We start from the raw sequence: 55241 nt of genomic DNA on the forward strand, positions 1-55241 counted from the left end.
GAGCAGCCGTACATCACCCTGCTGTTCAGCGACGACCTCGTCGGCTACAACCCCGAGCTCGAGGGGCCGATCGAGAACTTCTCGAACGGCTGGGACCTGCCCGCGTGGTACGAGGGCGAGCCGGAGGTCAGCGGCTCCTACGACACGGTCACCTCGGCGCGGTTCACCACCCTGAACCCGCTGTTTAACACCGAGAACGGCGCCGGGACCGCGATCGCCCGCGCGCTCGACCAGGGGTACACGTTCGACGAGAACCAGGACGTCTTCCCGCTGCTGTACGACATGTCCACCGAGGACGGCGAGGTGTGGACGTTCGACGTGCGGGAGAACCTCCAGTTCAGCGAGCCGTACGGACAGGTCACCGCCGAGGACTTCGTCTACCTTATCCAGGAGCTCCACCAGGCAGACTGGGCGCCCACCGCGGCGTCGACCAGCTGGGACGGCGTCACCGTCGAGCAGACGGGCGAGTTCCAGTTCGAGGCGACGCTCGAGTCCCCGAACATCCTGTGGCCCAAGACGTACGACCCGCTCCTGTACCCGATCCCGAAGGACCTTCTCCAGCCGTACGTCGAGGAGGAGGACGTCCAGGGTCTCGAGCAGGACGAGGAGCTGCTCGAACTCCAGTTCGCCGGGAACCTCGGCGCGTTCGAGCTCACGGCGTGGAACCGCGGCTCCGGAACGGAGTACACCCGTAACGACGAGTACTACCTCCGCGACATCGACGAGGGGCCCGACCTGTTCTCGGAGGGGCCGTACTTCGAGTCCGCCTCGATCAGCGTCGTTCGGGAGCAGGCCTCCCGCCTCGGTGCGCTCAGGACCGGCGAGGCCGACGCGGCCGCGATTCCGCCGGAGCAGTACGAGTCGTACCAAGAGAACGAGAACGTCGACGTCCTTCAGGTCCCGACACCGTACAACACGATCATCTCCGTGAACCAGCGCGCGAACGGCTGGAGCGCCGGTCCGGGGAACCTCTTCCAGCTGGTCCCGTTCCGCCAGGCGATGGCGGCGGCGATCAGCAAGCAGGACCTCATCCAAGGCGTCTACCGCGGGCTCGCGTCGCCGCACTTCACGTGGCAGCCCCGCTGGTCCCAGTTCTACCCGTCGACGGACGAGTAAGCCCGAATCACCCCGTTTTCACCTCACCAGTTTAGACATCACATGGGATTTGGAAGATACGTTAGCGCTCGGGTCCTCTGGGCGGCAGTGGTATCGCTCATCATCGTCACGGTCACGTTCCTGCTGCTCTCGGCCGCCCCGAACCCGGCCGTCCGGCGGGCGGCGACGCAGGCGGCGCTCCAGGGGGGCGACCCGGCGGAGGCCGCCGAGCGGGTCCGCGAGCTGCGCGGGCTCGACGAGCCGCTGTACGTCAGGTACATGGACTTCCTCCGGAACGTCTACACGCTCGACTGGGGCTGGTCGGTGAGCACCAGTATGCCCGTGACCGAGGCGGTCACGAACGCGCTGTACTACACCGCGCAGTACTCGATCCCCTGGACGATCCTCACGATCATCCTCGGGCCGCTCGTCGGCGTCTACTCCGCAGCGAACATGTACAGCTGGAAGGACCACGCGGCGACCGGGTTCGCCTTCTTCGGCTACGCCATCCCGAACTTCTTCTTCGGGATCATCCTGCTGTTGATCTTCGGGGTGTGGCTGGAGTGGATACCGGTCATCTACAAGCCGGAGGTTCCGGTGTTCAGCGTTCAGAACGCGATCCAGCTGACGCTGCCGGTGTTCGTGCTGGTCACCGGATCGATCGGCGCCGTCATGCGGGTCTCCCGGAACGAGTCCGCGGAGTTCCAGAACGCCGACTTCATGAAGACGGCGAAGGCGAAGGGAGTATCACCGCTCCGCGCGTACGCCTACCACGTCATGCGGCCGACGCTCGTCCCGCTTTCGACGACCCTCGTCGGACAGCTCCTCGCGCTGTTCCTCGGCGCGTCGCTGCTCGTCGAGGTCGTGTTCGGTATCCCCGGGCTCGGACGGTTGACGTACAACGCGCTGATCCAACAGGACACGAACCTCGTGTTGGGGACGACGCTGTTCTTCACGTTCGTCGCCGTCATCGGGAACCTCATCGAGGACCTCGTGTTCACCGTGCTCGACCCGCGGATCAGCTACGATGACAGGTAACACAACGGAGAACAATGGCTACTGAGAAATCCGAACGATTCGATCAAGTCGACTGGAACGACCTCTCGCGGTCGGGGCGGTTCGACCTGTCCGTCAACTCGCTCGGGATGCTGCTGACGACGATCCCGCTCGCGCTGCTCGGCGTGTACGACTGGCAGTTCCTCGGTGAGCGGACTCCGACGTTCGAGTTTATCGGCCTCGAGCAGAATCTGGAGACGCTCGACTTCTTCTTCATCTTCACGCTGTTCTTAGCGTTCTGGTACCTCGTCTTACCGCTGTACCAGAACCCGCGGATGACGCGGTACTACTGGAAGGAGTTCAGGCGCAACCGGCCGGCGGTCGTGAGCCTCGGCTGGCTCGGCGTCGTGTTCGTCGGCGGCATCGTCGGACCGCTGATCCTGAACGCGCCACAGCAGGACCTCCTCATCGCCTACCAGCCGCCGGTGTTCACCTCCGTCGCGGACACGACGCCAGCGACCTGCGTCGGCGAGGTGATGAACGGTCGGTGTTACGGGACCTGGCAACATCCGCTCGGAACCACGGGGGGCGGGAAGGACGTGTTCACGATGATCGTCTACGGGATGACGATCAGCATGCAGATCGGGTTCATCACGACGACCATCGTCGCCACGATCGGGATCACGTTCGGGACGCTGAGCGCGTACTCGGGCGGCTGGGTCGACGAGATCATGATGCGGTTCGTCGACATCATCCTCTCGTTCCCGACGTTCCTGATGTTCCTGCTCATCCTCTACATCTACGGCGCGGGGCTGGGCATGTTCATCGTGGTCTTCTCGCTGTTCGCCTGGGGCGGCACCGCCCGGTACATCCGGAGCAAGTCGCTGTCTATCTCCGAAGAGGAGTTCATCAAGGCGAGCCGCATCAGCGGCGCGAGCACGTATCAGGTGATCCGCGGGCACGTCGTGCCGAACGCGGCGAGCAGCATCATCACGCAGCTCACGCTGCTCATCCCCGGCTTCCTGCTCGCGGAGGCGCAGCTCGCGTTCCTCGGGGTCGGCGACTCGACGGTTCCCTCTTGGGGACAGCTCATCGCCACCGGCCGGAGCGACCTCTCGTTCGCCCCGTGGATCGTGTTAGCGCCCGGTATCGTGCTGTTCCTGACCATCCTCGCGTTCAACTTCCTCGGCGACGCGCTGTTGGACGCGTTGAACCCCGAAGCGGAGGCCGAGAACGGATAATGTCTGCCGATCAACCACTACTCGAGGTCGAGAACCTCACGACGACGTTCAGCACCGACAACGGAACCCTCACCGCGGTCGACGGGATCGACTTCAGCGTCGACACCGGCGAGACCGTCTGTATCGTCGGCGAGTCGGGGTCCGGCAAGACGGTCGCGACGGAGTCGATCACCAGGATCATCAACACGCCGCCGGGCGAGATCGAGGGGACCGTCCGGTACAATGGGCGCGACCTGCTGTCGCTCCCCGAGTCGGAGCTCCGGCAGATTCGGGGCAACGATATCGCGCACATCTTCCAGAACCCGCAGGAGGCGATGAACCACTGCTACACCGTCGGGTGGCAGATCGTCGAGGCGCTTCAGATCCATCAGGACGTCTCCGACGACGAGGCCCGCGCGAGGGCGGTCGACCTCATGGACCGCGTCGGGATCGCGAACGCGAGTTCGCGCTTCGACGACTATCCCCACGAGTTCTCCGGCGGACAGAAACAGCGCGTGATGATCGCGATGGCACTCGTCGGTGACCCCGACCTGCTCATCGCCGACGAGCCGACGACCGCGCTCGACGTGACGGTTCAAGCGCAGATCCTGAAGCTCCTCGACGACCTCCAGGAGGAGTTCGAGATGGGAATCCTGTTCGTCACGCACGACCTCGGCGTCGTCGCGGAGATCGCCGACCGGATCGTCGTGATGTACGCCGGGAAGGTGATGGAGCGGGGCGGCGTGCTCGACATCTTCGATCACCCCGGGCATCCGTACACCCAGCAGCTGTTGGAGTGTCTCCCGGAGTTCGGCGGGACCGGCGGCGGGATCTCGGGAACCCTCCCGGACCCCTACGACCCGCCGGAGGGGTGCCGGTTCGCGCCGCGGTGCGAGTACGCCGAGGAGGCGTGCCGCACGGGCGAACAGCCCGAGGAGGTGGAGGTAGCGCCGGGCCAACGCGTCTCCTGTGTCCACTACGGCCCGGGCGGAAACCCCTCGATCGTCCGGAACGACGAGTTCGGGCCGATCGACGGGGACGGAACCGCGCCGACCGACGGCGAAAGCGAGGTGGGGCCCGCGGATGACTGAGCCGCTGTTGTCGGTCCGCGACCTGGAGAAGCACTATCCGATCCGGAAGGGTATCTTCAACCGGCAGGTCGGCGCCGCCCGCGCCGTCGACGGGATCAGCTTCGACATCGCGGAGGGCGAGACCCTCGGGCTCGTCGGCGAGTCCGGCTGCGGGAAGTCGACCGCGGCGAGTTCGGTCATCCACTTGGAGGAGCCGACCTCGGGAGAGGTCATCTTCAACGGGAACGGTCGCGAGGGCGCGACGCGGAACTCCGACGGGACGCATCCCAACGACGTGACGAAGTTCGACGACGACGAGCTGATGGAGTTCCGGCGGGGCGCACAGATGATATTCCAGGACCCGTCATCCAGCTTCGACCCGCGGATGTCGGTCGGGAACGCGGTCGGTGAACTCCTCAAGGTCCACGGCATGAACGACCGCCACCGACGACGTGCGATCGTCGAGGACCTACTCGAACGCGTCGGGCTCTCGGCGAGCGACTTCGACCGGTATCCCCACGAGTTCTCCGGCGGCCAGAAGCAGCGGATCGCGCTGGCCCGGGCGCTCGTGTTGAATCCGGACCTCATCATCGCCGACGAACCGGTGAGCGCCCTCGACGTCTCCATCCAGGCGGAGATCCTCTCGCTGATCAACGACCTCCAAGAGGAGTTCGGACTGTCGTTGCTGTTCATCAGCCACGACATGTCCGTAATCCGGCAGGTCTGCGACCGCGTGGCCGTGATGTACCTCGGCGAGATCGTCGAGATCGGGCCGGTCGAGGAGATCTTCACGAACCCGCAGCACCCCTACACCGAGGCGCTGCTATCGTCGATACCGACGCCGGACCCGCGGTCGAAAGTCGGCGGTATCGAGCTGAAAGGCACCGTGCCGAGCCCGACGAACCCGCCGAGCGGCTGTCGGTTCCACACGCGGTGTCACAAGGTGATCCAGCCGGAGGGCGTCGACATCGACCAGGAGGACTGGCGGGGGTTGTTGAACCTCCGCGACAACGTCGCCGCAGGCGAAGTCGACGTCGAACAGATCCGCGAGAACCTCGCGGCCGGCGGAACGGAACCGACGGAATCGGCGGTCAGCGAGGAGATCCGCCACGAGTTCGACATCGGCGAGACGGTCGACGACCCCGACCTCGAACGGACGCTCTCGGAGGCGATCGAACACCTGTTCGAGGACGACGCCGAGCGAGCGGGGGAAGTCCTCGCAGACGCGATCAGGACGCCCTGCGCCGAGACCGTCCCCGAACGGACGGTTCACGCCCCCGACCACGAGTCCGCCTGCCTGCGACACGGAGAGCGAGTGCCGGCGGAGCCGAACCCCGCGGACGACTGATTCGGGAGTCCGAATCGGGGACGGTCATTCGGCCGCCGAGGCGAGCGACGCCGGATCGACGCGTCGCGGCTCCGGTACGGCCACATCCGCCGGAGCCACCGCCACGTCGCCGCGGGGTTCGTCGGCGTCGTCGTCCGCCTCGCCGTCGGCGCGCGGCGACGCGAGCACGGCGGTCCCACCGACGGAGAGCGGAGCGACGAGGCCGGCCGCGACGGCCGGGGGGTCCGAGAAGGGTCGACGGAGAACCACGCGCGTCCCCTCGTTCAGCCGGGCCTCCTCGACGGCGGCCGCGGCGAGCGAACACAGCTCGCGGTGGCTGAATTCCCGGTTCGGTCCGACGATGGCGGCGTCCGCGGGACCGACCTCGCTCGGTGGCGTCCCCGGGTTCTCGCTCCACAGCTCCTGCTCCCAGTGCGTGGTGTCGGCCCGCTCCGGCGATCCGCCGAACGCGGCGAGGTTCGTACCCGGTGCCGGATCGAGGTCGGCCGCGGTTGCGACCGGCGCGAGCACGACGCGGTCGCCCGCCTCGATCCCCGCTTCCGGGTCGAACCGGACCGGCGCGCCGACGGCGGCCGCGCCGAGGAACGCGAGCGTCGTGTGGAACCCCGGCGTCGGGTCGACGGCGACGGTCGCACCCCCCCGGACGCCGAGGTACCGGAGCACGTTCGCCGCCTTGTAGCCGTTCGTGATCAGGTCGTGATAGGTTCGCTCCCGTCCGTCCGGCGTACCGAGCGCCGTGTCCCGGGTACGCCGGTCGCGCGCGAGGAGGTCGCCGACGAGATCCATACGAGTCCCTCGTGGCGGACAAGCCTTAACGCTGCGGCGTCGGCCGGCGGAGCTGCGGCCGAACGCGGTCGAGTCGACGCCGGCGTCAGGGTGCGCCGGCGATGACGATCATCGAGCCGGCGTCAGGGTGCGCCGGCGATGATCATCTTCGAACCGTCGGCCGAGAAGACGAGGTCGCGCGCGGATCCGGGGTCGACGCGGACCGCGTCACCGGGAGCGAGCTCGACGGCGTCGCCGTCGACGGTGAGCGTCGCCTCGCCGTGGAGCAGCACGTACACCTCCTCATGGTCGGCGTCGGCGTGGTCGTGTTCCATTCCCTCCCACCCGTCGTCGGCCTCGACGACGGTCACGCCGAGGCGCTCGCAGTCGAGCGCGTCACGGAGGAAGTACATGCCGGGCGCGCGCGGTTCGACGTCGTCGTAGGCCGCCGTGTCGTAGCCCATGGTCTAGCGGACGGGCCGAGAGACGGAAAAGCTACGGGCCGCGGAAGGCGAGGCGAGACGGAGACCGAGATCGGTCGAGGCCGCTCAGAAGGAGCTCTTCAGCTTCTCGAAGAAGCCGCCGCCGACATCGATGTCCTCGCCGCCGGCCTCTGCGAACGCCTCCAGCGCCTCGCGCTGCTCCTCGTTGAGCGACTCGGGGACGACCACGCCGACCTGAACGTAGAGGTCGCCGCGCCCGCGTCGACGGAGTCGTGGCATTCCCTTCCCCTGTAGCCGGAACGTTTCGCCGCTCTGCGTGCCCGCCGGCACGTCCATCTCGACGCTGCCGTCGACCGTCTCCACCTCGACGGTGTCACCGAAGACGGCCTGCGGGAAGGAGATCGCCTCGTTGACGCGGAGGTCGTCGCCGTCGCGCTCGAACCGGTCGCCGACGTCGACGTCGACCTCGATGAGCAGGTCGCCCTTCGGACCGCCGTTCTCGCCGGGAGCGCCCTCGCGCTCCATCCGGAGGCTCTGTCCGGAGCGGATACCGGCCGGGATGTCGACCGAGAGCGTCGCCTCCTCGCGGACGACACCGTCCCCGCCGCAGTCGGGGCAGTCCTCGCTGTACAGTTCGCCCTCGCCTCCGCAGCGGGGACACGTCGACGTCTGCTGAACGCGCCCGAGCGGCGTCTGTTGAACCTGCTGGACCTGTCCGCGGCCGTTACACTGCGAACAGGTCTCCACGTCGGCGTCGGGGGGATGACCGGCGCCGTCGCAGGTGGCACAGGTCGTCGGTCGCGTGAGCGTGACTTCCTTGGTCGCGCCCGCGAACGCCTCCTTGAGGTCGATGGTCAGCCCCGTCTTGAGGTCGCGCCCCTGTCGCGGGCGGTTGCCGCCGCCACCGCCGCCGCGGCCGCGACCGCCGCCCCCGCCGAAGAACTGGTTGAAGATGTCCTCGAACCCGCCGGCGCCCCCGGCGCCACCCGCGCCGCCGAAGGGACCGCCGGCGCCGCCCGGACCGCCGCCCCCGCCCGTCGCGCCGCGCTTGTCGGCCTCGGTGAACCGATCGTGGCCCATCTGGTCGTACTGCTTCCGCTTCTGCTCGTCGGTGAGCACCTCCTTGGCCTTCTGGATCTTCTTGAACCGCTCCTCGGCGTTCTCGTCGTCGCTGACGTCCGGGTGGTGTTCGGCGGCCTGCTTGCGGTACGCCTTCTTTATTTCCTCCTCGCTGGCGTCCCGTGACACGCCGAGGACGTCGTAGAAATCTTCGCTCATGCGTTGCGTTCGTTGAATGGTGTTGATCGGTCGGTCGGTTTAAGCGACGGGGTCGAAACGTCGAGAACCGGGTCTGAGAGGGTTACTCCTCGTCGTCGTCCACGTCTTCGAAGTCGGCGTCGACGTACTCCTCGTCGTCGTCGGCACCGCCGGGGCCCGCCGCACCGCCGGGACCGGCGCCGCCCATACCGCCCATACCGCCGGGACCGGCGCCGCCGGCACCACCGGGACCGGCCTGTGCGGCCTGCCCCTCGTACATCTGCTTGCCGATCTCCTGGAGTTCCTCGGTGAGCGCCTCGGTGGCGGACTCGATCTCGTCGGTGTCGGCGTCCTCGTCTTCGAGCACGTCCTCGACCTCCTCGATGGCCGCCTCGATGTCGGCGACGAGCTCGTCGTCGTCGAGCTCCTCCTCGTTCTCCTCTAAGAGGGTCTCGGCGCGCTGGATCGTCGTCTCGGCCTCGTTTCGGGCCTCGATCCGCTCGCGACGGGCCTCGTCCTCCTCGGCGTGCTTCTCGGCCTCCTCTTGCATCTCCTCGATCTCCTCGTCGGAGAGGCCGACGCCGCCCTCGATGGTGATCGACTCGGCGTTGCCCGAGCCCTGGTCTTCGGCCTCGACGTTGACGATACCGTTCTCGTCGATGTTGAACGAGACCTCGATCTGCGGGGTTCCGGCCGGCGCCGGCGGGATGCCGGAGAGCTGGAACGCGCCGAGCAGCTCGTTCTCGTCGGCGATCTCGCGTTCCCCCTGGAAGACGCGGACGTTGACGGAGGTCTGGTTGTCCGCGGCCGTGGTGAACACCTTCGACTCCTCGGTCGGAATGGTGGTGTTCTTCTCGATGAGCCGCTCGAAGAGGCCGCCCTTCACCTCGATACCGAGCGAGAGCGGGGTCACGTCCAGCAGAACGATGTCGTCGACGTCGCCGGAGAGCACGCCGCCCTGAACCGCCGCGCCGAGCGCGACCGCCTCGTCGGGGTTGACGTTCTTCTTCGGCTCCTGGCCGACGAGCTCCTCGACCTGCTCCTGGACCTGCGGCATCCGGGTGGAGCCGCCGACGAGGATGACCTCGTCGATGTCCGACTTCGAGTAGCCGGCGTCTTCGAGCGCCTGCTCGGTCGGCTCGACGGTACGCTCGATGAGGTCCGAGGTGAGGTTCTCGAACGTCGCGCGGGTGACGGACTGTTCGAGGTGGACCGGACCGCTGTCGGTCGCGGTGATGAACGGGAGGTTGACCGTGGTCTCCTTCTTGTTCGACAGCTCGATCTTCGCCTCCTCGGCGGCGTCCTTCAGCCGCTGGAGCGCCTGCCGGTCGTCGCGGAGGTCGATCCCGTGGTCGTTTTCGAACTCGTCGGCGAGGTGGTCGATGAGCGCCTCGTCCCAGTCGTCGCCGCCGAGGTCGTTGTCCCCGTTCGTGGCGACGACCTCGTAGACGCCGCCGCCGAGATCGAGGACAGACACGTCGAACGTACCGCCCCCGAGGTCGTAGACGAGGACGGTCTGGTCGGACTCGTCGTCGAGGCCGTACGCCATGGAGGCGGCGGTCGGCTCGTTGACGATGCGCTCGACGTCGAAGCCGGCGATCTCGCCGGCGTCCTTCGTCGCCTGCCGCTGCTTGTCGTTGAAGTAGGCGGGAACGGTGATGACCGCCTTCTCGACGTCGTCGCCGAGGTACTCCTCGGCGTCGCGTTTGATCTTCTGGAGGATCATCGCCGAGACCTGCTCGGGCGTGTACTCCTCGTCGCCGATCTCGACGGAGTAGCCGTCCTCGCCCATGTGCCGCTTGATCGACTGGATCGTGCGGTCGGGGTTCTGGACGGCCTGGTTCTTCGCCGGCTTGCCGACGAGGCGCTCGTCGTCGTCGGCGAACGCGACGACCGAGGGCGTCGTCCGGTCGCCCTCGGCGTTGGCGATGATCTCGGGCTCGTCGCCCTCCATCACCGCGAACGCGGAGTTGGTGGTACCGAGGTCGATACCGAGAATTTTGTTGCTCGCCATCTTGCTCATAGGTAGCGGCTTGTTTCGGTTAAAGGTTACTAGACGGCGCGATCCCACCGGGAGATAAAAGTCGCTGCCGTCGTGCGGTTTCTCGATCGTGTGAGTCGCTCACATCGGTGTCTTTATACAGATCCGCAAACGCAGCGGCGTTTCGCGGCCGGTCGAGGCGCGAGCGGTCGCCGGACCGATCCGTGCCGGCGACTCAGATCCCGCTAACGAGGTCCTCGAGCACGGCCTCGGGATCGTCGGCCTTCGCGACGCCGGAGGCCAGCAGCACGCCGGCGGCGCCGAGGTCGCCGGCGGTCGCGACGTCCTCGCCGGTCGAGACGCCGGCGCCGCAGAACACGTCGACCGCGGGGTCGACGGCCTCGGCGGCCGCGACGGCGTCCTCGACGATCCCGGGGTCGGCGGTGGCGACGGAGACGTCGCCGCCGATGAGTTCCGGGGGCTCGACGGCGACCGCGTCGGGACCGAGCGCGGCGGCGGCCCCGACCTGAGCCGGGTTGTTCGCGCAGACGATCGTCTCGAGGTCGGCGCGCTCGGCGGCCCCGACCGAGCCGTCGACGTCCGCGAGCTTCAGCCGTTTCTCGGAGTGGTTGATCAGCGTCCCCTCGGCGCCGTTATCGGCGGCGGCCTCGGCGAGGGTCGACCCCGTGTGCGAGCCGTGGGCGTTCGGCGAGACGTGCTGCGCCCACGTCTCGACGCCGGTGTCCGCGACGCGGGCGAGGTCGGCGGCCTGCGGCGAGACCGCGATCCGCGCGCCGGACGCCTCGGCCACGTCGCGGGCGGCGGTCGCGACGTCGATCGGATCGCACGGGTACGCCTTGAGGTTCACCAGGATGAACATACGCGCATTCGGGCGGCGCGGCGCAAATAGCTTCGTGGTTCGCGGCGCTCCCGGGCGAGTCGTCGTCCCAACGACCCACCCGCGAGCCTCGGTTCCGAGGAGCGCTCCCGGCCTCCGGAGCAGAAACGACCTTATACCCCGACGCTGTGGGTCCGACAAGAGATGTCCCTCATCGAGCTCATCGCGGGCGTGGAAGCTCACGAGGCCACGCTGACCGTGTTCAACGCCGACCCGGCGGTGACGGACGAGCTCCGACGGCACTTCGCCGACCGGAACGTCCGGATCGTCGCCGACCAGACCGCGTCGGGGCCGGAGGAGTTCGCCGTGCTGGCGCGGGACGGGGAGTTCGTCACGGCCGCGACCGTCGACGACCTCCTGTCGCGGCCGAGCGGGGACGAGACGGAGGGTTCCAGCGCCGGAGACGGCGAGCCCCGAGCGCGGGGCGGCGCCGGCGACCGCGTCGGACGGCCGGTGTTGGACCACCTCGACGAGACGATGTTCACCTCCTACTCCCGGGAGGACATGGTCGCCGCGTCCCGGGAGATAGAGGACCGCGCGTGGCGGGTCGGGAACGGGGAGCTCCACGCGGGGTTCCAGACGCTCGACGTGCTCAGCGGCGAGTCGGAGACGTACGACCTGCTGGGCGAGAAGGCGGACTTGGACGTACACGCGTACGCGGCCGCCGAGGGCGAGGCGCCCGAGACGGACCACTACACCGTTCACACGGGTCGGACCGCCGAGCTGCGCGAGACCTGGTTCGTCGCCTACGACGGGGGCGGTTACGACGAGGCGAAGTGCGCGCTGCTCGCCGAGGAGCGGGCGCCGGGCGAGTTCTACGGCTTCTGGAGCTACGACCCGGAGACCGTCGACTACATCATCGACTACCTCACGGAGCGGTACGGGGTTCGGGCCGCCGAGGACGCTGACGGGACCGGAGTTCCGGGAGAGGGCGCGACGAGGGGCGACGCGGGCGGCGAGGAGAGCGAGTAGCGCGGCCCGGCGGTGACCGGGCCGGTCGGTCCGCGCGTCAGTCCTTCCGCTTGACCACGTCGCCGAGCGTCATCGTGCCGGCGTCGTCGGTCTCCCAGTCGGCGTCGTCGGCCGACTGCCCCTCGACCAGGGAGATGTCGAGCGCGCGTTCGAGCTTGCGCTGGACCTCGTCGGTCGGGAGCGTGTCACCGCGTTCGAGCTTGCGGATGAGGCTCGCCTTCTCGTTGAGCTGGTCGGCCAGCTCCTCCTGGCTCAGCCCGCGCGACTCGCGCGCCTCCCGGATCCGCTCGTCGTAGTCGGTGGCGATCTCGTCCATGTCGTCGAACATGTCGCGGGGACGGGTCGAGCCGCCGGAGCTTCCGGAACTGCTCGACGAGCCGGACGAGCCGGACGACGAGGACGACGTCCCGGTGCTGGAGCTAGTGGAGTACTTGCCGCCGCCGGAGCCCGTCGACTCGTCGCGGACCTCGGTGCCGAAGTCCGTACACGAGCTACAGAGCTCCAGTTCGGCGCCTTCGACCTTCGTCGTCGTCAACGAGGCCTCGTCGGCGCCGCACATCTCACACTGGGGCATACGCGTCGCTAACGCTCCCGGTGATATAAAGGGTGTGCCGCGGCGCCGCGGGGACCCGGTTCCGTTCGGCCGTCGCGTCGACCGCGCTCGGAGTTCGGTGCCGCACCGAGCGCAATCGTGCCGCGGCCGGTACCCACTTGTCGCCGCGGCCGGCAGAGTGGGTATGGACGTCCACGTCACGCGCTCACACCTCCGGGGGACCGCCCGCGCGCCGCCGTCGAAGAGCTACACGCACCGCGCGCTGCTCGCGGCCGGCTACAGCGGCGGCGCGACCGTCGAGTCGCCGCTCGTCTCCGCCGACACGCGGGCGACCGCTCGCGCCGTGGCCGCGTTCGGCGGGTCGGTCGCGCCTGCCGGGAGCGAGCGCGGCGGCGACCGACCCGCCGAGATCCCGGACGACGCCGATGCGCTCGCGGTCGAGGGGTTCGGCGGGCGCCCCGGAGTCCCCGACGACGTGATCGACTGCGCGAACTCCGGGACGACGATGCGGCTCGTCACCGCCGCGGCCGCGCTCGCTGACGGCACCAGCGTGCTCACCGGCGACGGGTCGCTGCGCTCGCGGCCGCAAGGCCCGCTCCTCGACGCGCTCGGCGAGCTCGGCGTCCGCGCGGAGTCGACCCGCGGCAATGGGCAGGCGCCGCTCGTCGTCTCGGGCCCACTTTCCGGCGGCGAGGTCGCGATCCCGGGCGACGTCTCCTCGCAGTACGTCACCGCGCTGCTGATGGCGGGCGCGGTCATCGACGAGGGAGTCGAGGTCGAGCTCACGACCGACCTCAAATCCGCGCCGTACGTCGACATCACGCTCGAACTCCTCGCCGACTTCGGCGTCGAGGCGACCCCGGTCGACGCGGCCGGCGACCCGCTCGACGGCGCCGCCGGCGCCGCCGGCTTCTCCGTCCCGGGCGGCCAGACCTACGCGCCGAGCGGCGGGACGTACGCGGTCCCCGGCGACTTCTCGTCCATCTCGTACCTGCTCGGCGCGGGCGCGGTCGCGGCCGAACCCGGCGAGACGGTCCGAATCGAGGGCGCGCGGCCGAGCGCGCAGGGCGACGCCGCCATCGTCGAGGTCGTCGAGGAGATGGGCGCGCCCGTCGACTGGGACCGCGAGGCCGGCGAGATAGCGGTCGAGCGCGCCGATCTCTCCGGCGTGACCGTCGACGTGGGTGACACGCCGGACCTGCTTCCGACGATCGCCGCGCTGGGCGCCGTGGCGGACGGCGACACCCGGATCGAGAACTGCGAGCACGTCCGGTACAAGGAGACCGACCGCGTCTCCGCGATGGCCGAGGAGCTCGGGACGCTCGGCGCGGAGACCACGGAGGAATCAGACGTGCTCACGGTCCACGGCTCCGAGAGCGACCTCGCGGGCGCGACCGTCGACGGCCGAGGCGACCACCGGATCGTGATGGCGCTCGCGGTCGCTGCGCTGGCGGCCGAGGGAACGACGACGATCCGGGGCGCCGAGCACGTCGACGTCTCCTTCCCGGGCTTCTTCGACGCGATGGCCGACCTCGGGATGGACGTCGAGCGCGAGGGCGTGATCGAATAGTTCATTCACAAACGAACGGCGGTGCGGTGGCGCGCGCCTCCGAGGGGCCGCCCGTGGCGGCCGCGAGGAGCGCGTGCGAGGGAGTCGCGAGCGCCCGCAGGGCGTGAGCGACGAGGCTGGGGAGGCGTGAGGCGCGGTCCCGCGAGCGACCAGAGGGAGCGAGCGGGAGTAAGGAAGTCGCAGCCTGCGCAGCGACCGAAGGGAGCGAGCAGGACCGTCTTCCGGTGGTGCGGTCGCGGTCGGGTGGGATTCAAAGGGGCAGCCGCGAGGCCGCCGTAGGCGACGTAAGCACCGCAGGGAGCGAACGAAGTGAGCGACCGAGGAGCGCAACGAGCGTACGGCGGCCTCGCGGCTGGGGCTTTGGCGGTGTTCACCGCCGGCCTCTCGTCGGTCGCGTATTACCGAGCGGCTGGGGCTTCGTGAGTGCTCGTCGTCGAGTCAGCGACCTTACTGATCGCCCGTCTTTCGAAACGGATCGCAACGCTATCTTATCGGGACCGACGGGTACAGGTGTCCGCCGGAACGACACGCTGGTATGGACGATATCGACGTCGAGCCGGTCGACCGGGTCGACGAGCCGGAAGACGAGGGGGCCGACGAGGCCGACACCGCCGTCGAGCCCGCGGAGACGGACGAGGCGCTGACCGTCGACGACGACCTCGCCGACCTCCCGGCGGGCGTCGACGCGCCCGACTACGTGCTGTACGGCGGGAAGGGGGGCGTGGGGAAGACGACGATGGCGGCCGCGACGGGGCTCGCCTCGGCCGCGGGCGGCGTCCGGACGCTCGTCGTCTCCACCGACCCCGCGCACTCCTTGTCCGACACCTACGAGACGGAGATCCCCGCCGAGCCGGCGCGCGTCCGCGAGGACCTTCCCCTCTACGCCGCCGAGATCGACCCCGACGCCGCGATGGAGGAGGGGATGTTCGGCGCCGACGCCGACCCGCTCGGGGGACTCGGGGAGATGGGCGACGCGATGGGCGGGATGGGCGGCGACGGGCCGATGGGCGGCGCCGACGCCGGGGCGGCGGGCGAGGACGGGGAGGGGCTCGGCGGCCTCCTCGGCGGGACGATGCCCGGCGCCGACGAGGCGGCGGCGATGCGCCAGCTGCTGGAGTACCTCGACGACCCGCGGTTCGACCGCGTCGTCGTCGACACCGCGCCGACCGGCCACACCCTCCGGCTGCTCCAGCTGCCCGAAATAATGGACTCGATGCTCGGCCGCGTGATGAAGCTCCGCCAGCGCTTCTCGGGGATGATGGACGGGATCAAGGGGATGTTCGGCGGGGGCGACGACGAGCCCGACCCCTCCGCCGACCTCGAGGAGCTCCGCGAGCGCATCGAGCGCCTGCGGGCCGTCCTCCGCGACCCCGCGAAGACCGACTTCCGCGTCGTGATGATCCCGGAGGAGATGAGCGTCGTCGAGTCGGAACGCCTCGTCGCCCGGCTCGACGAGTTCGGTATTCCGGTGAACACGCTCGTCGTCAATCGGGTGATGGAGGGCGTCGACGACGTGACCGGCGGGGGCGCGAACGGGATCGACCCCGACTGGGTCGTGGAGCCGAACCCCGACACCTGCGAGTTCTGCGCGCGCCGCTGGGAGGTCCAACAGAACGCGCTCCGCGAGGCGACGGACCTGTTCCGCGCCCGCGAGGTGAAGCGCGTGCCGCTGCTCGCAAACGAGGTGCGGGGCGAGGCCGCGCTGCGGGTCGTCGCTGCCTGCCTGAACTGAGCTTCGAGCCGCGGCCGCGCCGTCGGTTCTACTCGGGCACGCTCCCGAGCAGTCGGTCCCGGACGATCTCCGCGACGCCCGAGAGGTGCGCCTGTCCGAACAGCCCCACCAGGACCGCGCCGACGGTGTTGTACATGAGATCCAGGATCGTGTCGTCGAGCCCGTGTTGCGCCAGCGGCATGTCGATCCCCGTTTCGGTCGCGACGATGTCGAGGCCGAACTCGAACAGCTCCCAGAGCACGCCGAACGCGAGGACCATGACGACGATGAAGACGAACGCGAACCGCGACGGGATCCGGATCCCGTCGCTGTGGAGGTCGACCGCCCGCAGCGTCGTGTACCCGACCGCGGCGACCAGCGAGGCCGACAGCGCGTGTGTCATGTGGTCCCACCACTCGACCCGGGCGTAGAACCCGGCCGACCCGACCGTGTGAAGGAACACCGCCATCGTGATCCACAGCGCGAGCCACGGGTCCAGCGGGAGGTCGTACCGACGTTCGAGCGCCGCCGGAATCAGCGTGACGAGGAAGGCCATGACGCCGTTGCTTATCGCCTTCTGTTCGCCGGCGAGGAAGCCGTACGCGACGATGACGACGAGGAGGACCTGCATCGCGCCGGTGAGCCGCCGCTGCGATTCGAGCGAGGGACGGGGGAGCAGCGTCATCGGCGCACCACCCGCCGAATGACGCGCCGGAGGCGCCGCCCCCGCCGCCGGAAGTAGCCGTCGAAGAGGAGTCCGGCGGCGAGCCCCGCCAGCGTCACGTACAGCCACTCGATCATCAGCGCGTCGTTCGTCGTCAGGTAGGCGGTCCCGGCGCTCTGGTCGAGGTTCCAGCGTAACACCGTCCACACCGCCGCCGTCGCCAGGGTCGCCATCACGACGAAGGCGACCGCGAACCAGTGGGTCACCCGCAGCGACGTGAACATGTGGAGGTCGACGGTGACCACGAGCGCCAGCGCCGCGATGGCGACGTACGTCGCGAACGTGCCGAGTTCGCCGCCGAAGACCGCGCGTACGAGGACCGGCAGCAGCGCGAGACCGACCAGTTCCGCCGGCAGCATCGCCCGCCAGTCACGGGCCGCGGCCGTGGGCGCGAGCACGACCGCACCGAGTCCGACGACGATGGCCGCCGACGGGAGGTCGTAATCGAGCGCGCTCTCGACGAGGACCCCCGCCAGGACCGCGATCATCGCCCACGCGGCGAGCGCGTTGAGCCGCCCGTCGCGGACCAACCGCTCCAGCCGGTCCTCGACGGTCTCCGGCTCGCCGGCGTCCGCCTCGGCCGCCCGCGAGTCGCCGGAGTCCCCCTCGGCGCCGTCCCCGCCGTCGCGCCGTCGATCTCCGTCCATGTCCGGTACGGAGACCGGCGAAGGTTATAACCTGTTGCTACGGGACGGGGTCGCGACCGCGGAACGCGGCTCGACGAGCCGGTGGCACGCCGAACGGACGCCCTTTTACCCCGTACGACCGTTCGACCGGTATGAACTGCCGGCGGTGTGGCACCCCGATCGAGAGGCCGGGGGACTACTGTCTGACCTGTAACACCGCCAACGCCGACGCGGTCGTCGCGGAGTTCGAGACCGACCGCGCGCACCTGACGATGCTCGACGAGGACGCCGTCGTGGGCGAGACGACGATCACCACGCGTCCGGAGGACGACGAGCGCCTGACCGAGGTTCAACTCCGGAACTTCGCCGGCCGCGTCGCCGACGAGGTCCGACGGAAGCGACCCGAGACCGTCTACGCGGCGGGGGAGCGCGAACCGCTCCGCGAGACCCGCGCACAGCTCCACCACGAGTTCTACCGCGTCCCCGACGGCGGCGCGAGCGAGAGCGGCCGGGACGGCGCGGCGACGGCGAACGACGCGCGCGACGGCGACGATCCGGAGGACGTGAGCCCGGTCGTCCGGTGGGTCCTCGGCCGACGCGGCGATCGGTCGCTGGCGGTGGTCGAGACGCCGCCGCGCGAGAAGATCGGCGGCTCACACTCCACGCTCATCGGCGATCGCAAGGGGCGGAAGGCCGTCCAGACAGTCGCGGAGCATCCGCACGTCAAGAAGATCGTCCCCGGTCCAATCGACGCCGGCGGCACGGGCTCGCGGACGGGGCTCCGCGCGAAGGCGACGCGCGCGGGGACGAACGGCAACGTCCGACTCCTCTTGCGCGACGGCTCCAGCGTTCAGGAGAACCGGATCGTCACCACGGCGATGGATCGGGAGACCGGCGAGCGCGTCCGCGAGGACCTCAACGAGGCGCTCCGCGACGCCGAACTCCAAGACGTGTAGCCGCGGGATCGGCGCTCGCGCGCCGCGCCGTTCCGCTCGCTCGTCGCGCCGTTCCGCTCGCGCGCCGCGCCGTTCCGCTCGCTCGTCGCGCCGTTCCGCTCGCTCGTCGCGCCGTTCCGCTCGTTCGTTGCGCCGTTCCGCTCCTCCGTGATCGGATCTGTTCCTCAGTGTATCGATCTCGGGCGCACGGGCCGGAACCGACCGCAACCGACCGCCGCTCTGTCGCGAGGTTTTTCACGAGACCCGGCGTGTCGAACGGTGTGAGCACCCTCGTTACGCTCGGTGCGGGCGTCCTATTCGGCCTGGCGCTCGCGGCGCCGCCCGGCCCGATGAACGCGGTGATCGCCGAGGAGTCGGTCCTCCGCGGTCGCTTCGCCGGCTTCCGGGCCGGGCTCGGCGCGGCGACCGCCGACGCGATCTTCTTCGTCCTCGCGTACGTCGGCGTCGTCGCGGTCGTGGAGTCGTTCCCGCTGTTACAGGGCGTCATGGTCGCGGTCGGCGGCGTCCTGATGCTGTACTTCGCCGTCGGCGCGGCGCAGGGGGCGCGGGCGTCCTTCCGGCCGACCTCGGGCGAGGAGCCGATCGCCGCGGAGGGGAAGGGGTTCCGCAAGGCGCTGGTGCTCGCCTTAACGAACCCCTACCAGGTGCTGTTCTGGCTGACGATCGGCGTCGGGCTCCTCCGGCCGGGGCAGCTCGACGTGCTCGCCCGGCTCCCCGTCGTCGGGAGCGACCTCGCCGGGGTCCTCGTGGTCGCCACCGGCTCGCCCGCGCTCATCGGCGGCTTCTTCCTCGGCGTGTTGACGTGGATCGTCGGCTTCCCGACCGGGCTCGTCGCCGCCGAGCGCCGGATCGAGGCGTTCGCGCCGATCGTCGCCGTCGGCTCCGCCGCCGTGCTCGCCGGCTTCGGCGTCTACTTCCTCTACGACGCCGCGACGACGCTGGCGGCGCTCGGGGCGTAGCGAGCGCGACCGACCGACTTCCCGCCCGCCACCGCCTCCGCGACCGAACGGTTCGCGATCCGCATGGACAACGGCTTTGACCCGTCGGTGCGACCGACCCGTATGTTCGAGAAGACGACGTGGATCAAGCTCCCGCGGAACGTGCTCGTGGGACACGGCGTCCTCGACGACCTCGGGGAGGCGGTCGGCGACCTCTACCTCACGGGGCGGCCGCTGATCGTGACGAGCCCGACGCCCAACGAGATCGCGGGTGACCGCGTCCGGGCGCAGTTCGACGACCCCGCGACCGCCGTCGTCGAGGAGGCCTCCTTCAACGCCGTCGAGGAACTGAAGGCGACCGCCGAGGCGGTCGACCCCGGCTACCTGATCGCCCTGGGCGGCGGGAAACCCATCGACATCGCGAAGATGGCCGCGGACCACCTCGACGTGGGCTTCGTCTCCGCCCCGACGGTCGCCTCCCACGACGGCATCGTCTCCGGGCGCTCCTCGATCCCAGAGGGCGACACGCGCCACTCGGTCGCGGCCGACCCGCCGCTCGCCGTCGTCGCGGACACGACGCTGCTCGCGGAGGCGCCGTGGCGGCTCACCACCGCGGGCTGTGCCGACATCATCTCCAACTACACCGCGGTGAAGGACTGGCGGCTGGCGCGCCGACTGCGCAACGTCGAGTACAGCGAGTACGCGGGCGCGCTCTCGGAGATGACCGCGGAGCTGCTCGTCGAGAACGCCGACATGATCCGGCCCGGCTTGGAGGAGTCGTCGTGGGTGGTCGTGAAGGCGCTCGTCTCCTCGGGCGTCGCGATGTCGATCGCCGGCTCCTCGCGGCCCGCGTCCGGCGCGGAACACCTCATCTCCCACCAGCTCGACCGGATCGCCCCCGGCAAGGCGCTCCACGGCCACCAGGTCGGCGTCGCGTCGATCATGACCGAGTACCTACACAGCGGCGAGAACGGGCGCTGGAACGCCATCCGCGACGCGCTCGCGGAACTCGACGCGCCGACGACCGCGAGCGAACTGGGGATCGACGACGCGGAGCTGATCGCCGCCCTGACGAGCGCCCACGAGATCCGCGACCGCTACACCATCCTCCAGGGCGGGATCAACGAGGAGGCCGCGGTCGAGGTCGCGACCGCGACGGGCGTCATCGAGCGGTAGTCGCGACGCCGCTGTCGCGACGACGCTTTCGGGACGGGCGGGGGCGAAACGTCCCGCCCGACGGGAGCACCCGAAGCCGACTTATCGCTCCGTTCCCTCCGTCCGATATGTCCACCGCCAGCGTTCGCGAGCGGGCCAAAGCGCGGGCCACAGAGATAACCGTTCTCCTCACGCTCGTGGGTTACGGCGCCGTCGGCGGCGTGTTCCTCGTGCCGGAGTTCCAGGCGCTGTTCCCCACGCTCACGCAGGAGACCGTGAACCTCCTCGCGCACGCCATCGCCGCCGTCAACACGGTCACCGTGATCACCCTCTCGCTCGGGTGGTACTGGATCCGCAACGACGAGGTGAAGAAACACGCCGCGGCGATGACGACCTCGTTCGGCCTCATCCTCCTGTTCCTCGGGATGTACCTCCCGAAGGTCGCCGGCGGCGGCACCAAGGAGTTCGTGTTGGACTCGGCGTACGCCTGGGTCCCGCTGTGGGACCCGGTGTACCCCGCCTACCTGATCATGCTGGCGATTCACATCGTCCTCTCCGTGGTCTCCGTCCCCGTCGTCCTCTACGCGATCGTCCTCGGCCTCACGCACACGGAGCGTGAGCTTCGGAACGAGACGCCCCACCGTCGCGTCGGGCGGATCGCCGCGAGCGCGTGGATCCTCTCGCTCGTACTCGGCGTCGTGACGTACCTCCTGTTGAACCACCTGTACGACTCGACGTTCGCGGCCGCCGAGGCCGCGACGGTCCTCCTGCCGGGCGTGCCGGTCTGAGCGCCCCAGCCGGGCCCCCCCCCGCTCGGTTCCGGCCGCCCCCGCCGTCGGGTCCCGGCCGCCACCGCCGCCACCGAAACGCTTGAGCGCGGGCCGCGACACGCCTACGCATGACCGACTGGATCGGCGAGACGTTCACGAGCGACGCGGGCTGGAACCACCTCCTCGACCTCGTCGACGTCGGCGACCGGATGGCCGGCTCGGCGGGCGAGCGCGAGGCGCTGGAACTGACCCGAGACGCGTTCGCCGACGCGGGCGCGCGCGACGCGGCGGTCGAGGCGTTCGAGATCCAGGGCTGGGAGCGCGGCGACAGCGCGGTGCGGGACGCCGCGACCGACGAGCCGGTCGCGGTCGGCCCGAACGCCTGTATCGCGCTGCCGCGGAGCCCGAGCGGCGAGGCGACCGGCGAGTTCGTCGACCTCGCGCACGGCGTCCCCGAGGAGTTCGAGGCGGACCTCGAGGGGACGGTCGTGATGGTCTCGTCGGACACGCCCGACTCGGTCGACCGGTTCATCCACCGCCGGGAGAAGTACTACCGCGCGGTCGACGCGGGCGCCGCCGCCTTCGTCTTCGCCAACCACGTCGAGGGGACGCTCCCGCCGACCGGAAGCGTCGGGACCGCGGACGCGCCCATCGGGGACATCCCGGCGGTCGGCGTCTCGAAGGAGACCGGCGCTCGGCTCGCGCGACGGCACGAGGGCGACAGGCTGACCGTCGCGGTCGACTGCGAGACGCCGACGGCGACGAGCGGGAACGCCGTCGCGGAGCTCGGCCCCGACACCGACGAGCGCCTGATCGTCTCCTCGCACGTCGACGCCCACGACCTCGCGGAGGGCGCGATGGACAACGGGGCGGGTACCGCGACGATCGTCGAGGTCGCGTGGGCGCTCGCGGCGCGCGAGGACGAACTCGACGTGAAGGTGCGGTTCGCCGCGTTCGGCGCCGAGGAGGTCGGTCTCGTCGGGTCGTCGGTGGCCGCCGAGGCGGCCGACCGGGAGGCGGTCCGCGCCGTCGTCAACGTCGACAGCAACGTGTTCGGTCGGACGCTGCGGCTCGATCACCACGAGTTCGACGCGCTGGCGGCGGCCGCCGAGCGCGTGAGCGACCGCTTCGACCACCCGATTTCGACGGGCGGAGAGCTGGTCCCCCACAGCGACCACTGGCCGTTCGTGAAGCGGGGAATTCCGGGGTACATGGTCTCCGGCGAGACCGAGGGGCGCGGCCGCGGCTGGGGACACACGCACGCCGACACGCTCGACAAGCTCGAGTCGCGGAACCTCCGGGAACAGGCGATCCTCCTGACGGAGCTCGTCGTCGACCTCGCGGACGCGGACGCGTCGATCCCGCGCCGCGATCGCGACGCTATCGCCGCGGCGCTCGAAGCCGAGGGGAAAGCGACGGGGATGAAGCTCACCGGCGACTGGCCGTACTGAGCGAAGCGGGCGACGGACGAGAAAACCGGGGGTAACGTGTCGCGCCGGGCCGAAAGAGGTCGGGTCCGGAGTCCGTCAGGCGACGACGAACTGGTTCCAGAACCCTTCGATGATGAAGAACAGCGCGTAGTACGACGACCACACCAACACGATGAGCGACGCGGCGATCGAGCTCTTCGGCGCCTCGATATCCATGTCGTTGCGGGCTTCGACGTTGCGCGCCTCCAACTCGAAGAAGTCCGCGATGAACATCGTGAGCACGAGCACCGACAGGATCGTCCCGCTCACCGGCGAGTCGAGGATGAACAGGAAGCTCAGCAGGACGAGCCCGACGTTCGTGAAGACGTGCGGCGTGTACGCGTCGACGCTGTCGGCCTCTCGTCCCTGTTCGACGTGCCGCCTGTGCGCGAGGTGCCGCGTCGCGAGGTTCGCGACGGTCATCACGAAGATCGCGTACGGCAGCACCGGCCCGACGACCGACAGCCAGCCGAGGGGAACGAGGAACTGCAGTGGGTCCATATCCACCATTTCCGTTCAGGACGTATTAGAGCCTTTCCGATCGACGCGCCCGTCGAAGCGTCACTCCACCGTCGGGGAGAGGAGGTCCACGGTCGTCGCGGTCTCGATCCGGACCGAACGGTGGGGTTCGACCGCTCCCCGTCGGGTCCCGTCGACGACCAACGCGACGGCTTCCGCCTCGCGCTCGACCGCGACGCGGACGCCGCCGCTCGCGACCCACGTGTCCGGCCGCGTCGTGAACGGCGAGATCGGAACGACGGCGAGGCCGCCTCCCGGCGACACCACCGGACCGCCGGCCGCCGCGGCGTACCCGTCGCTGCCGAGCGGCGTCGCGACCACGGCGCCGTCCGCGCGCACCGAGACCGTCTCGCCGTCCGAAAGGGCGATCCCGTACTCCGATATCCGAGCCGGCTCCGCCGTCACGAACGCGACGTCCGCGGCCGCGAACCGACGCCGACCGTCCCCGGTGCCCTCGACCGCTAAAACCGGATGCGCGACCCGCGAGAACTCGTCGAACCGCGCCTCGGCCCCGCCGAGACCGCCGACGACGCCGCCGATCCGGTCGGCCGCGAGGCCGGGAGCGACCGCGTGACGGCCGGTCCCGACCGGGAGGACCGGAACCCGGCGCGCGTCCCCCTTCGCGACCGCGCGCATCGCGTCGCGAAGCGCGTCGCCGCCGACCGCGACGACCGCGTCGGCCTCAGTGAGATCGGTGAGACGAGCGCTCGCGGCGGTCGCCGCCGACCGGATCGACGCCGCCGGGGCGCCGTCACCGAGAACTGCGAGACCCCGCGTCGACTCACTCATGCGCGAGGGTGGGGCGAGCGGCGGTGAAAAGCTCCCGGTTCGTCGGCGGGCGTCGGGCGCGACTCCCGAACGGCGTCGAAGCGGACTGGAAAAAGCGAGACGATCGAGGGTGCGTTCAGTTCGCGGCCGCGTCGTCGTCGTCGTTGATGGCGTCGCGGAGCTGCCGGCTGGCGGGAATGAGGACCCAGAACGTCAGCGCGCCGAGCACCATTAGCCAGAAGAACACGTCGCCCGCGAACACGCCGACCTCGCCGTACGCCGTGTTCACGCCCTCCGCCGGGTTCACGAGCTGTACCACGTCGTAGTACGACGGCGTCCGGTACCAGCCCCCGAAGGTGATCCACCCGAGGCCCCCGATCGCGAACAGGGCGAAGCCCTTGATGAACTCGTCTGCCATTACCTCACGTTTCGCTGGGGTCGTCTTGAGACTTTCCCATCCCCTGTCCGCGGAACCGAGTCCCGAGCACGTACACGGCGGTTCCGAGGAGGATGAACCCCACGCCCGTGATCGCCAGTATCGCCACGAGCACGTCTTCCGGCGGCAGGATACCGGCGTTGTCGAGCAGGTAGACGATGATCGTCCGGACGAAGCTTATCTGAAGCGTCGCGGCGTCGACGAGCGTGAACCCGATCAGGAAGGTGACCACCGCGGCGAGCGTCGAGAAAACTGTCACCGCCTTGTACAGCCGGAACGGGACGACGACCTCGCGGCCGCCCGGGCCCGCCCGCGGACCCGTCGGCTCGCTTCGCGGGTCGGCGTCGTCGTCGCCCGCGATCGGGTCGCCGGTCTCGTCGAACGACTGCGTGGAATCGCCGTCTGATGAGGATGTCATGGGTGATGCGGAGCGGGTCGGAAGGGGAGAGAGATTTCGACCGCGACGCGGTCCGGGACGCGAGGCGGGCGTTACTTCGGCGGCCGCAGCATGTAGTACCGACGGTTGAGGTCGTACATGTACCCCTCTCGCATCGTCTTCAACACCGCGTAGGTGATGAGGCCGGCGGCCACCGGGAGCATGAACGTGAGCGAGAGCAGCAGCTCGAGCTGGAACGGGAAGAAGTTCTGGATGGCGAGCACCGCCAGCGTGATCGCCAGCACGACGCCGGTCACCCCGAGCGCCGCCCAGCCCGGCTCCTCGACGGGACGCCGCGCGTTCCCCTTGTTGAGGAACGGCACGAGCGTGATGACGCCGAAGATGACTCCGTGGGCGATGAGACCGTACAGCTCGTTCGACACGATGATGTTACCGCCCAACACCGCGAGTCCGGGGTTGATCGGGCTGAGCTTCAGCAGGCCGAACGACCAGTAGAGGTACCAGTCGGGCAGGATGATCGCCGGCGTGGAACCGGGGTTGGCCGGATCCCCGAAGTGGGACGGCAAGATCGCCGCCACGAGCAGCATGATCCCCAGGAAGAAGGACGTGATCGCGAGGTTCCGGATCGTCTCGTGGGGCCACGTCGGGAAGCCGAGCACGTCGCGCTCGACGTACGTCGACTCCGCGCGGAGGTCCTCGTCCTCGCGCCGGGAACGCTCGAAGTACTGGTAGGTGAGCTGCGCGAGCCCCTGGCTGCGCTCCTTCCGCTCGGACCAGGTCGGGGTCTCGTCGTCCGGCGGGACCGTCGCCGGCGGTCCGCCGTCGGTACGCGCCTCCTCGTCGGTGCCTCCGTCGGTCATGGGGGTGGTGTCGTCGGTCATTGGATTAGTGCGGCTCCGCGATGCCCTGCACCCAGACGATACCGACGTGGATCGCGATGAGCGCGGTGACCACGAACGGCAACACGAACACGTGCAGGATGTACATTCTCACGAGCGTCGCCTGCCCGAGGGTGAACCCGCCGAACAGCAGCTGCGCCGCCCACTCCCCTACGATGGGGGTCGCGAGCGCCAGTTCGACGCCGATCTGCGCCGCCCAGAAGGACAGCTGCTTCCACGGGAGAACGTACCCGGAGAAGCCGAACAGAAGCGTCAGGGCGATGAGCACGACGCCGAGGATCCAGTTGACCTCGCGCGGTTCCTTGTACGCGCCGGTGAAGTAGACCCGCAGCATGTGGAGGAACACCGCCGCGACCATGAACTGCGCCGCCCAGCGGTGGATCGAGCGGAGCATGAAGCCGAACTGGACGTCTTTCATGATCATCACCAGCGAGTCGTACGCCGCGGTGGGGTCGCCCTGTGCCGCCGCGCCCGCGGTCGACGGCGCGTAGTAGAACCCGAGCAACGCCCCCGATACCGCCGCGAGTAAGTACGCGATGATAGAGAGGGACCCGAGCGAGTACAGCGGGTACCAGTACCAGAACTTGTTGTCGAGGTCGTACTGCTCGGTGTGGCTCTTCGGCATCTGGAGGTTCGCGCGGTAGTACATCGTCTCCAGGAGTTCGAGGTAGTCGACGATGCGGAGCCGCTTGTCGAGCCAGATGAGCGTGGTCAGGAACGCCGTCTCGATAGCGGTGAGGTCCTGACTCTTGAGCCACGCGTTGTGGTCCATGTCGTCTTGTTTTTTCAGACTCATTGTCGAATCACTTCTTGTAGTACGGGTACACAGCCCGTTTCAGCGTGTCCGTGAGACCGTCGGTGTCGAAGGTCTTTCCGTCTTTGTCCTCCTCGCGGACGTACAGGTCCTCCCACTTGCGGCGGCGTTTCTTCACGATCATCACGTCCGGGAGGAACTCCTTCCGGTACAGCAGCAGGATGAACGCGAGGTCGATGAAGATGAGCGCGAGCAGCGCGCCGACGTACATGTTCCCGGCCTCCGTCGACGCCCAGGCGGACATCAGTCCGTAGGTGAACAGCGCGACGAAGACGACCTCGATGACCGTGAGCAACACGATCGCGATCGCGGCCGCGGTGCTCTCGCGGGCCGGCTCGTACCGGTGGATATCGCCGTACGAGGAGCCGCCGGAACTCATCTGGCACCTCCGTGGCCGGTGTGGGCCGACTCGCCGTACTTGAGCATGTAGAACGTGAACACGAACGTCAGCCCGATACCGAGGATCGCGGAGATGCCGACCCAGTGGGCGTGAAGCGGAACGCCGACGTAGGCGATGCTCTCCGGCCACCCGGTGTTGCCGCCGCCGCCGACCTCGACGGTGGCGACATCGCCGCCGACGGCGAGGCCGCCGTGCATGCCGACCGCGGTGTGGGGCACGCAGTGGTAGTGGGTGATACCGGCGTCCTCGCTCGAGGTCTCGTACTCGTAGGTGTACCCCTCCTCACCGACCGGGGCGCCGCTGTCGAGGCTGGCCGGGCCCCCGCCCTCGACCGTCTGGACGTTGTGAGACCCCCCAGCGCCCGTCCACTCCCAGGTGACCGTCGTCCCCTCGTCCACCCAGACGAGCGTCGGGTCGAACGCGAGGCCGTTGCTGCCGGCGCCGACCGAGATGGTCACCTCGTCTTGTCCGCGGGCGTCGGTGTACGAGCCCACGTTCCCGTCGGCCGCCCCGCTCGGCCAGTCGGGCTGTACCTCCTGTGCGGCCGCCGTTCCGGTCGCGCCGGCGGAGGCCGCGACGGCGGCGGTCGCGCCGCCGGCCGTCCGCACGAAGTCCCGCCTTTTCATACAGTTTCACTCAGGACGGGGTCCGCTTAAACCCACCGACTGAAACCGCCGACGTGGCGGAGTTTGCGGGGCCTGAGACCGCCGATATCGACGGATTATCAGTTTCGGTCGGGCTCGGTTACGTCGGCGTCCTCGTCGGTTCTCCCGCCGGCCTCGTCGGTCACGACGCCGTCCTCGACGGGGACGAACTCGGGCCGCTTCTTCGCCTCGCGGAGCGCGCGTAGCCGGTCCCGGTACTCCTCCGAGCGGAACCGGTCGGAGAGCCGCGCGTTCGCCACCATCGCGAACAGGAAGGCCCCGACGAGGAGGAAGACGATACCCATCGCCGGCGCGACGATGGTGTCGAGGTCGGTCACGGCGGTCGCGCCGAGCAGCGCGATGCCGGCGAGCACCTGTACCGCGGCGACCGCCTGCATCACGACGTTGCCGAACTCGCCGGACCCCTCCGGAACGCTGTCCGGGTGCGGGAGCGACCAGTTCGCCGGCGGCTCGGGCACCTCGTACGAGTCCATCGCCGCGAGCGCGACGACCGGCTCGATGTCCCGGAGCACCGTCCCCTCGCCGCGCACCTCGCCCGTGGGACGGATGATCGCGTAGCCCTCGTCGGAGTAGACGAGGATGCGCTCCTCGCCGTCCTCTCGGACGCGCTCCAAGACGCCGAACACGTCGCGGGTCGCGATCCGCGACTTCAGTTCGGCGTCGACCCGGTCGAGGAGTTCGTCGCCGGTGATCCACGTGTCCGGGTCGAAGGCGGCGTCCCACTCCTCGGCGCTCATCTGCGCCATGTCCGACGGCCCGAACTCGTCGAAGTCGTACTCGGATTCGACGCGCTCGCGGAGGGCCTCGATGTCGGTCTCGCCCTCCCGGGTCCCCTCGTCGGTCCCGTCTCCGGAGGGGTCCCCGGCGTCGGTCTCGTCCCCGGAAGGACCCCCGGCGTCGGCCGGGGTGCCGTTCTCCTCGGCCTCCGAAGCAGGGGTTTCCGGGCCGTCGGACGCCGGATCTGCCGGCTCCTCCGGCGGCGACTCCGACTCCGACCGCGTCGAGGTGTCCTCCATCACCTCGGCGGTACGTGCTCCTGACGCTAACTGTTTTCGTCCGCGTCCGGCCGGGGGGCCCCGTCGCCGGACGCGGATCGCGGGGCTTTACGCGCCGGAGCACGAACCGATCGTATGGTCGACGAGTCGGTCATCGCGGCGCTTGCCGGGATGTCCGTGACGGCGAGCCTGCCGTTCCTGTTGTACGGCGCTTGGATCATGATCGACACGGAGACGGTGTCGTGGAACGTGTTGATGCGGCACCTGCGGTACATCGTCGCCGGTCTGCTGCTCACGACCGTCCCCCTCGTCGGGTGGATGATCCCGCGCGTCCTCGACCAGGTGAGCGGACTGGCGATCGTCCACGCGTTCTTCGGCGTTCAGGCGTACGCCCTGCTGGCGTTCGCGCTCACCGGGATCGTGCGGATCTTCCAGGCGAAGCGGAACGCGGACGCCTACGAGGACCCCAGCGTGGACATCGACGAGCTCCACGAGGACATGAGCCACTGGCGGAAGCGGCTCCGGGCCGGCGTCGCGGGGTTCATGCTGCTGTGGCTGTGCGCGTGGGTTACCGGCCTCTACCGCCTTATCACGCTCCACTTCGGCTCGCTGTTCTGAGCGCGACGCGCCTCGTGCGGCCGACGTCGAAACGGGTCACCGTGGGACCGACATCGAGCGGGTCCCCGCGCGGCCGTCGTCGGAACGGGTCTTCCCGACCGACAGCTTCAATCTGGGGTTGTCCCTACCAGTGGTATCGTGGCAGTCACCTTCGACCTCTTCGGGACCCTCGTCGACGTCGAGTACCCGTCCGATCCGGCGGAAGCGGTCGCGCGCGAACTGGAGTCCCGCGACGTGGCGGTCCCGGACGACTGGCACGTCGCGTACGGCGAACGGCACGTCGAGGCGCCGGCCGGCGCGGAGGTCCCGCTCCCCGCGCACGTCGCCCGCGCGCTCGACTCCCGCGGCGTCGACGCGGATCAGAACGTCGCCAGACACGCCGTGATCGCGGCGTTCGACCCGGACGTGACCCGACGCGACGGCGCGCTCGACGCGGTTCAGGGGGCGGGCGAGCGCGGGCCGGTCGGACTGCTCTCGAACTGCGCGGTCCCCGAGCTGGTCCCCCGAACGCTGATCCGCGCCGGGCTCCGCGGGGAGTTCGACGCGGTCACGACGAGCGTCGGCTGCGGCTGGCGCAAGCCCCACCCGTCGGCGTTCGAGGCCGCCGCGGAGGCGCTCGGGGCCTCGACGACCGCGCTCGTCCACGTCGGCGACGACGCGGAGGTCGACGGAGGGATCGTCGCCGCCGGCGGGCGCTTCGTCGACGTGACGGAGACGCCGCTGTCGGAGGTCGTCGTCGAGCTCGAAGCGGAGTAGGAGCGGGGTTCGGCGGGGGCGAGCGGGTCACTCGAACCCGCGGTCGGCCAGCCGCGCGCGCCACGCCCCCTCGACCCGTCCCTCGGTCACCAGTTTCTCGACGTGCGCGGCGACCGTCGCCAGCGCGAGGTCCCGCACGCCGGAGAGGTCCTTCTCGTAAGCGCCGTCGACGACGGCGTCGAGGTCGGCCGCGCCGCCGTCGATCGCGGCGATCACGTCGCGTTCGCGGGCGATTCGATGTTCGATCAGCCGCCGGCAGGTCGCCGCCGGGTCGTCGATCGCCGGGCCGTGTCCCGGGAGCAGTCGGTCGTAGCCGGCGTCGCGAACCCGTTCGAGGCTCGCGAGGTACGCGGCGAGGTCGCCCTCGGGCGCGGCGACGGCGACGCTCCCCTCTGCGACCGCGAGGTCGCCACAGCACAGCACGGCGCGCGACGATCGTTCCGGCGGTCCGCCGGCCTCCGGCCCGCCGGCCGCGAACGCGACGTGATCGGGCGCGTGCCCCGGCGTGTCGACCGCCCGGACCGCGGTGTCCGCGACCGTCTCTCCGGGCGCGACCGTCTCGTCGGGGGCGATCCCGGCCGCCGCCGCGAAGCGGTCGGCGTGGCCCTCGCGGGCGACGACGGTCGCGCCCGTCAGCGCGGCGTAGTCGGCGACCGCGCCGACGTGGTCCGGGTGGGCGTGGGTGACCGCGATCGCCTCGACGGACGGGGCGGCGAGCGCGTCGGCGGGGCCGCCCGACGGGGACGACCCCCGCTCCGCCACCGCGGCGTCGAGCGCGTCGGTCCGGGCCGCCGGGTCGACGAGGAGCCCGTCGAGGACGTAGGCGTTCGTAGTCCCGTCGGGGGCGCGCGTGTCGACGGGGACTTCGACCCTGGTGACCACGGGGTCGTCGAGGCGGTCGGCGTCGTCGGGGTCGTCGAGGCGGTCGGCGTCGCCGGGGTCGTCTGCTGACACCGCTCAGTCCCCGCGACCGAGCGACGACCGGGCGGCCGGGCCGGGCCCGGAGCCGGGGCGGTCGCGGCCCGGGATCGGCACGTCGGTGTCGCCGGCGATCGCGTACGCCGCGAGGTCCGCGACGCCCGCGTCGACCGCATCGACCGACTCGTAGGGGCGGCCGACCACGACGTCGCCGGCCGTGTTCTGATTGATGCCCGGTATCGCCGTCAGCTCGTCCATCGAGGCCGAATTGACGTCGAGCGGATACGGGACGCCGGTCACGGAGCGATAGCCGTGGTCGGTGATCGCCACGTCGATCGCCGTGCCGAGTTCGCGCTCGCCCGGCACCGCGACGAGGAGCGCGTAGGTCCCGAGCTGGCGGCCGAACGTCTTGCCGTCCTGGTGGTACTCGAGGTGGAGGTCGGGCAGGACCGTCCCCGGCGGGACGACGCGGTCGAGCATCGGATTGTCGATCGTCTCGCGGACCTCCCGCTTGTACGCCTGGAACTGGTCTTTGTGTTCCTGTGCGATGTCCGCGCCCGTCTCGGCCATCTCCGTCCCGGCGAACGCCATCACCTGCCGGATGTTGATCCGGCGGAGCATCAGCCCCTCGTCGTACACCGTCTGGAGGAACCGCTTGTTGTGCTCGTACGTCTCCGGGCGCTCGCCGGTCAGCCCGTGGACGAGGTTGATCCCGGGGAGCAGCTTCGGCAGCCGCGGCGAGGCGTCAGGGCCGGTCGAGGGACCGGTGACGCGACCCGCGTCACCGGGCGTCGTCTCGGGGGCGTCGCCCGGGCGCCAGCCGCCCTCCTCGTTGACGACGCGGACGGCCGCTAAACACTCCTCGGCGGTGACGAGCAGGTTGTTCTCCTCCTGGACGACCGGATCGGCCGATTCGAGCCCGAACGCGGCCGTGTCGCCGGGGGTGTTGTGCGCGGCGATGACGCGGATCGCCTCCCGCGACGCCTCCGGGTAGTCGGTGATCGTCACCGGGTTCATGTTGTCAAGGTGGAGCGTCCGGAGGTCGGGCGCGACCTCGCGGATCCCGCCGTACAGCTCCCGCAAGGCGTCCGGGTTCGGCGCCTCGCCGTCGCCGCCGAACGCGAGGATGTCGGCCTGCCGACCGAGCCGGAAGTGGCGCACCCCGCGGTCCGAGAGCGCGTCGACCTCGTCGACGACGGACCGCGCCGCGCGGAACGCCGGGTCGCCGTACAGGGGTTCCGTACAGAACGAGCAGCGGTACGCGCAGCCGCGCGAGGTCTCCATCTCGCAGATGAGGTAGTCGGGGTGGTTCGGGTGCTGCTCGACGACGAACGCCCCCTGCCGGGCCCAGCGGTCGACCTCCTCGTTCGTCCGCATCCGGTTGCCGTACCCCTCTAACCCCTCGCGGACGAGGTCGTGGGCCGCGGCCTCGACGTCGCCCATCGCGACGAAGTCGTAGTCGAGGTCGTCGCGCTGCGTCTCCTGTGCGCCCGCGTTCTCCTCGCCGACGCCGAAGCGCACGGGGCCGCCGAGCAGGGTCACGCCGTCGGCGGTCCAGCCGAGCTCGCGCACCTCGTCCGGCTCCGCGGGCGTGCCGCCGACGTAGCTCCCGGGCACCGTCATCCCACCGACGTACACCATGAGGTCGGCGTCCGCCACGTCGGCGTGTTTCGACCGGTCGTCGCGGAGTTCGTCGATGGTGTGGTAGGTGATCCGGGACTCCGGGACGCCGGCGTCGACGAGCGCGCCGGCCGTGTACCGGGGGTACGTCGAGAGGTACGGCGGGACGCCGAAGTGGGCCGGCTCGTCGACGTACCCGTCGACGATGGTGACGGAGAGGTCGTTCGGGTCGGCCGGGAGCGACCCCCGAGCCGACGCGGGCGAATCGGTCATGTTACCGTCCGTAGTCGGCCGAAAGGGGAAAAGCGTGCGGAACGGCGGAGCGGACGGGAGAGGCGGCGGGCGGACCGACCGCGGCGGGCGGTCGCTTATGTCGGAACGGCCGAAACCGTCACCCGTGCCCTCCGAGACGCCAGCTCGCCGGCGGCGTATCGTACAGCTCCTCGTGACCGGCGCGGTCTGCGTCTTCGCCGCGGGTCAGTTCCGCGCCGCCGACCCGCGCCCGTGGGGCGCCGCGGCCGCGTGGGCGGTCGGCACCGCCCTGCTCGTCGGACCGGCCGCGTGGCTGGCTCGGGACCGGCTCCCGCCGGACCGGTACGAGACGCTGGCGTCCGTCGCAGCGGGCGCGGCGGTCCTCGTCGCGATCGTCTGGCTCGGCGTCGCGCTGGCGTTCGCGCCGAGCCTGTTCCCGTACGGGCCGGGGTTCGCCGCCGGCGTCGCATCCGGGGTCCTCCTCGCGCTGCTCGCGGAGCGGACCGTCGTTCCGGAGCGCATGCGCGGCGCGGGGCTCTGACCGGCCCGTCGCGCGGAGCGCCGATCGCCGTCGCGTTTCGGGCCCCCGAGTCGCCGCCGCCACGCCGTTTAAGCCCTCGCCGGCACTACGACCGTATATGCCATCGACGATGGAGGTCAAGTGCGTCAGCGACGACTGCGAGCTGGACATGTTCGAGAACCACTACACGTACGACGTGCCCGACGACCACGCGGTCGAGGACCTCTCGTGTCCGTACTGCGGGGGGAGCGACCTCGTCGAAATCGAGGTGTGAGCCCGTGAGCCGACTCGTCGAGACCGGTCGGTCGGCGCTCCGGAACGCCCTCGAACGCGTCGGCCGCGGGTGGGGCCGCGTCCAGGAGCGCCGCCCGCTCTCGTCCGACCTCCTCGAGAGCGACGACGCGTACCTCGTCGTCTTCGACGCCCCGGGCGTCCGCGGCGAGGACGTCGACGTCACCTTCCTCGACCGCACCGTCGAAGTGAGCCTCGAACGCTTCCGCGACTTCTACGACGGCTACGACCTCGTCTTCCCCGGCCGCGGCGTCTCGCTGTCCGGGAGCGTCGACCTCCCGCGCGACGCCGACGTGACGCCCGAGGGCGCGAACGCGACGCTCACGCGCAACGGCACGCTCCACGTCGAGATCCCCAAACGCGGCGGGTCGAGCGACGTCGACGTGGTCGAGGAAGACGACTGACCGCGCCCGTCGGGCCCCCGCTCCGCCCGGCTACTCCCCCTCGGTCCGGTTCGACAGCGACATCCCCTCCGCGATCTCGAACGCCTCGTCGCCGTCGAACCGCGCCGGGTCGAACGCGCCGATCCACGGCGAGTCCGGCGCGTCGGACGCGACGCCCGCGAGCGACGCCAGCACGCCCTCGGCCACGGTCTCGCCGATCGCGGGCGCTCGCATGAACCCGTGGCCCTGCCAGCCGGCGGCGACGAATAGGGAGGGGGCAGGAGCGCCGATCGAGTCGCGGCCCGCGGTCTCGTCCGCGTCCACCGGCCCGACGAGCGGGTCGCCGTCGGGCGTCGCGGTACAGAGTCCGGCCCACGACCGCGAGATGTCTGCGTCGGGATCGATTTGGTCGGTTCGACCGTCGCGACCGAGCCGCTCGTCGAGGACGGCCGCGACGTCCTCGCGGAACCAGTCGTCCGCCTCGCGCCGGTAGCCGTCGGGGTCGGCCGGCACCGGCTCCGTGCCGTCGCCCGCGAGCAGCCCGTCCGGGTGCGGGCGGAGGTACGCGTCCGCGGTGGCGTCGTAGACCATCGGGCCGTCGTAGGGCTCGGGGCAGACGAGCGCCTGGACGCGGTAGGGAACGACCGGGACCGAGACGCCGGCGTCCGCGAGCAGCGACCGCGTGTGCGCCCCGGCCGCGACGACGACCGCGTCGAACGCGCGCGTTTCGGCCCCCGAATTCCCGTCGGCGCCGGCGTCGCGGCCCCGGATCTCGCGCCCCGCGTCGGTCCGCGGGCCGAGCGCGACCGGCGTCTCCGTCTCGACCGCGACGCCCTCGCGGGCGGCCCGGCGGCCGAGGACGCGGACGTAGCTCGGCGGGTCGGTCCACCCCGCCCCCTCCGCGACCGCGGCGACGGCGAGGTCGTCGGTCCGGAGCGCGGGGAACCGCTCGCCGAGCGCGTCGGGGTCGACGAGCGACACCTCGCGGCCGTGAGCGCGCATGCGCTCGACCATCGCCGGGACGGCGTCGGCGTCGGGGTCGCCCTCGCGGACCGCGATCACGTACGGGCAGGGCGAGAACGAGAAGCCGGGCAGCGACCGGTCGAACGCGCGGAACCGCTCCAGCGCGCGGGCGCCGACGGCGGCGTCGACGTCCTCGGCGTAGGCGTCGTAGAGGACGCCCGCCGCGCGCCCGGAGCTCCCGGCCGCCAACTCGTCGCGCTCGTACAGCGTCACGTCGGCGCCGCGGGCCGCGAGGTCGTGAGCCGCCGTGACGCCGACCGCGCCGCCGCCGACGACCGCGACGGTCGGCGCGGACTCGCCTTCCTCGGTCATGGGTCGGGACACGCGAGCGACGACGAAAAGCCACCGGGACGATCGTAGTTCTTTATAAACAGATGCGGCGGCGCGTGCCTGCGAGCGGCCGGAGCGAAGCGGAGGCCGCGAGGAGTCCGCGCGAGGTCGCCGGCGCTACGCGCCGCCAGAGGGACCTTCGGTCCCTCGCTAGACGCGGCGAACGCGAGCGGCGCAGCCGCGACGCGTGAGCCGCGAGGCTGGGGAGGCGTGAGGTGCGGTCGCTGTGCGGGGCGGGGTGGGACTCAAAGGGCCGGCCTCCCGGCTGGGGCTTTGGCGGCGTTCACCGCCGATCTACCAGCAGCGACTTATAAGCAAGCGGCTGGGGCTCTGGCGGTATCGGCCGTCGGCCAATCGTCGCTCAATTATAACCATCGAACGCAAAGTCCGATAGCCGACCGTTCGTCCGACGGGTGACACGCGTGTCCCCGCCCACGTTATATGGGCCGAAGCCCAACTATGGAGTATGAATCAGCTCGTGAACGGCGAGTGGCGCACGGACACCTACGAGGCGACCGACGAGGAGGGCGCCTTCCAGCGGGGCGAGACCACCTTCCGGAACTGGGTCGCGGGCAGCGACGTGCCCGACCACGTCGACGCGGAGCCGGACGAGCGGTTCCAGCCGGAGGCCGGCCGGTACCACCTGTACGTCTCGTACGCCTGCCCGTGGGCGCACCGCACGCTGCTGGCGCGGTCGCTGCTCGGCCTCGAAGACGCCATCGGCGTCTCGGTCGTCGACCCGTACCGCGACGAGGACGGCTGGCAGTTCACCCCGGAGAAGGAGGGCTGTACCCCCGACCACCTCCACGACAGCGACTACCTCCGCGAGCTGTACGTCGAGGCCGACCCCGACGCCACCTGCCGGGTGACCGTCCCCGTGCTGTGGGACAAAGAGGAGGAGACCATCGTCAACAACGAGTCACGCGAGGTCCTCCGAACCCTCTCGACCGCGTTCACCGGCCTCGGTAACGGCGTCTCGCTGCTGCCCGACGCGGACGACGACGCGACCGTCGCGGAGGTCGACGAGGTCATCACCGACATCTACGAACCGATCAACAACGGCGTCTACCGCGCCGGGTTCGCGACCTCCCAGAGCGCCTACGACGAGGCGATTGACGACCTGTTCGACGCGCTCGACCGGTACGACGAGCGGCTCGCCGATCAGCGATACCTCGTCGGCGACGCGCTCACTGAGGCGGACATCTGTATGTTCACCACGCTGATCCGCTTCGACCAGGTGTACCACACCCACTTCATGTGTAACCGGAAGTTCATCCACCAGTACGACAACCTCTGGCCGTACCTTCGCGACCTCTATCAGACCGAGGGCGTCGCGGAGACGGTGAACATGGAGCACATCAAGGAGCACTACTACACCACGCACCCGGACGTGACTCCCTCGGGCATCGTCGCGCGCGGCCCCGACCTCGACTTCGAGGCCCCCCACGACCGCGAGCGGCTCGGCGGCGAGGCGCCGACGCCGACCGCGGACGACTGAGCGGCGGACGACGGACCGCGCTCGGACCGCCTACCCCTCCATTCCGCCGAACGAGAGGCCGTCCTCGACGGAGCGCTGGGCCGCGAAGTAGACGATCGCGACCGGCAGCGCGAACAGGTTCGCGAACGCCGCGAAGCGGGTCCACGGCGTCGAGAACCGCCCCTCGGTCGCGATGTTGTACAGCTCCACCGACAGCGGGTAGTTCTCGGGGCGCAGCAGCGTCTGCGCGATGATGAACTCGTTCCAGCCGGCGAGCCAGACGAAGATCAGGACGACGGCGAGCCCCGGCTTCGTCAGCGGGAGGATCACCTCCCGGATCGTGTCGAAGAAGCTCGCGCCGTCGACCATCGCCGCCTCCTCGTAGGAGACGGGGATGTTGTCCATGTACGTCTTCAGTAGCCACGTGTTGAACGGGATCGCCGACGCGGCGTAGAACAGTCCGAGAACGAACAGGTTGTTCGTGAGCCCGTAGCTGCTGAACAGCGAGTACAGCGCCACGAGCGTCGCGATCGACAGCCCGGCGCCGATCTGCGTGAACAGCACGTAGCCGTAGAGGATGCGCTTGCGGCCGACGAACTTCCGGCGCGAGAACGCGTACGCGGCCGGGACGATCATCCCGAACCCGGCCGCGAGCGTCACGCTGACGATGTAGAGGCTGTTGAACACCGCGCCGGGACCGGTCTCGGTGCCGGCCCACCGGAAGCTCACGAGCCCGCCGCTCCCGCCGAGAACGAGCTGGGGGTACCCCCAGTCGCCGTCGACGAAGAAGAAGTCGGACTCGAAGATCACCCACCGGTACGCGCCGAGGTTGTACGTCGACGGGTCCGGGAAGATGCCGCTGGTAGTGAACAGCCGCGTCCCCTCGGCCAGCGACGCCGCGAAGATCCAGAACAGCGGGAACAGCAGCACCAGCACCATCGCGAGGCCGAACAGCGTCATCAGGACGCTCTTCGCGACGTCCCATGGGGTGCGCTTCCCGGTGCGGAGGTCGTAGATCGCCCGCTGGACCGTGACGACGAACCGCTTGGGGGCGGTCGCGAACGCGACCAGCTTGGCGGCGACGAGCGCCGCGAACGAGCGGATCGCGCTCATTGCTCACCCACCCCCTCGGCGAGGCCGCCGTAGCGCACGGCGACGAGCATGAACAGCCCGACGAACGCGATGGCGACGATGAGGATCGCCGCGGAGAGCCCGAACTCGTTGAAGCTGATCGCCTCGCGGTAGCCGTACACGATGATCAGCTCGTTCTGTCTGGCCGGGCCGCCCCGGTTGAACACCCACGGGATCAGGAACTGCTGGAACGACGTCGCCGCGGTGAGGATAGAGGCGAACAGCACCGGCCCCTTGATCGCGGGCAGCGTCACCGTCCGGAACCGCTGGAGCCACCCGGCGCCGTCGACCATCGCGGCCTCGTGGAGCGACTCGGGCACGTCCTGGAGCGCGCTCACGATGATGATCACCATGAACGGGTACGCCAGCCACACCTCGGTCGTGACGTACGCGAAGAACGCCTCCCAGCGGCCGCTGAGGAAGCCGATCGGCACGTCGAAAAGGAGGACCTGCGGCGCCGACAGCGCCGACATAAACTCGTTGTACCGGCCCAGAACCGTGTTGAACACGCCGAACCGGGCGTCGCTGAACATCCCGCGCCAGACGGTGATCGTGAAGATGCCGGGGAACCCCAGCGGGACGATCACCGCGGCGCGCATGTAGCGTTTCCCGACGACCCGCGCGTGGTTCAGAAGCAGCGCGATGCCGACGGCGACGAACACCTTGACCACGAGCGAGACGGCGACGAACAACCAGGTCGTCGACATCGACGACCAGAACTGCGGGTCCCGGAGCAGCTGCGCGTAGTTCGCCAGCCCGATCAGCTCGGCGCCGCCGCCGATCACCGAGCCGGCGAACGTCGCGTCGGTCAGCGAGATGTAGAACAGGTAGACGATCGGGTACAGCATGAAGCTGGAGAAGAGGATCACGCCGGGGATGACGAGCAGCAGTCCCCAGTCGTGGCCGGAGAACGGCAGCGCCGACCGGAGCCGCGAGAGCCCGCCGCCGCCGACGTCGAGTTGTGAGGAAGCCATGGTGGGTAGAGCGGGTGTCGCCTACTGGTTCTCCCGGATCTCCGAGGCCGCCTGGTCGAGGGCCGGGCCGCTCTCCTGGTTGCCGTTGAAGACGCGGGTCAGCGCCTCGGTCAGCGGCGTCCAGACGGCGTTCATGTTCGGGTGAGTCGGGATGGGGACGCCGTGGTCGACCTGCTGGGCGAACGCCCGGACGTCCTCGGAGAGGTTCCCGTCCTCGACGACCGAGGAGAGCACGGGGATGTACCCCTGCTCCTCGGCGTTGGTCTGGATGATCTCCTCGTTGGTGGTGTACCACTCTGCGAGCCCCGTCGCGGCGTCGACCGTCGACTGGTCGGCGTCCGACAGCATCGCGCTGAAGTAGAACGTCTGGATGCCCGAGTACGTCCGCGGGTTGTTGCCGTCGATGGTCGGGAGCGTGGTGACGCCGAGGTTCTCGATCTCCTCGCTCAGGTTCGCGATCTCCCACGGGCCGTTGATCGCGAACGGCGCGGCGCCGTCGGCGAACGCGACGATCTGCGACTCGTAGCCGGGGTCGGCCGGCACGTAGTCGGACACCCGTTCGAGCGCGTCCATGCCCCGCTTACACGCCTCGCTGTCGAGGTCGTTCTCGAGGCTCTCGGTGTCGAAGATGTCGCCGCCGTACGCCTGGATGAACCCGCTGACGAAGTACGGGTTCGTCACGGGGTACGAGAGGCCGTACTCCCCGTTCTCCGGATTGTGGAACTCGTCCATGGTCGAGATCATGTCGTCGAGCGTCTCCGGCGGCTCGTCGACCATGTCCTCGTTGTAGAACAGCGCGACCGTCTCCGACGCGAACGGGAGCCCGTGGAGCGCGCCGTCGAACTGGACCGCCTCCTGTGCGGTCTCGGTGAACACGTCGAGCGAGGCGTCGACGTCGTCGCTCGCGTCGTAGAGGAACGGCGGCTCCTCGCGGACCGCGAACCGACCGATCCAGTCGTGCGCCCAGATCCACGAGTCGGGGCCCTCGCCGGACGGGATGGCGGTCTCGAGCTGCTGGTCGAGCTCGCCGCCGGGCTCGTTCTTGTCGATCGTGTCCCCGCTCTCGGACTCGTACTCGTCGATGTACGCGGACATGGCCTCGTCCTCGCCGTCGGAGAGGTCGGTCCACAGCGTCGCGGTGCCCCCGGCGTCGCCGCCGTCGGAGCCGTCGGAACCGTCCCCGCCGGAGCCACCGGTGCTGATACAGCCCGCGAGCCCCGCGAGCGCAGTCGATCCCCCCATCGCCTTGAGCAGCGTTCTACGTTTCTCGTTCATGTGACTAGAACAAATGATGAACTATATTTTCATACATTTAGTGTTTGGGATACGTCCCGATCGATCCGGATTGATCCGGGTCGACCCGGATCAATCATCGATCCGAATTGATTCGACGGCGATCGCTCCGGCCGGCGAGCGGCCTCGCCAACGGTCCGATCGGGCGGCGACGACGCGCGTCGAATATTTGAGAAGAGATTATTCACCATATATCAGAAAAACAGCAAAGAACTCATATGCCGTCGGGCCGGTCTTCAGGGAAATGGCACGCGTCACGCTCGATACGCTCCGGAAGGAGTTCGACCGGGGAACCATCGTCGCGGTCGACGACCTCGACTTGGAGATCGACGACGGGGAGTTCGTGACGGTGGTCGGGCCCTCGGGCTGCGGGAAGACGACCACGCTCCGGATGGTCGCGGGTCTCGAGGAGCCCACGTCGGGCACCGTCAGCTTCGACGACGAGGACATCACCGAGGTCCACGCGAAGGAGCGCCCGGTCGCGATGGTGTTCCAGAACTACGCGTTATACCCGCACAAGACGGTCCGGCAGAACATGGCGTTCGGGCTCAAGATGAGCACCGACATGACGACGGAGGAGCGCCACGAGCGCGTCCGCGAGATGGCGGAGATGATGGGTATCGAGGACCTCCTCGACGACAAGCCGGACGAGCTCTCCGGCGGGCAGAAGCAGCGCGTCGCGCTCGGCCGGGCCATCGCGCGCGAGCCCGAGGTGTTCCTCTTCGACGAGCCGCTCTCGAACCTCGACGCGAAGCTCCGCACCGAGATGCGCGCGGAGATCCAGAAGCTCCAGAAGGAGTTCGGCGTCACCGCGATGTACGTCACCCACGACCAGGAGGAGGCGATGACGATGGGCGACCGCCTCGCCATCCTCAACGACGGGGAGCTCCAGCAGGTCGGCGCGCCCACCGAGGTGTACCAGAACCCTGTGAACGAGTTCGTCGCCGGCTTCATCGGCTCGCCGTCGATGAACTTCCTCGACGTCGACGTGGAGACGGACGGGACGACGGCGACGATTCGGAACGAGGACGCCGGGTTCGAACTCAGCCTCTCGCCGGAGTACGTCCGGGGCAACGACCTCCGGAACGGCCGGTACACGCTGGGTATCCGGCCGGAGAACATCGTCCTCGACGAGTCGCCGAACGGCGAGGGGAACCTGCGCTCAACGGTGGAGGTCGTCGAACCGATCGGCTCCGACAACTACGTACACCTCACCGTCACCGAGGACTTCCTCGCGCGCTCGCCCGCGGACGTGAAGCCGGAAGCCGGCGACGAGGTCGGCGTCTCCTTCGCGGAGGAGGACATCCACCTGTTCGACCCCGAGACCGGCGAGGACGTGTTCCTCACCGACGAGGAGATCGCGGCCGCGGTCGCTTAGGTGGGCCGGTTTTCGGATAGGGCGCCGGCGTGTGAACCGATCGTTCGTACTTTCTCCCCGTGCCGAGATCGAACGCTATCAGAACCCAGTATATCTGCTTGAAAACTGCTGACGCTGCGGTGGCCCCTTCCACTGCCCAAGCCGCTTGTTTATAGATGGTTGATACCGGATCGACGGCGAACACCTCCGAAACCCCTGTCGCTCGCTTATAAATAACTGACCGCTGAACGGCGGTGAACAACTCCAAAGCCCCAGCCGCGAGGACTCGCGCGGCTCGCTGCGCTCCTCGCTCAGTCGCTACCGCTCCTTCGCTGCGGTGCTTACGTCGCCGTGCTTCGTCCTCGCGGCCGCCCCTTTGAGTCCCGCCCCGCACAGCACGGCACCTCTCGCCTCCCCAGCCTCGTCGGGCGCGTCCGTCGGGCTCCCTCCGGTCGCCCTCGGCGCGCCCGACTCCCTCGCGCGGGCTGCTCGCGGCCTGTCGGCCGCTCGCAGGCACGCGCCACCGCATTTGTTTATAAAGGGCATGCTCGCCGGGCTTCAGTCCGTCTCGCGTCGCCGCGGGCGACAACGGCTTGAAGTGCGCGCTCGTCGGACGGACGGTAACATGGAGCCGCCAGCAATCGAGCGGTTGGACGAGCGCACCGTCCAGCGGATCGCGGCCGGCGAGGTCGTCGAACGGCCCGCGAGCGTCGTGAAGGAGCTGGTCGAGAACAGCCTCGACGCGGGCGCGAGCCGCGTGGCGGTGTCGGTCGAGTCGGGCGGCACCGAGGGGATCCGCGTCCGCGACGACGGCGTCGGCATCCCCGCGGACCAGCTGGAGGCGGCCGTCGCCGAGCACGCCACCTCGAAGATCGGGGACATCGAGGACCTCGACCGCGGCGTCGGCACGCTCGGCTTCCGCGGCGAGGCGCTGTACACGGTCGGCGCGGTCTCGCGGCTCACCGTCCGATCGCGACCCCCGAGCGCCGAGGCGGGCGCGGAGATTACCGTCGAGGGCGGTGAGGTGGGCGAGGTGCGCCCCGCCGGCTGTCCCGCGGGGACGACCGTGGAGGTCGACGACCTCTTTTTCAACACGCCCGCCCGCGAGAAGTTCCTCAAGCGGACCGCCACCGAGTTCGACCACGTGAACACGGTCGTGACCGGCTACGCGCTTGCGAACCCCGACGTCGCGGTCTCGCTGGAACACGACGGCCGCGAGACGTTCGCGACCGAGGGGAACGGCGACCTCCGCTCGGCCGTCCTCGCCGTCTACGGCCGCGAGGTGGCCGAGTCGATGATCGACGTCGAGTGGACGCCCGACGGCGGGGACAACAGGGACGAGGACGGGACGGGAGACGACGCGCCGGTCCAGCGCGTGACGGGGCTCGTCTCACACCCGGAGACGGCGCGCTCGACGCGCGACTACCTCTCGACGTACGTCAACGGCCGGTACGTCACCGCGAGCGCGCTCCGCGAGGCGACCCTCGACGCCTACGGCGGCCAGTTGGCCCCCGACCGCTACCCGTTCGCCGTCCTCTTCGTCGAGGTCCCGTCCGGCGACGTCGACGTGAACGTCCACCCGCGCAAGCTGGAGGTGCGGTTCGACGAGGAGTCGGCGGTCCGGTCGGCTGTCGAGGCGGCCGTCGAGGAGGCCCTGCTCGACCACGGCCTGGTCCGGTCGACCGCGCCCCGCGGGCAGTCGGCGCCGGACGAGACCGCCGTCGATCCCGAGACGCCGGCCGACGAGGCGGTCGGGGGCGCGGACACCGACCACGAGCGCGCCGCGCGCGAGGGGCGCGGGTCTCCGCGGTCGACCGAATCCGCGCAGTCGACAGAGTCCGCGGGTCCCGGCTCGCGACCCGATTCGGGTGACGACGGCGATAGCCCCCGAAGCGAAGCCGACACCGACGCGTCCGAGTCCGACGCCGTCGACTCCGCGACGCCGACCGAGCTGGACCCCGACGACGACGCGGCGTGGGCGGTCGACGGGCTGGACGGGGGCGCGAGCGACGACGCGAGCGGCGACCGCCCCTCTCCGCGGAGTTGGCAGGAAGACGCGACGGAGCGCGACCCGGAGGGACCGACCGACGTCGGCGCCCGGGGCGAGGCCGACGACGCCGAGGCCCTGAGCGACGCGGTCGACCGCGACGCCGACGCCTCGGGCGTCGAGGACTCGAACGGTTCCCCGTCGCTCGGTGACGGACCGGACGGCGACGGACCTGACCGCGACGGAATGGCGGGCGGCAGGGAAGTGTCGACCGGCGAGGACGCGCGGCGGTCGGATGCCCGACCCCGATCCGCCGCGCGACAGCGGACCCTCGACGGCGAGGCGACCGAGCGCGAGCGCGAGTTCGACTCGCTGCCCTCGCTGCGGGTGCTGGGACAGCTCCACGGGACGTACGTCGTCGCCGAGGCGCCCGACGGACTCGTGCTGATCGACCAGCACGCGGCCGACGAGCGGGTGAACTACGAGCGGCTGACGGCGACCTTCGCGGACGGCGCGGACGCGCAGGCGCTCGCGGAGCCGGTCCGCATCGAGCTGACCGCGCGCGAGGCGGCGCTGTTCGAGGAGTTCGTCGACGACCTCGCCGCGATCGGGTTCCGGGCCGAACGCGCGGGCGAGCGCGAGGTCGCGGTGACGGCGGTCCCCGCCGTCTTCGACGCCGCGCTCGACCCCGACCTCCTGCGCGACGTCCTCTCCGCGCTGGTCGACGACGCCGCCGCGGGCGACGAGCCGGTCGCGAACGTCGTCGACGAGCTGCTCGCCGACCTCGCGTGTTACCCCTCCGTCACCGGGAACACCTCGCTGACCGAGGGGCGGGTCGTCGACCTGCTCGACCGGCTCGACGACTGCGAGAACCCCTACGCCTGCCCGCACGGGCGGCCGGTGGTGATCCGGCTCGACCGCGACGAGATCGGGTCGCGGTTCGAGCGCGACTACCCGGGCCACGGCGGGCGACGCGCGGAGTAGCGAGACGATCGGGGCTTCGGCGGAAAGTGCCCAGAATTTGGGACCGGCAACGCGCCTGAATATCACGATTGATATGGAGAGGCGTCGGTTTAACACGTTGGTTTCCCTGATCGGTCACATGCCGATCGCAGCGGTGAAAGACAGCTACGGGGCGAAACTGGGCGTCGGGTACGTCGCGACGGGGGCGTTCATCGTCGCCGTCGGGGTGGTCACCGACGACGCGAACGCGACGGTCGTCGCGGCCGTCGCCGGACTGCTGACGTTGGGGTCGATCAACGCGGCCGAGACGATCGCCAGCGTCACAGAGATCGGCGCGCAGACGCGGCGCGTCGCCGACGGCGACATCGACCGCGAGGTCCGGTCCACCCGGACCGACGAGTTCGGTGAGCTGGCCGGGTCGATCGAGGAGATGCGGGTCTCGCTGAAGGACCGACTGGCGGAGATGGAACGGACGCAAGACGAGCTGGAGGACGCGCGGGCCGAAGCGACGGAGATGGCGGACCGGTACCGGCGGACCGCGGAGCGGTACGCCGAGGTGATGGAGGAGGCCGCGACCGGCGACCTCACGCGCCGCGTCGACGTCGACGAGAGCGACGAGAGCCTCGCGACCGTCGGGGAATCGTTCAACCGGATGATGGACGACCTCCAGAGGACGGTCGAGACGGTGCGGGAGATGGCCGACCGGATCGAGGCGGACGCGGGCGAGATGGCGGAGATGAGCGGCGAGGTCGAGCGGCGCGTCGCGGACGCAACGGAGAGCGCCACGACGATTCGCGGGCAGGCGAGCGACCAGCGCGCGGAGCTGGAGTCGATCGCCGCCGACGTCGAGAACATCAGCGCGTCCGCCGAGGAGATCGCGGCGACCGTCGACGACCTCTCGGACCGGAGCGAGGCGGTGGCGGCGACCAGCGACGACGCCCGCAGCTCCTCGCAGAGCGCCCTAGACGAGATGGCCGAGGTCGAGTCGGAGGCTGAACGCGCCGTCGACCGCGTCGAGCAGCTCCAAGACGGAATGGAAGAGATCACCGAGATCGTCGACATCATCGGCGAGATCGCGGAACAGACCAACATGCTCGCGCTGAACGCCTCGATCGAGGCGGCCCGGGCGGACGGCTCCGGCGACGGGTTCAGCGTGGTCGCAGAGGAGGTGAAGGGGCTCGCCGAGGAGACGCAGTCCCGCGCGAACGAGATCGACCAGATGATAGACGACATCGCGGACCAGACCGAGGAGGTGACGGTGTCGATCCGCTCGACGCAGGAGCGCGTCCAGACCGGGACCGACACCGTGGAGTCGACGCTCTCCGACATCGAGTCGATCGCCGACTCCGTCGACGAGATCAGCGGGTCGCTCACCGAGATCCGCCGGACGACCGCGGACCAGGCGGACACGGTACAGGACACCGCCGACTCCGTCGACGATATCACGGATATCAGCACGGAGACCGCGGAGACGGCGGAACAGGCCGCGACGGAGATCCAGGAGGGACAGTCGGTCGTCGAGGACGTGTCCGACTCGCTGCGGGCGTTCCAGACCGACGCCGTGACGACGCTTCAAGACCGGGTCGCCGCGTTCACCGTCGAGGAGGGCGAGGCCGCCTCAGGCGGCCCGGCCGCCGAGTCCGGGACGGCGCACTCGCGGGCGACGACCGACGGGGGTGCGCGATGACCGGTGCCGTCACCAGTGCGTACTGGCTGGCGGCGGTCGCCTTCCTCATCGGAGTCGGGATCACCGCGGCGCTGTACGCGAAGCTGGAGGGGTCGAGGGCGCGCACGCGGCTGGCCGCGCTGGCCGTTATCCCCGGGTTCGCCGGACTCAGTTACGTCGGGATGGCGCTCGGGATCGGGACGGTCACGGTCAACGGGGCCGAACTCGTCGGCCTTCGCTACGTCGACTGGGTCGTCACCACGCCGCTCCTGGTCGGATTCATCGGGTACACCGCCGGCGCGTCGCGTCGCGCCATCGCCGGCGTGATGATCGCGGACGCGCTGATGATCGTGTTCGGTGCCGCCGCGGTCGTGAGCGGCGGGACGCTCAAGTGGGCGTTGTTCGGCGTCTCCGCGCTGTTCCACGTCTCGCTGTTCGCGTACCTGTACGTGATCTTCCCGGGAGGTATCCCCGACGACCCGATGCAACGGGGGCTGTTCAGCCTACTGAAGAACCACGTCGGGCTGCTGTGGCTCGCCTACCCGTTCGTCTGGCTGATGGGCCCGGCGGGTATCGGGTTCACCGGGGCGGTGGGCGCCGCGCTGACGTACGCCTTCCTCGACGTGTTGGCGAAGGTGCCGTACGTCTACTTCTTCTACGCCCGGCGGCAGGCGTTCATGGACGTGACGGACTCGCGGGCGGCGGCCAAAGGCGACGGTCCCGCAGTGGGCGGCGAGGCTCCCGTCGCGACCGGCGACGACGCCCCGACCGCGGCCGACTGAACCGGGACGAGGGGCCGTCCCGGCCGACCGCGGAGAGGTACGTTTTAGGCGACCGCGGTCGACCCGGGCGTATGGAACGCGTAGCGATCGTCGGCGCGTCGATGACCCGGTTCGGGCAGCGCGACGCCTGGGTGCGCGAGCTGCTGGCGGAGGCGGGCGCGGCCGCGCTCGACGACGCCGGCGTCGACGGCGACGACCTCGAGCACCTGTACGTCTCGAACATGGCCAGCGGCGAGTTCGAGGGCCAGACCGGCGTCCCGAACGCCCTCGCCCACGACCTGGCGGCCCAGCCGGCCTACACCGCGCGGATCGACCAGACCTCCTCGTCCGGGGGCGCGGGCGTGTACGCCGCGTGGCAGTCGGTCGCCTCGGGCGCGAGCGACCTCACCATGCTCGTCGGCGGCGAGAAGATGACCCACCGGACGACGTCGGAGGCGACCGACGTGATCGCGTCGCTCACGCACCCGGCCGAGTACAAACACGGCGTCACACTCCCCTCGTTCGCGGGGCTCACCGCGCGGCTGTACCTCGACGAGTACGACGCGCCCCGCGAGAGCCTCGGGAAGGTCGCGGTGAAGAACCACCGGAACGGCGTGGACAACCCCCACGCGCAGTTTCAGAAAGAGGTGGACCTCGACACGGTCCTCGACTCGCCGGTCGTCGCGGACCCCCTCCGGCTGTACGACTTCTGCCCGATCACGGACGGCTCCGCGGCGCTCGTGTTCTGCCCAGAGTCCGTTGCCGAGGAGTACGCCCCCGGCGGCAACTACGCCGTAATCAGCGGGATCGGCGGCGCGACTGACACGCACGTCGTCCACGAACGCGCCGATCCGACGACGATGGGCGGCGTCGTCGACTCCTCGGAGATCGCCTACGAGACGGCCGGGATCTCCCCGGACGACGTCGACGTGGCCGAGCTCCACGACATGTTCACCATCCTCGAGTTCCTCCAGAGCGAGGACCTCGGCTTCTTCGAGAAGGGCGAGGGGTGGAAGGCGGTCGAGGAGGGCGTCACCGACCGCGACGGCGAGCTCCCGATCAACACCTCGGGCGGGCTCAAGTCGAAGGGCCACCCGCTCGGGGCCAGCGGCGTCGCACAGGTGTACGAGATTTACCAGCAGGTCACCGGGAACGCCGGCCCGCGACAGGTGGAGGCCGACACGGGGCTCGCCTGTAACGTCGGCGGGTTCGGGAACTGCGTGACCACCACCGTTCTGGAGGGCAGCCAATGAGCGACAACGACGCGGCCGAAAGCGACGGCACGACCGAGGGGGACAGCGCGGAGCCGACCTTCGAGGCGGCGGAGTACGCGGACGGGACGGTCACCTACCCGCCACACACCGTGAGCCCGAACGGCGCCGAGCGCGTCGGGACCGTCGACCTCCGCGAGTACGAGGGGCGCGTCGTCACGTGGACGACCTCGACCGCGACGCCGCCGGGCGTCCGCGAGCCGAACACCCTCGCCATCGTCGAGTTCGAGATGGGTGACGAGTACGACGGCCCGCCGGTCCGCGCGCTCGGGCAGATCGCCGAGCGCGGCGAGGCAGGTCGTGGAAGCGACGGAGACGAGGGCGACGGCGGCGAGCAGTTCGACGTCGAGATCGGCGACCGCGTCGAGCCCGTCTACGCCGACGAACTGCGCGAACCGGGCGCCGGCATCCGCGAGCCGGAGAGCCAGGCGTGGGACGGCTTCCGGTTCCGCCCGGTCGAGTAGTCCGACCGCTCCCTGCGGCTCGGGATTCAGGCCCGGAACCGCGCCGCGCCGGAGTCACCGAGCGGGCCGAGCCGCTCCTCGTGGACCCCGTCGAGCGTGTACACGTCGGGTCGGTACCGGATCTCCTCGGTCGCCCCGTGAACCTCTCCGAGTCGGCGTCGCACCCGGTCGACGTCCGCCCGGTGGAAGTAGTTCGGCGTGAACACCAGCACGGCGTGGGCCGTCTCGCCGAACGCCTCGCGGCCGGCGCGGGTCGTGACCTTCGCGTCCCAGAACCGCCCGGCTTCGACGTCGTCGACGACCGCTTCCCAGAGCCCGTCGACCGTCTCGGCGGGGCGCTCGACGAGCCACTTCCCGCTCAGGTACGTCGTCTCCAGCGCGAGCCGGTCGACGTCGCGGACGGTCTCGGGGTCGGCCGGGAGCGATCCCTCTCGCTCTCGGTCGATCTCCGGTAGATTCGCCTCGGTCGTCGCCGCCGGCCGCGTCACGCCGTGTTTCGGGAAGTAGCCGTCGCGGGCCTGTCGCGGGAATCCGGTGACGTGTTTGACGCGGAGCCAGTGCCATCCCGGCTCGTCGATCTCGCTCGGGGAGCGGTCGGTGACCATGGAAACGGATCGCGCGTCGCGAGGCAAAACGCTCCCGCTCGCGTGGAAAACGGCCCTCGCCCGCGACGGCGCGCCGAGGGGGCCGGCCCGCGGCGCTCAGACCCGTCGGTAGTCGCCGAGTCGGGTCCCGTCGAGCAGGTACGCGTCCGCGGTCGGCAGCGCCGCCGGGAGGTACGGCGCGAGGAACGACTGCCCCTCGACGTTCACCCACGTCCCGCCCGATCGCTCGTTGAACGCGGGGAAGACGACGAGCTCGGGCGGAGCGGCGTCGCGGGCGTCCTCGCCGGGGTCGGCCCCCTCGCCCGCCTCGGTGAACGCCGCGGGGTCGAGTTCCCCGCGGAGCCACGCGCGCTCGACGCGCGAGCCGCCGACCGCGTCCTCCAGCCGGACCTGGGGGTGCTCGTGGCCGGTACAGACCACGTCGGCGTCGAGGAGCGCGGGATCGGGCCAGGTGTGGCCGTGACAGACGGCGACGCCGGACATCGGGCCTCCGACCTCGCCGAGCATTCCCCCCTCGGGACCGATGGCGTCGAGGTCGTCCGCGAACGCCGCCGCGACCCCCGCGTCGTGGTTCCCCTCGACGAGCGTCATCGGGACGCGGTCGGTAACGGCGGATATCAGCGTTGCCAGCTCCTGGCGCTCGTCGCCGTCGGGCGCCCCGATCCGGTGCGCGAGGTCGCCGAGGACGACGAGCCGGTCGGCGTCGGTCTCGACGATCAGGTCGACGAGGCGCTCGCGCCGCTCGTCGGCGCGGGAGTCCAGTTCGACGCCGCGCTCGTAGCGCAGGCCGACCTCGATGCCGGCGTGGACGTCGGCGACGAGCAGCGCGCGCTCCGCGCCGAGGTCGGCCAGGGCCGCGGGCTGGCCGACGACCGGCTCGACCGCTGGCGCGTCGCCCATCAGATCGGCTTGAGCAGCCCGTCGCCCGGCTCGTAACACTGGCCGCTCATCAGCGCGTCCTGGACGGCGTCCTCGACCGCGCCGGGCTCGACGCCGTGCTCGTCGGCGACGCGCTCGACGACCGCCTCACGGGGCGCACCGTCGCCGTCGTCGAGGTCGTCCATCGCCGCGACCGCCGCGGCCTCGAGGTCCACGTCGTCGGCGTCGCCGGCCTCGTCCGCGTCCCCGCCGGCGCCCGGCTCCGCGTCGTCGGTCGCGGGTTCCTCGGCTGCGGCGGCTTCGTCGCTCTCGGATCCGACCGGCTCGTCCGCGGCCGCGGCGGAGTCCTCGGCCCCCTCGGCGAGCCCCTCCGGGTCGGGCACGTCGATATCGGCCTCGCCCGGCTCGTCGACCTCGGTCCCGGTCGCGAAGTCGGTGCCGAACTCGGACTCGATCTCCTCGCGCTCCTCGTCGTCGAGCTGGTACATGTCGTCGGCGTCCGCGTCCGGATCGAGGTCCGCGTCCGGATCGAGGTCCGCGTCCGAGTCCCCGCCGGCGTCGAACGCCGCCTCCGAGTCGCCGCCAGCGTCGAAGTCGCCGAGCCCGCCGTCGTCGCTCGCCGCGTCGGCGGCGCCGGAGTCGGTCGCGCCGGAGTCGGTCGCTTCACCGGCCGTCGTCTCGTCGGGCGCGTCGGCCGGCTCGGCGGATGTATCGGTGTCGGCCGGCTCGGCGGTGGCGTCGGCGTCGCCGAGCGATTCGGACTCGGCGGCCGAGGCCGACGCCGGCTCGGACGCTTCGGCCGTCGAGGTCTCGCCGGGGTCGTCGGACGCCGATTCGCCGATCGACTGGGAATCGGCAGCCTCGGCGTCGCCCTCGCCGGCGGGCGGGGTCGACTCGGCGGTCGGTTTCCCGTCGTCGGCGGCGTCGCCCGCGGCCGTCGCCGCCGACGCGTCGACCGTCACGTCGGTCTCCGGGAGCGGGCCGATCGTCGTCGGCTCTCCCTCGTCGGGCGCGAGTTCGAGGGGCCGGACCTCGTCGCGGTCGCCCGCGATCATCTCCAGCGCGTCGACCGCGAGCCGGCGGACCGCCTCGGCGTAGGCCGCGGTGGTGCCGTAGTGGTCGAGCGCCTTCGGGATCCCGGCGGCCAGCGGGGCGGGGGCGCCGCCCGCCTCCAGCGCCGCGCGGAGGTCGTCGCCGCGCAGGTCGGAGTCGAACGCCGTCGCGAACACCGCGAGGCGGTCGAGCGTGGCCTCGGCCGCGGAGACCACCCAGCGGTCCCGGGTGTCGGCGTCGACCTCGTTGAGGCTCTCCGGGCGGACGGAGGTGAACACCCGGTCGGAGTCCTCGGGCTCGAAGGTGCGGGCCTTGCCCGTGAGCGCGACGAACGCCGGCGGCTCGGCGCGCTCCAGGAAGGTCTGCGCCTCCGGCTGGTACTGGCCCGCGTAGGTGACGAACGCGCCGGAGGGGTCGACGACGCGGCCGCGGCGCGTCTCGTCGTTCACGCGCTCGACCTCCGTGAGCACGCCCGCGGTGAACAGGCGGTTCACCCGCGCGCCGGTCGGGGTGACGACGTAGTTCGGCGCGCGCTCCTCGTCGCTCTCCGAGTACGACAGCGAGGCGTCGTCGAACTCGGCGGCGAACACCCGGTAGGCGACCTCTCGGGCGCCCGGCCCGTCGTCGCTCATTCGCCCACCTCCGCGAGCGCGGCGCGGGCGTGCGCGGCCGGGTCGTCGTCCGCGAGCTCGAACTCGGCCGCGTCGAGGGTGGCGCCGTAGTCGTCGACCGAGAGGTTCCCGCGGACGCGGTAGGCGCGGCCGACGAGCGCGTCGGCGATGTCGTCGGCCACGACCGCCTTGTCCATCGCGTCCTTCGCGGCGTCGAGGGCGTCGTCGAGGCCGCCGCCGTACACCTCCGCGGTGAGCTCGTCGTCGAGGACGACCGTCACCGTGTCCGTGCCGTCGTCGAGGATGGCCTTCACGCGCAGGTCGTCCTCGCCGTCCACGTCCCCGTGGCTCCGGCACTGGCCGTTCTGGACGACGCGACCGCACTCGGGACAGCGCTCGATCAGCCCGGAGCCGTCCCGGACCTCCAAGACGTTACCGACGACCTCGACGTCGAACATCCCGCCGGAGCCGACCGCGTCGGCGACCGAGAGGCGCGGGGCGTCCTCCGCGACCTCGACGGGGTCGGGCAGCGGCGTCACGGTCGAGAACTCGGTGAGGTTGATCGAGGGAACGCCCCGGAACTCCCGGACGTACACGTCCTCGATCCGGAGGTCGGCGCCGGCCTCGATCTCGGAGCGGGGCTGCCAGTCGGTGAAGGGGAGCTTCGCGGTCTCGTCGCCGACGACGCCCTCTAAGATGTCCGTCTCGCCGTCGCGCCCGGAGATGGTCTTCTCGTCGACCTCCAGCACCCGGACCTCCACGTTTCGCCCGCGGTCGCCGGCCGCGACGTCGACGAGGCTGCGGTCGCCGCCGACCTCGTGATCCACCTCGACTTCCTCGTCCGCGATGGCGACGGTGGTCGAGTCGTTGAGGTTGAGCTCCGGCTCGCCCTCCCACTCGCGGACGCCGGCGTTGCCGATCGTGAGCGAGTCGCCCGGCTCGAAGCCGAAGTCCTGCCACGCGGTGTAGGAGATGACGCCGGTCCCGTCCGCGACCTCGCCCTCGCGGATCGTGAGGTCGTCGCCCTGATACCGGATCGTGCGCGTCCCCTGCGTGAGCACGCGGACCGTCACCGTCACGCCGTCGTTGTCGGTCGTGATCTCGCCGACGTCGACGGCGTCGGGCGCTGGCGACGACCCGCCGCCACCGCCGCCGTGTTTCCGGCGGACGCTCTGTTTCGCCTCGTCGATGGGAACGCTGTACTCCAGTAGGTTCTGTAGGTCGGCTTTGACCTCCTCTTTGTCGACGCCGAGGTCGGAGGCGAGCTCCTCGGCATGGCTGTTGACGTCCATCGAAGCGAGGTTCGGCGCGGCCGCACAAAAGGATTCACCACGGGGGTGAGGCCGGAACTCGAACGACGCCGGTACTGCTAAGCCACTCCCGTCCGCAACGTGCGGCATGGATGAGATCGACATCGACGCGCGCGTCACGGGGGAGCGAACCGTCATCGACGTGACCGGGACCCGCGACGTCGCCGTCGTCGTCCGGTCCGAGAGCGGCGAGCGGATCTACCTCCCGCCGGAGAGCTTCGACGAACCCGTGTCGGGGTCGCCGTACACCTCGCCGTACCAGGGCGGGAGCGGGATCGACGGCGAGGAGAGCCCGTACGGCGGCGGCGCCGGAAGCACCCGCGGCGTGGTCGAGACGGCCGACGGGTTCCGGATCAGCCACCCCGAGACGGCGACCGAGTTCGACGTGTACCGCGGCGACGAAGCGTAACCCGGTTCCGGGGTTCGACCCGGGCGTCGCGGCCTACGCGACGTCTTCGTACACCGCGAGCGTGTCCCCGGCGACGTCGGACCACTCGCGGCGCTCGTACTGCGGCGGCTCCTCGCGGTCGAGCGCCTCGATGAGCCCGTCGACGATAGACTCCGAGTCCGTCTCGACCTCGACGAGGCAGCCGTCGGGGAGCACCTCGGCGACGCCGGAGGGGGTCGCGACGACCTGCGTCCCCGCCTCCAGCGCCTCCGTGATCGTGATCCCGAACGGCTCGGCGTACGAGGGCGAGACGAAGGCGTCCGAGGCGGCGTAGTAGTCGCCCAGCTCCGCCTCCGGGACGTAGCCGACGAACTCGACGCGGTCGTCGATGCCGAGCAGCTCGGCGAACCGCTTCAGCTGCTCGGTCTGGTGACCCGACCCGCCGACGACGAGGGTCACGTCGCGGCCGCGGAGCTTCTTGGTCGCGTACAGCAGATGCGAGATCCCCTTCTGGTCGGTGTGACGGCCGACGAAGAACAGCATCTCGCCGTCGATACCGAGGTCCGCGCGCACGTCTTTCCCGGAGAACTTCGGCGTGGAGAAGCCGTTGTACACGACCCGCGAGTCAGCGTCGTACAGCTCCTTGATGTCCTCGCGGACGATCTCGCTGACCGCGATGTTCGTGTCGGCGGCGTTCGCGAGCCGACGCTCGGTCTCGACCTCGCGGCTCGGCGGGTCGATGTTGCGGTCGCTCGCCAGCGAGTGGAACGACGAGATCCAGGTCGCGTCGGACTCGCGGGCGGCGGCGCGACCGGGTCCGTACCCGAACCAGTCGTGGGTGTGGATCAGGTCGTGGTCGGGCGCGAGCTCGGCGAACCGATCGGAGAGTTCTCCCACGCGGGCCGCGACGTCGCCCTCGCCGGTCTCGACGGGTTCGAGCCCCGGCTCGTCGTCGGGCGCGAACTCCGCCGGCAACACCAGCGTGACGTCGACGTCGAGGTCGTCGCGCAGCCCGGTGAACAGTTCCCCTACGTGGACGTCGAGCCCGCCGGTGATGTTCGGCGGGAACCCCCACCCCAGCATGAGTACGCTCGGCGGCATGCCCCTCCGTTTCGGGAGTCGGTACTTAGGTATGCCCCTCGTGAGTCGGGTCGCGAAAGGAGGAGCCTCGGATCGGCGTCAGGCCGCGTGGACCGCGTCGCGCAGCGCGTCCGTGCGTTCGGTGATCGAGTCGGCGGCGTCCGCGAGCACGTCGAGGGGGTCGCCTTCCTCGGCTTTGACGGTGAGAACGGGCTCGGTCTGGCCGCCGGACTGCTCGGGGTTCACGTCGTAGGTCGCGGCCGCGACGTCGTCCGACTCCAACAGGGCGCCCTTCAGCACGTTCATGAACGTGTGGTCCTCGCCCGCGATCTCGATGTTGAGCTCCGTGTCCGTCTTCTCGATGACCCGCAGTTCCATGTCCGTGAGGTCGGGCGAGCGGCGTTTCAAGCTTTCGTCTCCCGGATATCGAAGGATGCGGACGGCTCGCACGCGACCCGAAAGCGTATGCCGACCGCTCCGGTGGCCGCCGTATGGAGATTCGACGACTGCCCCCCACGGCGGCGGCTGCGGAGCGCTACGCGAGGGAGCTGTGGCTCCCCTACCACCGCGACCTCGCCGCGGCCGCGTCGGACCACGCGCTCGCCGATCGCCCCGACGACGAGCTGATCGCCGCGGAGACCGAGTTCCGCCTCGATCTGTGCCGCGAGAACGACGACCACCGGACGTGGGTGGTCGGGGTCGACCCGGAAGCCGAGGCGGGCGACGTCGATTCCGAGGTTCTCGACCCCGAGAGCCCCGCGCCCGTCGGGGTTCCCGGCCCGGACCGCGACCTCGTCGCGTTCGTCTCGACGAGCGTCGACGCGTGTCCCGAGGTGTTCGACCGCCCCGA

56 protein-coding genes (2 of these 56 only partly in view) are annotated in these 55241 nt (G+C 70.3%); 27 read left to right on the forward strand and 29 right to left on the reverse strand.

The features are described from left to right. The 5 genes in view from EXE45_RS08450 to EXE45_RS08470 are tightly spaced (at most 42 nt apart) and all read left to right on the forward strand, a layout consistent with a single transcriptional unit that may run on beyond the window. A protein-coding gene (locus EXE45_RS08450) for an ABC transporter substrate-binding protein (protein WP_092921139.1) crosses the window boundary here: on the forward strand, positions 1-1116 show its 3' portion. It extends 810 nt beyond the left edge of the window; only the last 1116 of its 1926 coding nucleotides appear in the window; its start codon lies off the left edge, out of view; it ends in the stop codon at positions 1114-1116. Positions 1117-1158: 42 nt separating this feature from the next. Then, positions 1159-2133, forward strand: a complete 975-nt coding sequence (locus EXE45_RS08455; RefSeq protein WP_092921138.1) for an ABC transporter permease — start codon at positions 1159-1161, stop codon at positions 2131-2133. 14 nt (positions 2134-2147) lie between these two features. Beyond that, positions 2148-3332 carry an ABC transporter permease gene (locus tag EXE45_RS08460; protein ID WP_092921137.1) on the forward strand — a complete coding sequence of 395 codons (1185 nt, stop codon included), beginning with the start codon at positions 2148-2150 and terminating at the stop codon, positions 3330-3332. After that, a complete protein-coding gene (locus EXE45_RS08465; protein WP_137694047.1) occupies positions 3332-4402 on the forward strand; it encodes an ABC transporter ATP-binding protein in 1071 nt (356 codons plus the stop codon). Before EXE45_RS08460 ends, EXE45_RS08465 begins: the two co-directional genes overlap by 1 nt. Further along, entirely contained in the window at positions 4395-5729 is a 1335-nt protein-coding gene (locus EXE45_RS08470; protein WP_137694048.1) for an ABC transporter ATP-binding protein, read from the forward strand. Before EXE45_RS08465 ends, EXE45_RS08470 begins: the two co-directional genes overlap by 8 nt. Before the next feature lie 24 nt (positions 5730-5753). Here the strand turns inward: EXE45_RS08470 and EXE45_RS08475 are convergent, their stop codons facing one another. The 5 genes from EXE45_RS08475 to tpiA all read right to left on the reverse strand — a co-directional run bounded on the left by EXE45_RS08475 (position 5754) and on the right by tpiA (position 11055). Beyond that, the gene (locus EXE45_RS08475) at positions 5754-6515 is read right to left on the reverse strand and encodes a hypothetical protein (RefSeq protein ID WP_137694049.1); all 762 of its coding nucleotides are present in this window, start codon (positions 6513-6515) and stop codon (positions 5754-5756) included. A gap of 122 nt (positions 6516-6637) precedes the next feature. After that, a complete protein-coding gene (locus EXE45_RS08480; RefSeq protein WP_092921133.1) occupies positions 6638-6958 on the reverse strand; it encodes a cupin domain-containing protein in 321 nt (106 codons plus the stop codon). 84 nt (positions 6959-7042) lie between these two features. After that, the gene (gene dnaJ / locus EXE45_RS08485) at positions 7043-8215 is read right to left on the reverse strand and encodes a molecular chaperone DnaJ (protein ID WP_137694050.1); all 1173 of its coding nucleotides are present in this window, start codon (positions 8213-8215) and stop codon (positions 7043-7045) included. A gap of 82 nt (positions 8216-8297) precedes the next feature. Then, positions 8298-10217: a molecular chaperone DnaK gene (gene dnaK / locus EXE45_RS08490; protein ID WP_137694051.1), complete on the reverse strand. Its 1920-nt coding sequence runs from the start codon at positions 10215-10217 to the stop codon at positions 8298-8300. A gap of 193 nt (positions 10218-10410) precedes the next feature. Further along, entirely contained in the window at positions 10411-11055 is a 645-nt protein-coding gene (gene tpiA / locus EXE45_RS08495; RefSeq protein WP_137694052.1) for a triose-phosphate isomerase, read from the reverse strand. 162 nt (positions 11056-11217) lie between these two features. Between tpiA and EXE45_RS08500 the strand changes: the two genes are divergently transcribed. Then, the gene (locus EXE45_RS08500) at positions 11218-12045 is read left to right on the forward strand and encodes a DICT sensory domain-containing protein (protein WP_092921129.1); all 828 of its coding nucleotides are present in this window, start codon (positions 11218-11220) and stop codon (positions 12043-12045) included. Between the two features lie 37 nt (positions 12046-12082). Here EXE45_RS08500 and EXE45_RS08505 read toward each other — a convergent pair whose 3' ends face one another. Then, entirely contained in the window at positions 12083-12619 is a 537-nt protein-coding gene (locus EXE45_RS08505) for a multiprotein bridging factor aMBF1 (protein WP_092921128.1), read from the reverse strand. A gap of 163 nt (positions 12620-12782) precedes the next feature. On the opposite strand from EXE45_RS08505, the gene aroA reads away from it, so the two are divergent. Next, on the forward strand, positions 12783-14168 hold the full coding sequence (aroA, locus tag EXE45_RS08510; RefSeq protein WP_137694053.1) for a 3-phosphoshikimate 1-carboxyvinyltransferase: 1386 nt from the start codon (positions 12783-12785) through the stop codon (positions 14166-14168). 535 nt (positions 14169-14703) lie between these two features. Further along, positions 14704-15900 (forward strand): TRC40/GET3/ArsA family transport-energizing ATPase, encoded by a 1197-nt coding sequence (locus tag EXE45_RS08515; RefSeq protein ID WP_092921126.1) that lies wholly within the window; start codon positions 14704-14706, stop codon positions 15898-15900. A 28-nt stretch (positions 15901-15928) separates the two neighbouring features. On the opposite strand, the gene EXE45_RS08520 is transcribed toward EXE45_RS08515, so the two are convergent. Together EXE45_RS08520 and EXE45_RS08525 are read right to left on the reverse strand one after the other, a co-directional pair. Continuing rightward, a complete protein-coding gene (locus EXE45_RS08520) occupies positions 15929-16564 on the reverse strand; it encodes a hypothetical protein (protein ID WP_092921125.1) in 636 nt (211 codons plus the stop codon). After that, positions 16561-17250, reverse strand: a complete 690-nt coding sequence (locus EXE45_RS08525; protein WP_092921124.1) for a hypothetical protein — start codon at positions 17248-17250, stop codon at positions 16561-16563. Before EXE45_RS08525 ends, EXE45_RS08520 begins: the two co-directional genes overlap by 4 nt. Before the next feature lie 131 nt (positions 17251-17381). Between EXE45_RS08525 and EXE45_RS08530 the strand changes: the two genes are divergently transcribed. From EXE45_RS08530 to EXE45_RS08555, 5 genes are all read left to right on the forward strand, one after another. Continuing rightward, a complete protein-coding gene (locus EXE45_RS08530; protein ID WP_092921123.1) occupies positions 17382-18185 on the forward strand; it encodes a DUF2103 domain-containing protein in 804 nt (267 codons plus the stop codon). A gap of 260 nt (positions 18186-18445) precedes the next feature. Beyond that, complete coding sequence (locus EXE45_RS08540; protein ID WP_092921122.1) at positions 18446-19144, forward strand: LysE family translocator; 699 nt, start codon at positions 18446-18448, stop codon at positions 19142-19144. 102 nt (positions 19145-19246) lie between these two features. Further along, positions 19247-20299 (forward strand): NAD(P)-dependent glycerol-1-phosphate dehydrogenase, encoded by a 1053-nt coding sequence (locus EXE45_RS08545; protein ID WP_137694055.1) that lies wholly within the window; start codon positions 19247-19249, stop codon positions 20297-20299. 107 nt (positions 20300-20406) lie between these two features. Further along, on the forward strand, positions 20407-21066 hold the full coding sequence (locus EXE45_RS08550; protein WP_092921120.1) for a DUF420 domain-containing protein: 660 nt from the start codon (positions 20407-20409) through the stop codon (positions 21064-21066). A gap of 110 nt (positions 21067-21176) precedes the next feature. Next, positions 21177-22499: a M28 family peptidase gene (locus tag EXE45_RS08555; protein ID WP_137694056.1), complete on the forward strand. Its 1323-nt coding sequence runs from the start codon at positions 21177-21179 to the stop codon at positions 22497-22499. Positions 22500-22574: 75 nt separating this feature from the next. Here EXE45_RS08555 and EXE45_RS08560 read toward each other — a convergent pair whose 3' ends face one another. From EXE45_RS08560 to EXE45_RS08600, 9 genes are all read right to left on the reverse strand, one after another. After that, entirely contained in the window at positions 22575-23018 is a 444-nt protein-coding gene (locus EXE45_RS08560; protein WP_137694057.1) for a hypothetical protein, read from the reverse strand. Positions 23019-23078: 60 nt separating this feature from the next. Continuing rightward, on the reverse strand, positions 23079-23825 hold the full coding sequence (locus tag EXE45_RS08565) for an NAD(+)/NADH kinase (protein ID WP_092921117.1): 747 nt from the start codon (positions 23823-23825) through the stop codon (positions 23079-23081). A gap of 115 nt (positions 23826-23940) precedes the next feature. After that, entirely contained in the window at positions 23941-24222 is a 282-nt protein-coding gene (locus tag EXE45_RS08570; RefSeq protein ID WP_092921116.1) for a hypothetical protein, read from the reverse strand. A gap of 4 nt (positions 24223-24226) precedes the next feature. Further along, on the reverse strand, positions 24227-24658 hold the full coding sequence (locus EXE45_RS08575; RefSeq protein ID WP_092921115.1) for a hypothetical protein: 432 nt from the start codon (positions 24656-24658) through the stop codon (positions 24227-24229). A 71-nt stretch (positions 24659-24729) separates the two neighbouring features. After that, positions 24730-25518: a cytochrome B gene (locus EXE45_RS08580; protein ID WP_092921114.1), complete on the reverse strand. Its 789-nt coding sequence runs from the start codon at positions 25516-25518 to the stop codon at positions 24730-24732. Between the two features lie 4 nt (positions 25519-25522). Continuing rightward, positions 25523-26332 (reverse strand): cytochrome bc complex cytochrome b subunit, encoded by an 810-nt coding sequence (locus EXE45_RS08585; RefSeq protein WP_092921113.1) that lies wholly within the window; start codon positions 26330-26332, stop codon positions 25523-25525. 7 nt (positions 26333-26339) lie between these two features. Continuing rightward, complete coding sequence (locus EXE45_RS08590; protein ID WP_092921112.1) at positions 26340-26729, reverse strand: hypothetical protein; 390 nt, start codon at positions 26727-26729, stop codon at positions 26340-26342. Next, positions 26726-27376, reverse strand: coding sequence for a halocyanin domain-containing protein (locus tag EXE45_RS08595; RefSeq protein WP_092921111.1), 651 nt, complete (start codon positions 27374-27376; stop codon positions 26726-26728). The genes EXE45_RS08590 and EXE45_RS08595 overlap by 4 nt, the downstream gene beginning before the upstream one ends. Before the next feature lie 98 nt (positions 27377-27474). After that, positions 27475-28431: a hypothetical protein gene (locus EXE45_RS08600; protein WP_137694058.1), complete on the reverse strand. Its 957-nt coding sequence runs from the start codon at positions 28429-28431 to the stop codon at positions 27475-27477. Between the two features lie 114 nt (positions 28432-28545). Between EXE45_RS08600 and EXE45_RS08605 the strand changes: the two genes are divergently transcribed. Together EXE45_RS08605 and EXE45_RS08610 are read left to right on the forward strand one after the other, a co-directional pair. Continuing rightward, positions 28546-29028 (forward strand): hypothetical protein, encoded by a 483-nt coding sequence (locus EXE45_RS08605; protein WP_092921109.1) that lies wholly within the window; start codon positions 28546-28548, stop codon positions 29026-29028. A gap of 138 nt (positions 29029-29166) precedes the next feature. Then, a complete protein-coding gene (locus EXE45_RS08610) occupies positions 29167-29784 on the forward strand; it encodes an HAD family hydrolase (RefSeq protein ID WP_092921108.1) in 618 nt (205 codons plus the stop codon). A gap of 27 nt (positions 29785-29811) precedes the next feature. Here EXE45_RS08610 and EXE45_RS08615 read toward each other — a convergent pair whose 3' ends face one another. Together EXE45_RS08615 and EXE45_RS08620 are read right to left on the reverse strand one after the other, a co-directional pair. Next, on the reverse strand, positions 29812-30666 hold the full coding sequence (locus EXE45_RS08615; RefSeq protein ID WP_241989442.1) for an MBL fold metallo-hydrolase: 855 nt from the start codon (positions 30664-30666) through the stop codon (positions 29812-29814). Positions 30667-30741: 75 nt separating this feature from the next. Further along, positions 30742-32595 carry a radical SAM protein gene (locus EXE45_RS08620; RefSeq protein ID WP_137694060.1) on the reverse strand — a complete coding sequence of 618 codons (1854 nt, stop codon included), beginning with the start codon at positions 32593-32595 and terminating at the stop codon, positions 30742-30744. Positions 32596-32719: 124 nt separating this feature from the next. On the opposite strand from EXE45_RS08620, the gene EXE45_RS08625 reads away from it, so the two are divergent. The 3 genes from EXE45_RS08625 (at position 32720) to EXE45_RS08630 (ending at position 33789) form a co-directional block, all read left to right on the forward strand. Next, complete coding sequence (locus EXE45_RS08625) at positions 32720-33115, forward strand: hypothetical protein (protein ID WP_137694061.1); 396 nt, start codon at positions 32720-32722, stop codon at positions 33113-33115. 97 nt (positions 33116-33212) lie between these two features. Further along, the gene (locus EXE45_RS20400) at positions 33213-33368 is read left to right on the forward strand and encodes a hypothetical protein (protein ID WP_017342671.1); all 156 of its coding nucleotides are present in this window, start codon (positions 33213-33215) and stop codon (positions 33366-33368) included. Between the two features lie 4 nt (positions 33369-33372). Continuing rightward, positions 33373-33789, forward strand: a complete 417-nt coding sequence (locus EXE45_RS08630) for an Hsp20/alpha crystallin family protein (protein ID WP_092921104.1) — start codon at positions 33373-33375, stop codon at positions 33787-33789. A gap of 30 nt (positions 33790-33819) precedes the next feature. Here the strand turns inward: EXE45_RS08630 and EXE45_RS08635 are convergent, their stop codons facing one another. Further along, a complete protein-coding gene (locus EXE45_RS08635; RefSeq protein ID WP_137694062.1) occupies positions 33820-35103 on the reverse strand; it encodes an FAD-binding oxidoreductase in 1284 nt (427 codons plus the stop codon). A 484-nt stretch (positions 35104-35587) separates the two neighbouring features. Between EXE45_RS08635 and EXE45_RS08640 the strand changes: the two genes are divergently transcribed. Next, positions 35588-36619 (forward strand): glutathione S-transferase family protein, encoded by a 1032-nt coding sequence (locus tag EXE45_RS08640; protein WP_092921102.1) that lies wholly within the window; start codon positions 35588-35590, stop codon positions 36617-36619. A 30-nt stretch (positions 36620-36649) separates the two neighbouring features. Here the strand turns inward: EXE45_RS08640 and EXE45_RS08645 are convergent, their stop codons facing one another. From EXE45_RS08645 to EXE45_RS08655, 3 genes are read right to left on the reverse strand one after another with little or no spacing between them, the layout of a single operon-like run. Further along, positions 36650-37711, reverse strand: a complete 1062-nt coding sequence (locus tag EXE45_RS08645; RefSeq protein ID WP_092921101.1) for a sugar ABC transporter permease — start codon at positions 37709-37711, stop codon at positions 36650-36652. Beyond that, positions 37708-38703, reverse strand: coding sequence for a carbohydrate ABC transporter permease (locus EXE45_RS08650; protein WP_092921100.1), 996 nt, complete (start codon positions 38701-38703; stop codon positions 37708-37710). Before EXE45_RS08650 ends, EXE45_RS08645 begins: the two co-directional genes overlap by 4 nt. Positions 38704-38724: 21 nt before the next feature. After that, the gene (locus EXE45_RS08655; protein WP_174548999.1) at positions 38725-39978 is read right to left on the reverse strand and encodes an extracellular solute-binding protein; all 1254 of its coding nucleotides are present in this window, start codon (positions 39976-39978) and stop codon (positions 38725-38727) included. Between the two features lie 262 nt (positions 39979-40240). Between EXE45_RS08655 and EXE45_RS08660 the strand changes: the two genes are divergently transcribed. The 6 genes from EXE45_RS08660 (at position 40241) to EXE45_RS08690 (ending at position 48465) form a co-directional block, all read left to right on the forward strand. Further along, positions 40241-41374 carry an ABC transporter ATP-binding protein gene (locus EXE45_RS08660; RefSeq protein WP_092921099.1) on the forward strand — a complete coding sequence of 378 codons (1134 nt, stop codon included), beginning with the start codon at positions 40241-40243 and terminating at the stop codon, positions 41372-41374. Between the two features lie 604 nt (positions 41375-41978). Then, entirely contained in the window at positions 41979-44324 is a 2346-nt protein-coding gene (gene mutL / locus EXE45_RS08670; RefSeq protein WP_137694063.1) for a DNA mismatch repair endonuclease MutL, read from the forward strand. A 118-nt stretch (positions 44325-44442) separates the two neighbouring features. Next, complete coding sequence (locus EXE45_RS08675) at positions 44443-45990, forward strand: methyl-accepting chemotaxis protein (RefSeq protein ID WP_241989441.1); 1548 nt, start codon at positions 44443-44445, stop codon at positions 45988-45990. After that, positions 45987-46751: a bacteriorhodopsin gene (locus EXE45_RS08680; RefSeq protein WP_137694064.1), complete on the forward strand. Its 765-nt coding sequence runs from the start codon at positions 45987-45989 to the stop codon at positions 46749-46751. Before EXE45_RS08675 ends, EXE45_RS08680 begins: the two co-directional genes overlap by 4 nt. Positions 46752-46822: 71 nt before the next feature. Further along, positions 46823-47983, forward strand: coding sequence for a 3-ketoacyl-CoA thiolase (locus EXE45_RS08685; RefSeq protein WP_092921095.1), 1161 nt, complete (start codon positions 46823-46825; stop codon positions 47981-47983). Continuing rightward, the gene (locus EXE45_RS08690) at positions 47980-48465 is read left to right on the forward strand and encodes a hypothetical protein (RefSeq protein WP_092921094.1); all 486 of its coding nucleotides are present in this window, start codon (positions 47980-47982) and stop codon (positions 48463-48465) included. Before EXE45_RS08685 ends, EXE45_RS08690 begins: the two co-directional genes overlap by 4 nt. Before the next feature lie 26 nt (positions 48466-48491). Here EXE45_RS08690 and EXE45_RS08695 read toward each other — a convergent pair whose 3' ends face one another. From EXE45_RS08695 to EXE45_RS08710, 4 genes are all read right to left on the reverse strand, one after another. Beyond that, the gene (locus EXE45_RS08695; RefSeq protein WP_092921093.1) at positions 48492-49070 is read right to left on the reverse strand and encodes a putative phosphothreonine lyase domain-containg protein; all 579 of its coding nucleotides are present in this window, start codon (positions 49068-49070) and stop codon (positions 48492-48494) included. Between the two features lie 96 nt (positions 49071-49166). Further along, positions 49167-49970: a metallophosphoesterase gene (locus EXE45_RS08700; RefSeq protein WP_092921092.1), complete on the reverse strand. Its 804-nt coding sequence runs from the start codon at positions 49968-49970 to the stop codon at positions 49167-49169. Beyond that, positions 49970-51634 carry a hypothetical protein gene (locus tag EXE45_RS08705; protein ID WP_092921091.1) on the reverse strand — a complete coding sequence of 555 codons (1665 nt, stop codon included), beginning with the start codon at positions 51632-51634 and terminating at the stop codon, positions 49970-49972. The genes EXE45_RS08700 and EXE45_RS08705 overlap by 1 nt, the downstream gene beginning before the upstream one ends. Further along, the gene (locus EXE45_RS08710) at positions 51631-52905 is read right to left on the reverse strand and encodes a Single-stranded DNA binding protein (protein ID WP_137694065.1); all 1275 of its coding nucleotides are present in this window, start codon (positions 52903-52905) and stop codon (positions 51631-51633) included. Before EXE45_RS08710 ends, EXE45_RS08705 begins: the two co-directional genes overlap by 4 nt. 106 nt (positions 52906-53011) lie before the next feature. Here EXE45_RS08710 and EXE45_RS08715 point away from each other — a divergent pair, with 106 nt between their 5' ends. Continuing rightward, positions 53012-53332 (forward strand): hypothetical protein, encoded by a 321-nt coding sequence (locus tag EXE45_RS08715; protein ID WP_137694066.1) that lies wholly within the window; start codon positions 53012-53014, stop codon positions 53330-53332. Between the two features lie 33 nt (positions 53333-53365). On the opposite strand, the gene EXE45_RS08720 is transcribed toward EXE45_RS08715, so the two are convergent. Continuing rightward, entirely contained in the window at positions 53366-54394 is a 1029-nt protein-coding gene (locus EXE45_RS08720; RefSeq protein ID WP_092921376.1) for a glycosyltransferase family 4 protein, read from the reverse strand. A 96-nt stretch (positions 54395-54490) separates the two neighbouring features. Next, positions 54491-54769, reverse strand: coding sequence for a DNA-directed RNA polymerase subunit L (locus EXE45_RS08725; protein WP_092921088.1), 279 nt, complete (start codon positions 54767-54769; stop codon positions 54491-54493). A gap of 113 nt (positions 54770-54882) precedes the next feature. Between EXE45_RS08725 and EXE45_RS08730 the strand changes: the two genes are divergently transcribed. Further along, positions 54883-55241 carry the 5' portion of an N-acetyltransferase gene (locus tag EXE45_RS08730; RefSeq protein ID WP_092921087.1) on the forward strand. It continues 220 nt past the right edge of the window, so the window shows 359 of its 579 coding nt (coding positions 1-359); the start codon lies at positions 54883-54885; the stop codon falls past the right edge of the window.

Source organism: Halorubrum sp. SP9 (genome assembly GCF_005435015.1).
In the GTDB taxonomy this organism is placed as follows: domain Archaea; phylum Halobacteriota; class Halobacteria; order Halobacteriales; family Haloferacaceae; genus Halorubrum; species Halorubrum sodomense.

Coding starts and splice junctions, on each gene's coding strand:
- EXE45_RS08455 (WP_092921138.1), top strand. CDS start 1,159: ATGGGATTTGGAAGATACGTTAGCGCTCGGGTCCTCTGGGCGGCAGTG.
- EXE45_RS08460 (WP_092921137.1), top strand. CDS start 2,148: ATGGCTACTGAGAAATCCGAACGATTCGATCAAGTCGACTGGAACGAC.
- EXE45_RS08465 (WP_137694047.1), top strand. CDS start 3,332: ATGTCTGCCGATCAACCACTACTCGAGGTCGAGAACCTCACGACGACG.
- EXE45_RS08470 (WP_137694048.1), top strand. CDS start 4,395: ATGACTGAGCCGCTGTTGTCGGTCCGCGACCTGGAGAAGCACTATCCG.
- EXE45_RS08475 (WP_137694049.1), bottom strand. CDS start 6,515: ATGGATCTCGTCGGCGACCTCCTCGCGCGCGACCGGCGTACCCGGGAC.
- EXE45_RS08480 (WP_092921133.1), bottom strand. CDS start 6,958: ATGGGCTACGACACGGCGGCCTACGACGACGTCGAACCGCGCGCGCCC.
- dnaJ (WP_137694050.1), bottom strand. CDS start 8,215: ATGAGCGAAGATTTCTACGACGTCCTCGGCGTGTCACGGGACGCCAGC.
- dnaK (WP_137694051.1), bottom strand. CDS start 10,217: ATGAGCAAGATGGCGAGCAACAAAATTCTCGGTATCGACCTCGGTACC.
- tpiA (WP_137694052.1), bottom strand. CDS start 11,055: ATGTTCATCCTGGTGAACCTCAAGGCGTACCCGTGCGATCCGATCGAC.
- EXE45_RS08500 (WP_092921129.1), top strand. CDS start 11,218: ATGTCCCTCATCGAGCTCATCGCGGGCGTGGAAGCTCACGAGGCCACG.
- EXE45_RS08505 (WP_092921128.1), bottom strand. CDS start 12,619: ATGCCCCAGTGTGAGATGTGCGGCGCCGACGAGGCCTCGTTGACGACG.
- aroA (WP_137694053.1), top strand. CDS start 12,783: ATGGACGTCCACGTCACGCGCTCACACCTCCGGGGGACCGCCCGCGCG.
- EXE45_RS08515 (WP_092921126.1), top strand. CDS start 14,704: ATGGACGATATCGACGTCGAGCCGGTCGACCGGGTCGACGAGCCGGAA.
- EXE45_RS08520 (WP_092921125.1), bottom strand. CDS start 16,564: ATGACGCTGCTCCCCCGTCCCTCGCTCGAATCGCAGCGGCGGCTCACC.
- EXE45_RS08525 (WP_092921124.1), bottom strand. CDS start 17,250: ATGGACGGAGATCGACGGCGCGACGGCGGGGACGGCGCCGAGGGGGAC.
- EXE45_RS08530 (WP_092921123.1), top strand. CDS start 17,382: ATGAACTGCCGGCGGTGTGGCACCCCGATCGAGAGGCCGGGGGACTAC.
- EXE45_RS08545 (WP_137694055.1), top strand. CDS start 19,247: ATGTTCGAGAAGACGACGTGGATCAAGCTCCCGCGGAACGTGCTCGTG.
- EXE45_RS08550 (WP_092921120.1), top strand. CDS start 20,407: ATGTCCACCGCCAGCGTTCGCGAGCGGGCCAAAGCGCGGGCCACAGAG.
- EXE45_RS08555 (WP_137694056.1), top strand. CDS start 21,177: ATGACCGACTGGATCGGCGAGACGTTCACGAGCGACGCGGGCTGGAAC.
- EXE45_RS08560 (WP_137694057.1), bottom strand. CDS start 23,018: ATGGACCCACTGCAGTTCCTCGTTCCCCTCGGCTGGCTGTCGGTCGTC.
- EXE45_RS08565 (WP_092921117.1), bottom strand. CDS start 23,825: ATGAGTGAGTCGACGCGGGGTCTCGCAGTTCTCGGTGACGGCGCCCCG.
- EXE45_RS08570 (WP_092921116.1), bottom strand. CDS start 24,222: ATGGCAGACGAGTTCATCAAGGGCTTCGCCCTGTTCGCGATCGGGGGC.
- EXE45_RS08575 (WP_092921115.1), bottom strand. CDS start 24,658: ATGACATCCTCATCAGACGGCGATTCCACGCAGTCGTTCGACGAGACC.
- EXE45_RS08580 (WP_092921114.1), bottom strand. CDS start 25,518: ATGACCGACGACACCACCCCCATGACCGACGGAGGCACCGACGAGGAG.
- EXE45_RS08585 (WP_092921113.1), bottom strand. CDS start 26,332: ATGAGTCTGAAAAAACAAGACGACATGGACCACAACGCGTGGCTCAAG.
- EXE45_RS08590 (WP_092921112.1), bottom strand. CDS start 26,729: ATGAGTTCCGGCGGCTCCTCGTACGGCGATATCCACCGGTACGAGCCG.
- EXE45_RS08595 (WP_092921111.1), bottom strand. CDS start 27,376: ATGAAAAGGCGGGACTTCGTGCGGACGGCCGGCGGCGCGACCGCCGCC.
- EXE45_RS08600 (WP_137694058.1), bottom strand. CDS start 28,431: ATGGAGGACACCTCGACGCGGTCGGAGTCGGAGTCGCCGCCGGAGGAG.
- EXE45_RS08605 (WP_092921109.1), top strand. CDS start 28,546: ATGGTCGACGAGTCGGTCATCGCGGCGCTTGCCGGGATGTCCGTGACG.
- EXE45_RS08620 (WP_137694060.1), bottom strand. CDS start 32,595: ATGACCGATTCGCCCGCGTCGGCTCGGGGGTCGCTCCCGGCCGACCCG.
- EXE45_RS20400 (WP_017342671.1), top strand. CDS start 33,213: ATGCCATCGACGATGGAGGTCAAGTGCGTCAGCGACGACTGCGAGCTG.
- EXE45_RS08635 (WP_137694062.1), bottom strand. CDS start 35,103: ATGACCGAGGAAGGCGAGTCCGCGCCGACCGTCGCGGTCGTCGGCGGC.
- EXE45_RS08640 (WP_092921102.1), top strand. CDS start 35,588: ATGAATCAGCTCGTGAACGGCGAGTGGCGCACGGACACCTACGAGGCG.
- EXE45_RS08645 (WP_092921101.1), bottom strand. CDS start 37,711: ATGAGCGCGATCCGCTCGTTCGCGGCGCTCGTCGCCGCCAAGCTGGTC.
- EXE45_RS08650 (WP_092921100.1), bottom strand. CDS start 38,703: ATGGCTTCCTCACAACTCGACGTCGGCGGCGGCGGGCTCTCGCGGCTC.
- EXE45_RS08655 (WP_174548999.1), bottom strand. CDS start 39,978: ATGAACGAGAAACGTAGAACGCTGCTCAAGGCGATGGGGGGATCGACT.
- EXE45_RS08660 (WP_092921099.1), top strand. CDS start 40,241: ATGGCACGCGTCACGCTCGATACGCTCCGGAAGGAGTTCGACCGGGGA.
- mutL (WP_137694063.1), top strand. CDS start 41,979: ATGGAGCCGCCAGCAATCGAGCGGTTGGACGAGCGCACCGTCCAGCGG.
- EXE45_RS08675 (WP_241989441.1), top strand. CDS start 44,443: ATGCCGATCGCAGCGGTGAAAGACAGCTACGGGGCGAAACTGGGCGTC.
- EXE45_RS08680 (WP_137694064.1), top strand. CDS start 45,987: ATGACCGGTGCCGTCACCAGTGCGTACTGGCTGGCGGCGGTCGCCTTC.
- EXE45_RS08685 (WP_092921095.1), top strand. CDS start 46,823: ATGGAACGCGTAGCGATCGTCGGCGCGTCGATGACCCGGTTCGGGCAG.
- EXE45_RS08690 (WP_092921094.1), top strand. CDS start 47,980: ATGAGCGACAACGACGCGGCCGAAAGCGACGGCACGACCGAGGGGGAC.
- EXE45_RS08695 (WP_092921093.1), bottom strand. CDS start 49,070: ATGGTCACCGACCGCTCCCCGAGCGAGATCGACGAGCCGGGATGGCAC.
- EXE45_RS08700 (WP_092921092.1), bottom strand. CDS start 49,970: ATGGGCGACGCGCCAGCGGTCGAGCCGGTCGTCGGCCAGCCCGCGGCC.
- EXE45_RS08705 (WP_092921091.1), bottom strand. CDS start 51,634: ATGAGCGACGACGGGCCGGGCGCCCGAGAGGTCGCCTACCGGGTGTTC.
- EXE45_RS08710 (WP_137694065.1), bottom strand. CDS start 52,905: ATGGACGTCAACAGCCATGCCGAGGAGCTCGCCTCCGACCTCGGCGTC.
- EXE45_RS08715 (WP_137694066.1), top strand. CDS start 53,012: ATGGATGAGATCGACATCGACGCGCGCGTCACGGGGGAGCGAACCGTC.
- EXE45_RS08720 (WP_092921376.1), bottom strand. CDS start 54,394: ATGCTGGGGTGGGGGTTCCCGCCGAACATCACCGGCGGGCTCGACGTC.
- EXE45_RS08725 (WP_092921088.1), bottom strand. CDS start 54,769: ATGGAACTGCGGGTCATCGAGAAGACGGACACGGAGCTCAACATCGAG.